Raw genomic sequence first — 56,475 nt, 5'->3', positions numbered from 1 at the left:
CGGTGCCTGAGAACGACAGCTCCGTGTTGGCCGAGTGCCCGTAGCGCAGGCCGGCATATGCCACTAGCGAATCCACATTGCGGGTCTTCGGCACTACGCCGGTTGCCACCGGGATGACGTTCTGGCCCACCTGGATATAGATCGGGCCGCGCGCGGCCGTGCCAGTCGCTTTGTGGTTGAAGTAGGAGAGACCGGCGTCGGCGCGCCAACGATTCTGTGCGGTCAGCAATTCCTCCAGTGTTGGCACGATTTGTGCCGACGCCGGACACGGGGCAAGGGCGGCAGTGGCGGCGACCATCCGGGTCAGGCGGCGGATCATGGCTGGAAGGGTCTTAGTGTTAGTCCGCCAAACCTGGCGGGAATCGGTCGCATGAAATCCGGATTGCCGGCCTGGCCCGCTCGGCGCGGTAGGACCACCAGCACGCGGCCGGGGTAGTGCCGGCTGGGACGGGTCGTCCACAGCTGTAGGAAATCGGGGATGGCATAAATGCGGTTGCCCAGCGATGGGTCGGCCAGCGCCACTGAGTCCGCATCGACGCTGCGCAGGACGGAGAAGTGGTTGTCGTTGCCCGTATGGAGAAAGACGATGACCGGCAGCCTGAGTTGCCGCAGCGCCTCCAGCGACAGCGCGTAGCCGCGCGCTTCGTAGCCGAAGTGACTGGCGGCGGCCGACAGGCTGCTGAGCGTTGCGGGGCCCCAGGCTGAGATCTGCTTCAGGATGGCAGCTTCGTCAACGGCGTCGCCGTAGTAGTGCTGCAGCAGAGTGGCCAGCGCGGCGGCACCGCAGGAATAGTCGAACTGCTGCTTGACCACGCCGTCATCGCGCATCGCCTTCCATGAACGCATGGCAGGCGTGCCTGCCACGTTGGCCTGTGCGACCTGGGCAAGTGTCAGTGCGAGGATAGAAATAAGCCGGCGCTTCATGCTGGGGCGTCTGGAGACAAGTCGCGAGGTGCAGCGCTGAGATGAGAATGGTTCTCGTTGCTGTGGATGTGCTGCAGGTTAGCGGCGCCAGCGGGTCTGGCGAGACGGCCGATTCTGCGAGTTGACGCAGCGGTGGCTGCTTGGTGCGGCGACATGTCTTCGGACCCCGGAGAATCTTCGCGGTCGAAGCGACGGTAGCGAATAGTTCAGCCCCTCATCACCGCGGTGCTGGCGTTGTGGCTGATCGGCCGGCGCCGCGCGAGTGGCAGGGCATCGCGCCGGTGTGGGCGGCGTTATCGCACGCGTGTATGGGTTTGCCAATGCCGGCTGCGGCCAGCGGGACGCGTGGCGCTAGGTGCCGGAAGGCGGGGGATCACTGAACGAACCGATGCGGAGAACGCGAATGCGGCTACGATAGCGGTGATCATTCACCCGCACAGGAAGCGAGCGCCATGCTGGAACTCAGACCAGGCTGCGAACACTGCAACAAGCCCCTGCCACCGGATTCCGCCGAAGCGCGCATCTGCTCATACGAATGCACCTTCTGCGCAGGCTGCGTCGAGCTGCTCGCCAACGTCTGCCCGAATTGCGGGGGTGGGTTCGCGCCGCGGCCGGTGCGACCGGCGCGGGACTGGAAGAACGGTAATTACCTGGGCAACGACCCGGCCGGTACCAAGGTGAAGCACCGGCCGGTGGACCTTGCCGCGCATGCCCGCCTGGTCGAGGCGGTGGGCCAGGTCCTGCCCGAGCGACGCTAGCCTTTGGATTTCGGCTGGAGCAGTTCGCCAGCCTCCTTCACGTTCTGCTCGGCGCGCTTGCTGATGACCGCAAGCGCCTCGGCTTGCGCCTTTTGCGCGGTCTCGGCCAGCGCGCGCATGTTTTCCAGCGCCTGGTGCAGTTGCTGTTGCACGAACTCGCTGTGCCGGGCCATGGCCTCGGCCGGATTGCCCGCCGTTCCATACTGCTGGGCGGCCGCCTGCAGCTGCTGCATGGTCTGGGCGAAGATCTCCTGCTGCTTCTTCACGACGGCCTGCATGCCTTCATAGGCCAGCCGGTTGGCCTCGGTCAGGGCCTCGATATCCTTGCGGCGTGCTTCGATTACCGCGCTCATGTCCACGCCCGGCAGGCGGAACTGTTCCATCATCCTGGTGAAATCTGCAAAGGGGTTGGGAGGCGTGGCCATGCTGGGTCTCCTGGGGGAAGGACTGGCAGGTCGGCCGGCGGCTGGGATGGCATGTCCTTTGGCCGGGATCCTGTCCACTATAGCCGGTATCCGCACACTTCTGGCCGTCAATCGAGGAAGACCCTAAAGTTAGCGCCCCCCATGCCGTTGGCATCCATAGCCCGCCTGTGCGTCGGCCCGACCCGGCCCGCGCCCCGCGGACGATGAGAGCGAAGAGCGCTGCGCCGAGCCGTCTCGTGCGCGGCAGCACTTCGCCATGACCAATGCTAATCAGGTAGAAGATATGAAGAATCTAGGTATCGGGGTTCGCCTCGGCATCGGTTTTGGGGTGGTATTGCTGCTGGCGGCGCTTATGACGGGTTTGGGCATGCTGCGGCTGCAGCAGGTGGCCGAGCGCACTCACGCCATGATGCAACAGCCGCTGACCAAGGAGCGACTGGTCAGTGACTGGTACCGCCTGATGCATACCAGCGTGCGCCGCACCACCGCCGTGGCGCGCAGTGCCGACCCATCGCTGGGCGCGTTCTTCGCGGCCGAGACCAAGGCCTCGATCGACGGCATTGCCGCCTTGCGCGACAAGCTGCAGCCGCTGCTTGCCTCGGAACAGGAAAAGGCCGCGTTCCAGAAGATCCTGAGCGTGCGCGAGCCGTATAACAACGGCCGCGACAAGATCACCAGGCTCAAGCAGGAAGGCCTGACCGAGGAGGCCAACCAGGTGCTGGAGAAAGAATTCGTCCCCGCCGGCGACGCCTACCTGGCCGAGATCCAGAAGCTGCTCGACATCCAGCGCGCCAGCATCGACGCCACCGCACGCGAGATCAACGGCATCTACGTCAACGCGCGCAATAGCCTGATCGGGCTGGGCGTGGTGGTGCTGGGTATCGGCATTGCCTTCTCGGTCTGGCTGACCAGCGGCATTACGCGCCCGCTGCATCGCGCCGTGGCCGTGGCCCGCACCGTCGCTTCCGGCGACCTCACCAGCCGCATCGACGTCGACAGCCGCGACGAAACCGGCCAGTTGCTGCAGGCGTTGGCGGACATGAACGCCAATATCCTGCGCATCGTGCGTCAGGTGCGCGACGGCACCGAATCGATCGTATCGGGCACCAGCCAGATCGCGGCTGGCAACACCGACCTGTCTCAGCGCACCGAGGAACAGGCTTCGTCGCTGCAGCAGACCGCGGCCAGCATGGAAGAGCTGACCAGCATTGTGCGGCAGAACGCCGACAACGCGCGCCAGGCCAGCACGCTCGCGGTCAATGCCTCGGATATCGCCGAGCAGGGCGGCGAAGTCGCGGGCAAGGTGGCCGAGACCATGGCAGAGATCAACGGCGCGTCGAAGAAGGTGGTCGACATCATCGCCGTGATCGAGGGCATTGCGTTCCAGACCAATATCCTGGCGCTGAATGCCGCGGTGGAAGCGGCGCGCGCTGGCGAGCAGGGCCGGGGCTTTGCGGTGGTGGCGGGCGAAGTGCGAACGCTGGCGCAGCGCAGCGCGACCGCGGCCAAGGAGATCAAGGCACTGATCGGCGATTCGGTGGACCGAGTCGAAAAGGGCTCCATGCTGGTGACGCAGTCGGGCCAGACCATGGAAGAGATCGTCGCGGCGGTCAAGCGCGTGACCGACATCATGGGCGAGATCAGCGCCGCATCGGCTGAGCAGAGCTCGGGCATCGAGCAGGTGAACCAGGCAGTGACGCAGATGGATACGGTGACGCAGCAGAACGCGGCCCTGGTGGAACAGGCGGCCGCGGCGGCGGGTTCGCTGGAGGAGCAGGCGCAGCGGCTGAAGGAGGCGGTGGCGACGTTCAGGCTCGCGGCTTGATCGCGAGCCGCTGGTTTCCTCCCTTCTCCCGCAGGCGGGAGAAGGGAGGAAACCAAGCCGAGCGGAAGCTACCGCGCCTGCAAAAACTCCCCGACCTCCAGCAACACCAGTTCATTGTCATCCGCGCGATTGGGTTCGCGGCTGCTGCTGAAGGGCAGGTTGTTGTCGTTGCCGACCACGATGTGCGTGGCGTCGACCACTTCGACGTTCTCGATGGTAAAGAACGGGAACGCCAGCATCCCATCGGTCAGTGGCTTGCGCGCCAGCTTGCGCGGGTCGGCAATGCGCAGCAGGTCGACATAGCCGATCTTGCGCAACGGCCCGCCGGCATTGGCGTCGGTCAGTTCGACCTTGTAGACCCGCTTGAACTTCGCCACCTCATCGAAGCAATCCGGCCGCTTCTGCCCGGCGGGGCAGGCCTTGTCGGGTGTGCCCTCGCCGTTGTCGCGCTCGATGATCAGGCCGGTATTGGCGTCGATCATGTTGAAGTCGCCGATGGCGTGGCTCGCGTCTTCAGGCACGTACTTCCAGTGGCGGCCGGTCCAGGCCTGCTGCTTCACGTCGAATTCCAGCACGCGCAGGTAGGGTTTGCCGGCTTCGCTCTCGTAGCGCTTCGCGGCGTCGTTCCAGAGCGAGCCTTCCAGCAGCGCATACAGCTTGCTGCCGTCGGGCGACGCGGCCATGCCCTCGAAGCCCTTCGAACGCTTCACCTGGAACTTGATGCCGGCGTCCGGCGCGGCGGGCGTGGTCACCGCCGGATGATCGGGCGAGCGCACCACCTTGCCGTCGACCATGGTTTCGAACACCGCCAGCACCTTGCCGTCCATGTCGGCCTTGATCAGGAACGGGCCAAACTCATCGCCGATCCAGATGGCGCCCCCCGCGAACTGAAAGCTCTCGGTATCGAAGTCCGAGCCGGTCAGGTAGCGCTGCTTCGTGCCCTCATGGACGATGCGGAACGGCACCCTCTTGTCCGGATCGTGCAGGAAGATCGTCTTCAGCCGCCGGAACTGGCCGGTGCCGAAATCCACCTGATAGTGGTTCAGGTACAGCATGAAGTCAGGCGAGTTGGCCTTGGCGCCCGCGCCGTTGTCGGTCAGCAGCCAGAAGCTGCCGTCGGCCATGCGCTTGATGCCGGAATGTCCCTGCGCCGGCTGGCCGCGGAATGGCAGCGAGACGCCGGTGGGCCGGCCGTTGGACTTGCCTTCAATCGTGCCCGGCGCCTCCGTGCGCTGCGCGGTGGTGAACTTGCCGCTGACCTGCAGATCTGCCGGAGCATCCTTGGGCGCGGCCAGCAAGGTTTGCGCGGGCAGCACCGCATGGCCGGCGAGCGTGGCGGGGAAGGCTTCGGGCGCATCGGCCCATGCGGGCAGCGCGCCAAGCAGCGCCGCGGCCACGGTGAGCCGGGCAAGCGGCAGGGCAGGCAAAGGGTGGGACATGAACGGTTCCTTGGCGTTGAGAGGACAAAAGCCAACATTGTCGGCGCCCAGTTTGACAGCTCTGTGATCCGTCGGGCGCACTTCAAGCATGACCCGCTTGGCACCAACTTGTCCCGAAGTGTCAAATCGAATGCTGGACCGGCACCGTTCGGGTGCAATGGGCGAAAGCTGGCGCCGCCAGGCTGGACGCCGGCCCGATTTTCTTTCCGATTGCCGCGCAAAATGCGTTGGTTTTCAGATTCCTGAAAGCAAACTGAGGCAAAATTCTACTTTTCGCCGAGTTTGTTGCCCTGACCGTGACCCGGCAGGCAGAAGTCCTACCCACCGATAGAGGATCTGAGAGAACCAATGAGTACCCAGCAACCCACCATCATCTACACGCTGACCGACGAAGCCCCGCTGCTGGCGACCAGTGCGTTCCTCCCGATCATCCAGACCTTCACCAAGCCGGCCGGCATCAACGTGACCACCAGCGATATCTCGGTGGCCGGCCGTATCCTGGGCGAGTTCCCCGAATTCCTGACCGAAGCACAGCGCGTGCCGGACAACCTGGCCGAGCTGGGCAAGCTGACGCAGCTGCCGGACACCAACATCATCAAGCTGCCGAACATCTCGGCCTCGGTGCATCAGCTGGTCAGCGCCATCCGCGAACTGCAGGGCAAGGGCTACAAGGTGCCCGACTATCCGGAAGACCCGAAGACCGACGAAGAAAAGGCCATCCAGAAGCGCTATTCCAAGTGCCTGGGCAGCGCCGTGAACCCGGTCCTGCGCGAAGGTAATTCCGACCGCCGCGCCCCGGCCGCGGTCAAGAACTACGCGCGCAAGCACCCGCACAGCATGGGCGAGTGGAGCATGGCCTCGCGCACGCACGTGGCCCACATGAAGCACGGCGACTTCTATCACGGCGAAAAGTCGATGACGCTCGACAAGGCCCGCGACGTCAAGATGGAGCTGCTCACCAAGAGCGGCAAGACCATCGTGCTCAAGCCCAAGGTGTCGCTGCTGGACGGCGAGATCATCGACAGCATGTTCATGAGCAAGAAGGCCCTGTGCGCCTTCTATGAAGAGCAGTTCGAAGACGCGCGCAAGACCGGCGTGATGCTGTCGCTGCACGTCAAGGCGACCATGATGAAGGTGTCGCACCCGATCGTGTTCGGCCACGCCGTCAAGATCTTCTACAAGGAGGCCTTCGCCAAGCACGGCGCGCTGTTCGATGAACTGGGCGTCAACGTCAACAACGGCCTGGTCAACCTGTACGAGAAGATCGAGTCGCTGCCCAGCTCCAAGCGCGAAGAGATCATCCGCGACCTGCACGCCTGCCACGAGCATCGCCCGGAACTGGCGATGGTGGATTCGGCCAAGGGCATCTCGAACCTGCACGCGCCGAACGACGTGATCGTCGATGCCTCGATGCCCGCCATGATCCGCATCGGCGGCAAGATGTGGGGCGCCGACGGCCGTCCGAAGGACACCAAGGCGGTGATCCCGGAAAGCACCTTCGCCCGCATCTACCAGGAAATCATCAACTTCTGCAAGACCAACGGCAATTTCGACCCGACCACCATGGGCACCGTGCCGAACGTCGGTCTGATGGCGCAGAAGGCCGAAGAGTACGGCTCGCACGACAAGACCTTCGAGATCGCCGAAGACGGCGTCGCCAATATCGTCGACCTGGCCACCGGTGAAGTGCTGCTGACGCAGAACGTGGAAGCGGGCGACATCTGGCGCATGTGCCAGGTCAAGGACGCGCCGATCCGCGACTGGGTCAAGCTGGCCGTCACGCGTGCGCGCAACTCGGGCATGCCGGCGGTGTTCTGGCTGGACCCGTACCGTCCGCACGAGGCCGAGCTGATCAAGAAGGTCGAGACCTACCTGAAGGACTACGACACCACCGGCCTCGACATCCAGATCATGTCGCAGGTGCGCGCCATGCGCTATACGCTGGAACGCGTGATCCGCGGCCTGGACACCATCTCGGTGACCGGCAACATCCTGCGCGACTACCTGACCGACCTGTTCCCGATCATGGAACTGGGCACCAGCGCCAAGATGCTGTCGATCGTGCCGCTGATGGCCGGTGGCGGCATGTATGAAACGGGCGCCGGCGGCTCGGCGCCGAAGCATGTCAAGCAACTGGTGGAAGAGAACCACCTGCGCTGGGATTCGCTCGGCGAGTTCCTGGCGCTGGCGGTGTCGCTGGAAGACGTCGGCATCAAGACCGGCAACGCCCGCGCCAAGATCCTGGCCAAGACGCTCGACGCCGCCACCGGCAAGCTGCTCGACAACAACAAGAGCCCGTCGCCCAAGACCGGCGAGCTGGACAACCGCGGCAGCCAGTTCTATCTGGCGATGTACTGGGCCCAGGAACTGGCCGCGCAGTCGGACGACGCGGAACTGGCCGCCAGGTTCGCGCCGCTGGCAAAGACGCTGGCCGACAACGAGAAGAAGATTGTCGGTGAACTCGCTGCGGTGCAGGGCCAGCCGGTGGACATCGGCGGCTACTACCAGCCGGACGCCGCCAAGCTCAGCGCTGCGATGCGCCCGAGCCAGACGCTCAACGCCGCGCTGGCCTCGGTCGCAGCCTGAGCTGTCGGTCCGCCTTGCGGGCCGGCACTAACCCAAAACCCCGGACCCTCGTCCGGGGTTTTTTCTTTGCGCGGCAAGTCCGCCTATGGCTGCTGTGTTTCCGTAACGATGTCCCAACCCTGTTCCGGGCCGCTCTTCTGGTCGCGGTAAGTCCACAGGGCGCCGCAGTCCTGGCAGACAAAGCTGCTGATGGTGACGGCCGCAGAGCGCGGCGGCTTGATGCGTTGGGTATCGGTGATGCGCAGCGCGGCGTGCCCGGGGGCGCCGCGCACATGGCGTTCGATAGCCTGGCAGGCAGTGCAGAGTGTCATCCGTGTGTGGTTCCGTTCGATGGGCCACTGTAGCACGCTGCCGCAATCGGGCGGGGAGACCCTCAATCCGCACTTTCGGGTGAAGTTTATTGACATGGCAGGGGGCGACCTGTATAAGGGTGGATGCAGGATCTTTCAAGCAGCAATCTAGAAGTCCAGGTGCTTGCCCACACGGCGCCACTTTTTCTCCTTGTGTCTTCCTTGATCGTCATGCCTTGCCGGCGCTTTTGCCGGTGAGAAAAACTTATTGAGGAATCCAACATGGAAACCGGTACCGTCAAGTGGTTCAACGATTCGAAGGGTTTTGGCTTCATTACGCCTGATGCAGGCGGCAACGACCTGTTCGCGCACTTCTCCGAAATCCAGGGCAACGGCTTCAAGTCGCTGGCAGAAGGCCAGAAGGTGCGTTACGTTGCCGGCGTCGGCCAGAAGGGCCCGGCCGCAACCAAGATCGAGCCGATCTGAATTGCACCGAACCTGTTGAGCTGAGCGCCCCAGCGCCAGTTCGATGAAAAGAAGCTCCGCCATGGCGGAGCTTTTTTATTTTGGCCGCCATGAGGCTCGCCGATGGCGAAATAAAGCCACTGCGCACCCTTCAACAGGCGTAGAGTGGGGGCAACACCACCATCCCGGCGGAGGCTGCCATGGATATCTATCCGGCTGCGACTTACAAGGGGTATGACCTTTACCCCCTGGTGTACAAGCACACCATCACACGCGTGTGGCCAGAGCCGCGGCCCGACCGCTCGTTCGATGCGGCGGTGGTGATCTGCCTCGAAGGCGAGTCGCCGGAAGGCGCGCAAGCGCGCACGTTCCGCCTGGTCGCCACGCCGTGGGACAACGTCGGTGGTGCACGCCGTGGTGTGCTGCGCTATGCCGAGGCCATCATTAACGGCGCGGTGCCGGGGCTTTCGGTGGCATCGTCCGCTTTGCCTGCCTCCTGAGTCAGGCCTGGCGCCAGTCCTGGATTTTCTTCCCCATCAACGCGGCACGATGCCGCATGGAGCCGTCGTGAGCGACAGCAGTCCCAGCCGCAGTCCCGGCAACAATGTTCCCGGCAGCACGCCCTTTGCCAGCTACAAGGGTTTTGATCTGTACCCCCTGGTTTACCGCCACCGGCCTACGCAAGGCTGGCCGCGCATCAAGCCCGACAACAGTTTCCTGGCTTCCATCGTGATTTGCCGCGAAGGCTATCGCCCCGGCGAAGACCATGCGCGCGTGTTTCCCGTGGGCGAGTCGCGCTGGGAGAATATCGGCTCGGCGCGCCGCGGCGCGCTGCAGTTCGGCGAAGACATCATCAACGGGCTGGTTGCCGGCGAATCGGTGGCGTCGCTGTAGGCGCCGCTCCAGGCGCCGGTGTTTGCAGCGTGCCGGTCCTTCCGGCCCGCTGCACAACCGGAGGCGCGCGGCGTCATCCGTCAGACTGCAAGGAGTCCGTTCATGGACATGCGTACGGGATCATCCGGTTTTCTGTGCACGTTGCCCGGCGAGGGCAAAGGCATCACCTACCACGTGGCCATCTGCTTTATCGATGCGGAGCGTCCCACCGGCGTGCTGTTCACCAGCTTCGTGGGCGTGGGGCGGCGTTCGTTCGGCGTGCTGACCGACCCGGCGACATTGCGCGGCGAGCTTGCCACCAGCGGCGAGGCGTTGTGCCGCCTGGCCATCGGCCAGGTGGTGCGCGACCAGCTGCATGACAAGGCGCGCGAGGGCGACTACGTGCTGGATCTGGCCGCCGCCTCATGGGACGGCGAATTGCGGTCGGTCGGGGCCGGGCTCAGGACGGCCCGGCCGCATGTGCGCGTGCTTGGCTGACGTGTCAGTGCGCCAGCCGCAACGGTAGCGCCGACCCGCACCCGGCTCAGATCTTGAATACCGGGTCGCCGTGGCGCTCAAGCAGCGCTTCGATCAGCGCCATGTCGGTGATCTCGGGGGTGCGGTCTTCCACCGCGCGCGACGGCCCGCAATAGGTGGCGGTCACGTGCCGCCTGACCGTCAGCACGCCCGCCGCGGGCGGCGCGACTTCAACGGCCTGCCAAGGCGCATGCCGGTAGCTGCCCGGCTGCCAGCCTTCCGGCGTCAGGTGCAGGGCTTCCCATTCTTCGATGACGGACATGATCGGTTCTCCTTGATTGAGGGATGAGGCGTTGCGGGATGGCACGCGCCGCTGCGGCGCATGCCATGGCGAAGGGCGCGTGCGGCTACGACTTGTGCCGATAGTTGATGCGGCCCTTGGTCAGGTCGTAGGGCGACATCTCCAGCGTGACGCGATCGCCCGCCAGCACGCGGATGCGGTTCTTCTTCAGCCGGCCGGACGAATACGCCCAGACTTCGAAGCCGTTCTCCAGGATCACGCGAAAGCGGTTGTCGGGCAGTACTTCCGACACCTTGCCGCCAAATTCGACCAGTTCTTCTTTTGCCAAGGGGACTCCTTGCTGTAGCCACGCGGCTTGTGCGCGTGCTTGGGGGGTGGCGGCCAGCCGATGGCGGCGGACCGAGGGGGTGGGGCTGAGTGCGGCTCGCCGCCGCTTACTGCAGGCGCAGCCGCGCTGCGGCATGTTCGCCAGCGCGGCGGGCAGCCTGCCTGGCGCGGGCTTCGGAGCGGTGGGTGTCGTGGCGCATGGACACGTTGGCCACGATGCGTTCGGCGCCATTGCGGTATTCCGCAATCATGTAGGTCGCGAACCAGAGGCCGGGTTCCTGCTCGATCGGATAGACGGAAACGGTATAGGGGCTGTGCTGGATGGTGTTGACTCGATTCAATGGGTTACCCGTTCATGGGCGCGGCCGTGGCGGCACGCTGCATCGGCATGCCGATGCGGCGGGTGGCGCGGTGGTGGCCGTCAGCCGTTGCGATGTGCCAGGGTCTGGCCCGCGCGGCAGCACGGGCGTTGCCTCTGGCGTGAAGTGGACCATGCCTGCGCAAGCCGATGCGCCGGCGTACCGGTGCAGGGTACGGGCCATCGTTGCGGAGCGGACCAGCCGCCGGTCGGAAAAGGGTGATGGGCCGTCTGGCCCGAAGACGCACCGGGTATCGGTCCGGGTTTGCGCCTGATATGCCGCTGCTGAAGTGCTTGCAGTGGAGAGATCTGCGGCAGACGTGCAGGAGTCTGGCGTTGCCGATCTGATCTGCGACCCCGCATCATACCACTTCCGGGCCAAGCCTGCCCGCATGACGGGCGGTGTCCCTGGCGCGGGTGCGCTGCAGCGCTCAGGGCTCGTTGAGCTGCGCGAAGCGTTGCGACAGGAAATCGATCAGCTCCCGCACCGACGGCAGCAACCCGCGCCGCGACGGAAACACGGCATGGATCACGCCGCCCTTGACCGACCATTCCGGCAGCACCTTCACCAGGCGGCCATCGCGCAGTTCGTCGGTCATCATCATCACCGGCAGCTGGACGATGCCGGCGCCGGCCACCGCGGCGGTGCGCAGCATGATCATGTCGTCAGTCACCAGCCGCGGCTTGTGGTGCAGTTCGGCGCTGGCGCCGCCGGGCCCGTACAGCGACCACGTGTGCGACGGCCGGGGCGGACCCAGGTCCAGCGTGGGCAAGGCATTCAGGTCCGCCGGCGCCAGCAGCGGCCCGTGTCCGGCCAGCAGCGCCGGGCTTGCGACAAAGCACCAGGCGCGCTGGGCCAGCACCCGCATCACCAGGTCGCTGTCTTCCAGCGGCGGCACGCGCACGCGCACGGCCAGGTCGATGCCCTCGGCGACCACGTCGACGCGCCGGTTGGTGGCCTCCAGGTGCACGATGACCTTGGGATTGGCCGCCATGAAGTCTGCCACCATCTCGCCCACGCGCGCGTGCAGCAGGGCCACCGGGCAGGTCATGCGCACCAGGCCGCTGGGCTCGGCGCGGCTTTGCTCGATCGCGCTTTCGGCGGCCTCGGCCTCGACCAGCATGGCCTTGCAATGGGCGTAATAGGTCTGCCCCAGTTCCGTTACCGAAAAGCGCCGCGTCGAGCGCTGGATCAGGCGCACCCCCAGACGCTCTTCCAGCAGGGCCACGCGCCGGCTGAGCTTGGACTTGGGAACGCCCAGCACGCGCCCGGCCGGCGCAAAACCCTGGTGGTCGACTACCTGCGCGAAGTAGTACAGGTCATTGAAGTCCGGATGCAAAAGGTGGCTCCTGTCGTCCTGCCAGTAGGACGCTGAAGGCAGATTTTCCGGCCTACCGGTGGCATTTGCCAAGTCCTATGCTTTCCCAACACGGTCGGTTCCGGATGATCCGGTCCGCCGGTTTTGCCAACCGCATAGGAGAATGCCCCATGACCACACCCGCCAATTTCAACGGCAAGCGTCCGGCCATCGATCCCGCCGATACGGCAATGCTGCTGATCGACCACCAGAGTGGCCTGTTCCAGACCGTGGGCGACATGCCGATGCCAGAGCTGCGCTTGCGCGCCGCCGCGCTGGCCAAGATGGCGACGCTGTGCAAGCTGCCCGTGATCACCACCGCTTCGGTGCCGCAAGGCCCCAATGGCCCGCTGATCCCCGAGATCCATGAGAACGCCCCGCATGCCAAATACGTCGCCCGCAAAGGCGAGATCAACGCCTGGGACAACCCCGACTTTGTCGCCGCGGTGCGCGAAACCGGCAAGAAGACCCTGATCATCGCCGGCACCATCACCAGCGTGTGCATGGCGTTCCCGTCGATCAGCGCGGTGGCTGACGGCTACAAGGTATTCGCGGTGGTGGACGCCTCGGGCACCTATTCCAAGATGGCGCAGGAGATCACCCTGGCGCGCATCGTCCAGGCCGGCGTGGTGCCGATGGATACCGCGGCCGTGGCCTCGGAGCTGCAGCAGAGCTGGAACCGCCCGGACGCGCAGCAATGGGCCGAGGTCTACACCAAGATCTTCCCCGCATACCAGCTGCTGATCGAGAGCTACATGAAGGCGCAGGAAGTCGAGAAGAAGCACGAGGTGCTGGACTCCCAGCGTTAACCTCCTGAGCTGCAGCCACTGCATTTCAACATGGGCGCGGCAAGGGACCCCTGGCCGCACCCGCAATTTCTCCACAGGAGCACGCCATGAGTAAGCCCTACAAGCGCCTGGACAAGAACCAGGCTGCCGTGCTGATGGTCGACCACCAGGCCGGCCTGCTGTCGCTGGTGCGGGACATCGAGCCGGACAAGTTCAAGAACAACGTGCTGGCGCTGGCCGACCTGGCCAAGTACTTCAAGCTGCCGACGGTGCTGACCACCAGTTTCGAGGACGGCCCCAACGGGCCGCTGGTGCCCGAGCTCAAGGCCATGTTCCCGGATGCGCCGTTTATTCCGCGCCCCGGCCAGATCAATGCCTGGGATAACGAAGACTTCGTCGCGGCGGTGCGCGCCACCGGCAAGAAGCAGCTGCTGATCGCCGGCGTGGTCACCGAAGTGTGCGTCGCCTTCCCGGCGCTGGCGGCGATCGAAGAGGGCTTTGAAGTGTTCGTCGTGACCGATGCCTCGGGCACCTTCAACCAAATCACGCGCGACTCGGCCTGGCAGCGGATGTCGGACGCCGGCGCGCAGCTGATGACGTGGTTCGGCGTGGCGTGCGAACTGCACCGCGACTGGCGCAATGACATCGAGGGCCTGGGCACGCTGTTCTCGAACCATATCCCGGATTACCGGAACCTGATCACGGCCTATACGACGGTGAAGGGCAGCAAGTAGGCCACGCCCGGCGGCACGCCGCTGGTTTGCGCTCTCTCTCTCGCGTGCGGGAGAGAGCGCAAACAGATGGCACGCGGGTGGACCCGAGCAGCAAGCCAGTTCCCTCAGGCTTCCCTCACAGCCGCCCGCACCGGCGCAACCGCTTGCGCCTGCGCCGACGCCGACCTGCGGGGGTTGATCATCGACACCGCCCCCACCGCGATCACCGCCGGGATCGCCATCGCCATGAAGTTCTGCTGCAGCGGCAGCGACATCCCCACCAGCACCCCAATCACGATCGGCGCCAGGATGGCACCGCTGCGTCCCACGCCGGAGGCCCAGCCGATACCGGTGCCGCGCACCGCCATCGGGTAGAACTGGCCCGCGTAGGCATAGGTGACGATCTGCGTGCCGATGGTGGAAGCGCCCGCCAGGCCCACCACCACGAACAGCGCGGCGCTGGGCATGGGATAGCCCAGCAGCGTGATCGACACCGCCGCGAGTGCATACATGCCGATCAGCACGTGCTTGATCGGCAGGCGGTCGGCCAGCCAGCCGCCGCCGATGGCGCCGAGCATCGCGCCGAAGTTCAGCACCAGCACGAAGGTCAGCGCCGAGCCCAGGCTGTAGCCCGCGCCCGCCATCAGCTTGGCCAGCCACGAACTGAGCGCGTACACCATGAACAGGCACATGAAGAACGCGACCCAGAACATCACCGTGCTGACGCCGCGGCCGTCCTGAAACAAACGGCGGATGGGCGCGCTGCCGGCTGCGCTGGCAGCGCCCTCGTCCGCGGGCAGGACAAAGACGTCGCCGGCCTGCGCGCGATGCGACGGCGCGAGCCGCGACACCACCGCCTGCAGCGCCGCGCTCTGGCCAGTGCGGATCAGGTAAGGCATCGACTCCGGCAGCCCGCGCAGCACCAGCGGAATCAGCACCACTGGCAGGCCCGCGGCCAGGAACACCGACTGCCAGCCGTAGCTTTCGATCAGCCCCTTGCCCAGCAGCGCGGCCAGCATGCCGCCGACCGAATAGCCACTGAACATCAGCGTCACCAGCGTGCCGCGCAGCTTGCGTGGCGAGTACTCGGTCATCTGTGCCACCACGTTGGGCATCACCCCGCCGATGCCCAGCCCCGCCAGGAAGCGCGTGACACTGAAGCTGACCGGGTCGCTGGTCAGACCGGCGATCGCGGTGAACACGCTGAACAGCGCGATGCAGATGGCGATGGCGCGCCGGCGCCCGATGCGGTCGGCCACGGTGCCGAGAAAGATGGCGCCGAACATCATGCCGAACAGCGCCGAGCTGACCATGAAGCCCGCGCTGGTGGCGGTCACGCCCATTTCCTTCATGATCGATGGCAGGGCGATGCCCGCCACCGCCAGGTCATAGCCGTCGAAGATGATAATCAGCGCGCACCAGAACAGGATGAGCGCATGGAAGCGATTGAAGCGGGCCGAGTCGGCCAACTGGTGGACATCGATCTGACGCATGGTTTGTCTCCGGGATGGGTGGGATGGCGGGGGCGGGCGGCGTCGCCGCTCACGCCACCGCCGCGGCGCGCTCTGCGGCGGCCTGCAGTTCTTGTTCGCGCAGCATGAAGCGCTGGATCTTGCCGGTGGCGGTCTTGGGCAGTGCCTCGACGAACGCAATCGCGCGCGGGTACTTGTAGGCGGCCAGCCGTTCCTTGACGAAGGCCTTCAGCTCGCTTTCATCCAGTTGCGCGCCCGCCTTCAGCACCACGAAGGCCTTGGTCTTGACCAGCCCGTCCTGGTCGGGCACGCCGATCACCGCGGCCTCCAGTACGGCGGGGTGCTGCACCAGCGTGGCCTCGACTTCGAACGGCGATACGTAGATGCCGCTGACCTTGAGCATGTCGTCGCTGCGTCCGGCGTAGCTGTAGGTGCCGTCCGGGTTGCGCACGTACTTGTCGCCGCTCTTGGTCCAGCCGCCGCGGAAGGTCTCGCGCGACTTCTCCCGGTTGGCCCAGTACATCATCGCGGCGCTGGGGCCCTGGATATACAGGTCGCCGATTTCGCCGTCGGGCACGGGGCGTCCGTCTTCGTCGCGCAACTCGATGGTGTAGCCCGGCACCGGCCAGCCGGTGGTGCCGTAGCGGACCTGGCCGGGACGGTTGGACAGGAAGATGTGCAGCATCTCGGTGGAACCGATGCCGTCGATGATCTCGCAGCCGAAATGCGCGGTGAAACGCTCGCCGATCTCCGCCGGCAGCGCTTCGCCGGCCGACGAGCACAGCCGCAGCGCCACCTCGTTGCGTGCCGGCAGCGCCGGCGACGCCAGCAGGCCGGCGTATCCGGTCGGCGCGCCGAAGAACACCGTGGGCTGGTGCTGCAGCCAGCGGCGGAAGGTGGCCTCGGGCGTGGGCCGCTCGGCCGTCAGCACCACCGTGGCGCCGACGCTGAGCGGAAAGCTGAGGCCGTTGCCCAGCCCGTAAGCGAAATACAGTTTGGCCGCGGAGAAGCAGATGTCGTGCTCGCGCAGGCCGAGCACCGGCCCGGCATAGAGCGCCGCGGTCCAGTAGGGGTTGCCGTGGCTGTGCACCACGCCCTTGGGCTGGCCGGTCGAGCCGGACGAGTAGAGCCAGAAGCCGGGGTCGTCGCAACCGGTGGCGGCGGGCGCCTGCAGCGGCGCATGCGCGGCAAGCGCCGTCTGCAGCGCAGCCATGCCCTCGGGCAGCGCTGCCTGCGCGCGCGATACCAGCACCTGCCGCACCTCATGCCCGGGCCGCGCCAGCGCGTCCTGCAACACTGGCAGCAGCGCCGCCGACACCAGCACCGCCTGCGCGCGGCTGTGCTGCAGCATGTAGGCGTAGTCGTCGGCGGTCAGCAGGGTATTGACGGCAACCGGGACGATGCCGGCGTACATCGCGCCAAGGAAGCACACCGGCCAGTCGGTGCAGTCGTGCATCAGCAGCAGCACGCGTTCCTCGCGGCGGATGCCGGCGCCGAGCAGCGCCGCGGCCAGTTGCCGCACTTGCTGCGCCAGTTCGCCGTAGGTGAGCTGGCCGTCGTCGTCGAGATAGGCGACCTTGCCGGCGCGCCCGGCGTTGCAGTCGAGCAGGTGCGCGGCAAAGTTGAAGATCGTGCCGGGCGGCCGGACGGTTGGCGCTGCGGGCGTGGCGTTCATGGGTTGTCTCCCCGTTGCTGGTGTACGGTGTGCCGCGCGCCGCCATGCGGATGTAGCGGCGCGAGCAAGCGGTGGGCGGTATGGTCAGGCGAAGGTGGCGAGCACCGCGGTGCTGGCCTGGATGGCGCTGCGGCGATGATAGAAGTGCAGGGCGCGCAGGCCGCCCAGTTCCTCGCCGCCGCCGGCGCGACCCGGGCCGCCGTGCAGCGATTGCGGCATGACATTGCCGTGGCCGGTATGCAGCTGCGCCACGTCGGGCGAAATCACATGCACGCGGCCATGGCTGTCGGCCAGCTCCAGTGCGGTGGCGCCGAGCGCACCGGCGTCGCTGCCATAGAGCGAGGCCACCAGCGACCCCTGGCCACGGCGCACCAGCGCCAGCGCATGGGCCGTGTCGCGGTAGGGCAGCAGCGTGGCGACCGGGCCGAACACTTCGGTGTCGTGCACCGCGCCGGCCGCGTCCGCATCGGCCACGCCGAGCAGCGTCGGGCCGATGCAGCAGGCCACCGCCGCGTCGGCATCGACCAGCGGCTGGCGCGCACCGTTGTGCAGCACTTGCGCATGACGGCGCAGGTGGGTCAGGCCCGACTGCACGGCGTCGAACTGTGCGCGGCTGACCAGTGCGCCCATGCGTACCGTGTCGTTGCGCGGGTTGCCCACCGTCACCTTCGCCAGCCGTGCGCCGATGGCCTCGGCGGCCTGCGCGTACACGGCCTCGGGGACGAACACGCGCCGGATCGCGGTGCATTTCTGGCCGGACTTGACCGTCATCTCGCGCACGACTTCCTTTGCCAGCAGGTCGAAGGCGGCACTGTCGTGGCCATCCTGCGGCAGCAGTACGGCGGCATTGATGCTGTCCGCTTCAATGTTGACGCGCACCGAGCGCTGGGCAATGGCCGGATGCGAGCGGATCACCGCCGCGGTATCAGCCGAGCCGGTGAACGACACCACATCAAAGGGCTGCAGCGCGTCGAGCAGGCCAGCGGAACTGCCGCACACCACCGACAACGCGCCTGCCGGCAGTATCCCGGCCTCGATCACGTCGCGCACCATGCGCTGGGTCAGCCAGGCGGTGGCGGTAGCGGGTTTGACGATCACCGGCACGCCCGCCAGCAGTGCCGGCGCGGCTTTCTCCCACAGGCCCCAGGCCGGGAAATTGAAGGCATTGATGAACAGTGCCACGCCGCGCGTGGGCACCAGCACGTGCTGCGACTGGAACAGCGGATCCTTGCCCAGCCGCGCCGCGTCGCCGTCCGGCAGGTAATGCCGCTCGCCGAGCGCGTCGCCCAGCTTTGCGTAAGTGCCCAGCGTGAAGATGCCGCCGTCGATGTCGACCGCGGAGTCGTTGCGCACGGTGCCGCTGTTGGCGGTGGCGATGTCGTAATACGCATCGCGATTGGCCTGCAGTACCTTGACCACCTCGCCCAGCAGCGCGGCGCGTTGCTGGTAGGTCAGCGCGCGCAGCGCGGCACCGCCTTGTTCGCGGGCGAACGCGAAGCCGGCAGCAAGGTCCAGGCCGGTGGCGTCGACGCGCACCAGTTCGTCACCCAGCACCGGATCGAACAGTGCGGTGCCGGCACCGCTGCCGCGTTGCCAGGTGCCGCCAAGGTAATTGGAAAGGAGTTCAGTCATTGGGGAATCTCAGCGCGTGAAGTCGATGCGGCCTTGCGGCAGCAGGTAAAGCACCAGCGCGCGGCCGTTGCTGACGGTAGGGCGATGGGCGCTGCCGGGCGGGCACACCAGCCAGCCGGCCGGGCGGCCGTCGAACTGCGCCTCGCCTTCGAGCGGCATGATCAGGTCGATCTCGCCCTCGGGGTGGGTGTGGTGCGGACCGGCCACATCCTGCATGTCGACCACGTCGACCGAAAAGCCGTGCAGGTCGTCGGCGGGCTTGAAGATGCGGCCGTAGCGAATGCCGCCGCCTCCGCGGTCGCACAGCCAGCCTTCGGCCACGCCGGCCTGGCATGACGCCTTCAGTTGCTGGTAAGTAGGGCTGCCGGGGCCATGTTCGGCATTGAGCCAGGCATCGAGCGCGGCATCGAGCGGGCGGCCGGCCAGTTGCGCGGTGAGATGCGCGATCTGGCTGCGGAATTCAGTGGGGGACATATGAAAAGGGGCTCCGTCTGATTCGCCAGTTGCCATCACTGGCATCATGCATTATTGTGCATGTATGAAAAATAGAGCCACGGAGAAATCATGTCAAGCACTATATTGCATGAGCCTGGGTTAACCCCGGAGGCGGAACTGCAGCATGGTTCAGACAACGGCGCCGTGAACGGGCACGATAAAAATCCCTTTCTGGTTTCCCTGGGCGAGCGTGTGCGCGAACTCCGTGCTTGCCGCGGGCTGACCCGCAAGGCCACCGCGCAGGCGGCTGGCGTCTCCGAGCGTCACCTCGCCAACCTCGAATACGGTTCCGGCAACGCCTCGATCCTGGTGCTGCAGCACGTTGCCGATGCGCTGCAGTGCTCGCTGGCCGGGCTGCTGGGCGACGTCACCACGTCGTCGCCGGAATGGATCCTGTTGCGCGAACTGCTGGAGCACCGCGACGAAGCCACGCTGCGGCGCGTACGCATTGCCGTGGGCGAGATGCTGGGCACCGGAGGCGAGAATGCGGCGCAGGCGGCGCGCAGCCCGCGCGTGGCGCTGATCGGATTGCGCGGCGCCGGCAAGACTACGCTGGGCGGCATGCTGGCCGAGGATCTCGATTTTCCCTTTGTCGAACTGAGCCGCGAGATCGAGAAATTCGCCGGCTGCAGTATTTCCGAGATCCAGGGCCTGTACGGCATGAATGCGTATCGCCGCTACGAGCGGCGCGCGCTGGAGGAGGCCATCCAGATCTATCCCGAGGCCGTGATTGCCACCCCCGGCGGCCTGGTTTCGGACCCGGCCACCTTCAACCTGCTGCTGGCCCACTGCACCACGGTCTGGTTGCGGGCCGAGCCGGAAGACCATATGGAACGGGTGCGGGCGCAGGGTGACTTCCGCCCGATGGCGGCCAGCAAGGAAGCCATGGAAGACCTGCGGCACATCCTGGCGGGCCGCGCCGCTTTCTATTCCAAGGCCGAGTTCGCGCTGGACACCAGCGCGCAGCCGCTCGAGCCCACTTTTGCCGCCCTGCGCGAACTGGTGCGGCAGGCATTGCGGATGCCGTTGTGATGGGTCTGGCGCAATCAGCCGACGCGGGGAGCACGGCTGATCACATCTTCTGAAATCTGCACAATAATGCTTGCGCGAAATCTGCATGATGAACTATAGTTCTTTCAAGCCAGATTCCAGTTCATGCACGATAGTGCAGTTCCGCCGAGGAGACCACGCCGTGACCACCGCCCCCCGTGTCGACTACCAGACCGATCCTTCCCAATACAAGCACCTGAAGCTGGCCTTCGACGGTCCCGTCGCCACGCTGGCGGTGGACATCGACGAGAACGCCGGCCTGCGCCCCGGCTACAAGCTCAAGCTCAACAGCTACGACCTCGGCGTCGATATCGAACTGAACGACGCACTCAACCGCGTCCGTTTCGAGCATCCGGAAGTGCGCACCGTGGTCGTCACCAGCGGCAAGGACAAGGTGTTCTGCTCCGGCGCCAATATCTTCATGCTCGGCGTCAGCAGCCATGCGTGGAAGGTCAACTTCTGCAAGTTCACCAACGAGACCCGCAACGGCATCGAGGATTCGTCGGCGCACAGCGGCCTGAAGTTCCTGGCCGCGGTCAATGGCGCCTGCGCCGGCGGCGGCTATGAACTGGCGCTGGCCTGCGACGAGATCCTGCTGGTGGACGACCGCTCGTCGGCCGTCAGCCTGCCGGAAGTGCCGCTGCTGGGCGTGCTGCCGGGCACCGGCGGCCTGACCCGCGTGACCGACAAGCGCCATGTGCGTCATGACCTCGCCGACATCTTCTGCACCACCACCGAAGGCGTGCGCGGCCAGCGCGCCAAGGACTGGCGCCTGGTCGACGATATCGCCAAGCCCGCGGTGTTCGCGCAGAAGGTCCGGGAACGCGCGCTGGCGCTGGCCGCGCAGAGCGACCGTCCGGCCGATGCGCAGGGCGTGGCGCTCGTGCCGATCGCGCGCACCATCGAGGCCGATGCGCTGCGCTATACGTATGTCACGGTCGAAATCGACCGCGGCGGCCGCACCGCCACCTTCACGGTGAACGCGCCCACCGGTGCGCAGCCGCAAGACATTGAAGCGATCGTCGCTGCCGGCGCCGCCTGGTACCCGCTGCAACTGGCGCGCGAGCTGGAAGACGCGATCCTGTCGATGCGCACCAATGAGCTGGAAATCGGCACCTGGCTGATCAAGACCGCAGGCGACGCCGCCGCGGTGCTCGCCAACGACGCCACGCTGCTGGCGCACCAGGACCACTGGCTCGTGCGCGAAACCATCGGCCTGCTGCGCCGCACGCTGAGCCGCCTGGACGTGTCGTCGCGCAGCCTGTTCGCGCTGATCGAGCCGCAGTCATGCTTTGCCGGCACCTTCCTGGAGCTGGCGCTGGCCTGCGACCGCAGCTACCACCTGGCGCTGCCCGACGACGAGGCGCGCGCGCCGAAGATCACCGTAGCCGACGTCAACTTCGGCCTGTACCCGATGGCCACCGGCCAGAGCCGCCTGGGCCGCCGCTTCTACGACGAGCAGCCCGCGCTGGACGCGGTACGCGCCAGGGCAGGCCAGCCGCTCGACGCCGACGCCGCCTACGCACTGGGCCTGGTCACCGCCAACCCGGATGACATCGACTGGGCCGACGAAGTGCGCATCGCGCTGGAAGAGCGCGTGGCGATGTCGCCCGATGCCTTGACCGGCATGGAAGCCAACCTGCGCTTCAACGGCCAGGAAAACATGTTCACCCGCATCTTCGGCCGCCTGACCGCGTGGCAGAACTGGATCTTCCAGCGCCCCAACGCGGTCGGCGACAAGGGCGCCCTGAAAGTCTACGGCAAGGGCGACAAGGCCGCCTTCGACTGGAACCGGGTCTGACCGCCCCCCTGAACGCATACCGAATCGCCCGCACCACGGAGACCACCATGTCCGGCATCAACTACAGCGACAAGATCCCCAACAACGTCAACCTCAGCGAAGACCGCACCCTGCAGCGCGCGCTCGAGCAATGGCAGCCCAACTACCTGAGCTGGTGGAACGACATGGGCCCGGAAGGCTCGCACCAGCATGACATCTACCTGCGCACTGCGATCAGCGTGGACCCGCAGGGCTGGGCCCACTTCGGCCACGTCAAGATGCCGGACTACCGCTGGGGCATCTTCCTGAACCCGGCCGAGGCCAACCGCAAGATCCACTTCGGCGACCACAAGGGCGAGGACGCGTGGCAGGACGTGCCCGGCGAGTACCGCGCCAACCTGCGCCGCATCATCGTGACGCAGGGCGATACCGAGCCTGCGTCGGTCGAGCAGCAGCGCCACCTCGGCCTGACCGCGCCCAGCATGTACGACCTGCGCAACCTGTTCCAGGTGAACGTGGAAGAGGGCCGCCACCTGTGGGCCATGGTCTACCTGCTGCACAAGTATTTCGGCCGCGACGGCCGCGAGGAAGGCGAGGCGCTGCTCGAGCGCCGCAGCGGGCAGCAGGACAACCCGCGCATCCTGCAGGCGTTCAACGAACAGACGCCCGACTGGCTGTCGTTCTTCATGTTCACCTACTTCACCGACCGCGACGGCAAGTTCCAGCTGTGCGCGCTGGCCGAGAGCGCGTTCGACCCGCTGGCGCGCACGACCAAATTCATGCTGACCGAGGAAGCCCACCACATGTTCGTGGGCGAGTCCGGCGTGTCGCGCGTGATCCAGCGCACCTGCCAGGTGATGAACGAACTGAAGACCGACGATCCGGCCAGGCTGCGCGCGGCGGGCGTGATCGACCTGCCGACGCTGCAGCGCTATCTGAATTTCCACTACAGCGTCACCATCGACCTGTTCGGCGCCGACGAGTCCAGCAACGCCGCGACCTTCTACAGTACCGGCCTGAAAGGCCGCTACGAGGAAGGCAAGCGCATGGACGACCATGTGCTGAAGGGCCAGACCTACCGCGTGCTGCAGGCGCAGAACGGACAGCTGACGGAAAAGGAAGTGCCGATGCTCAACGCGCTCAATGAAGTGCTGCGCGACGACTACATCAAGGACAGCATGGCCGGCATCGAGCGCTGGAACAAGGTCATCGACAAGGCCGGCATCCCGTTCCGCCTGAAGGTCCCGCACAAGGCTTTCCACCGCAATATCGGCGCGCTGGCCGGCGTGAAGGTTTCGCCAGACGGCCGCGTGATCTCCGACGCCGAATGGCGCGACTTCCGCGACCAGTGGTTGCCCACCGAGGGCGACCGTGCCTTCGTCGCCAGCCTGATGGGCCGCGTGGTCGAGCCCGGCAAGTTCGCCAACTGGATCGCGCCGCCGGTGATGGGCATCAATCGCCAGCCGGTGGATTTCGAGTACGTGCGCTTCAACTGAGCCACGGTCTTAACCATCGCTCCCTGTTTGCTCCCCTCTCCCGCTTGCGGGAGAGGGGCCGGGGGAGAGGGCAGGCGCATCCACGAAGCGCCACGGCATCAACGACCCTCACCCCGGGCGCCCCTCATCCTGTGGAGACCGCCATGGATATGGCAGAAATTCAAGTCATCAAGCAGCACCTGATCGATCCCGAGATCTGCATCCGCTGCAATACCTGCGAAGCCACCTGCCCGGTGGGCGCGATCACGCACGACTCGCGCAACTATGTGGTCGATGCCGACAAGTGCAACCTGTGCATGGCCTGCATTTCGCCGTGTCCGACGGGATCGATCGACAACTGGCGCGAGATGCCGAAGCTGCGTGCCTATAGCATCGACGAGCAGCTGAGCTGGGACGCCCTGCCGGACCAACTCTCGCCCGAGCAGCTTGCCGACATGGTGCCTGGTGCCGCTATGCAGGCGGCGGCACCCGAGGTTCTCGCGGCATCGCCGCTGGCCGGCAGCAGCGATGAAACCTTCAACAGCGCCCGCCATGGCGCCACCGTGCCGCCGTGGTCGGCCGCGCATGCCTACACTAACCTGTATGGCGCCAGATCCGCGCAGAAGACCATCACCGCCACCGTGACCGGCAACGTGCGCGTGACCGAGGTCGGGCGCGAGTACGACACCCACCATATCGTGCTGGACTTCGGCACCACCCCGTTCCCGGTGCTCGAAGGCCAGTCGATCGGCATTGTCCCGCCAGGCACCGATGCCGGCGGACGCGCGCACCATGCCCGCCAGTACTCGGTAGCCAGTCCGCGCAACGGCGAGCGCCCCGGCTACAACAACCTGTCGCTGACGATCAAGCGGGTGCTGGCAGACCATGACGGCAATCCCGTGCGCGGGGTCGCGTCCAATTACATGTGCGACCTGAAGGTTGGCGACAAGGTGGAAGTGATCGGCCCGTTCGGCGCCAGCTTCCTGATGCCCAACCACCCGCGCTCCAATATCGTGATGATCTGCACCGGCACGGGCAGCGCGCCGATGCGGGCGATGACGGAATGGCGCCGGCGGCTGCGCAAGGCGGGGAAGTTTGACGGCGGCAAGCTGATGCTGTTCTTCGGCGCGCGCACGCGCGAAGAGCTGCCGTACTTTGGCCCGCTGCAGAACCTGCCGAGAGATTTCATCGACATCAACCTGGCGTTCTCGCGCACGCCGGGACAGCCCCGGCGCTATGTGCAGGACCTGATGCGCGAGCGCGCGGTCGACCTCGCGGCGCTGCTGGCATCGCCCGATACCTGCTTCTATGTGTGCGGGCTCAAGAGCATGGAAGAGGGCGTGGTGCTGGCGCTGCGCGATGTGGCGCAGCAGGCCGGGCTGAACTGGGAGCCGCTGGCCGAGGGACTCAAGCGCGATGGGCGCTTGCACCTGGAGACGTATTGAACCAACGCCTTTAGAGCGAGCGACTACGCTAGCCCCACGCAAGTTGTTTCCCCTCTCCCTTTGGGAGAGGGCCAGGGGAGCAAGCCGTCAGCCCGGCACCCTCAATCCGTATCTAGCTGCGCCTTGTGCCGCGACGCCATCTTCTCCTGCTGCGCCGGCGGCACGTTGTCGTAGTGGCTGAACTGGATGGTATAGCTGCCGTGGCCACCGGTGATGCTGTTCAGCCGCGACTGGTAGTCGTTGAGCTCCGACAGCGGCACCTGGCCGGCGACGATCACTGCGTTGCCGGCCGCGGTGCGCGTGCCATGGACCTGGCCCCGCTTGGTCGACAGGTCGCCGATGATGTCGCCCATGGCGTTGCCCGGCGCCGTGACTTCGATATCGACGATTGGCTCGAGCACGCTGGGCCTGGCCTTGAGCACCGCATCGATAAACGCCTTGCGCCCCGCGGTCGCGAACGCGACTTCCTTGGAATCGACCGGGTGGCTCTTGCCGTCATACACGGTGACCCGCACATCCTGCATCGGGAACCCTGCCAGTGGGCCGCTGTCCAGCGCCTGGCGGATGCCTTTCTCGACAGCCGGGATGAACTGCCCGGGAATCGCGCCGCCCTTGACCGCATCGACAAAGTCGAAGCCCGCGCCGCGCGCCAGCGGTTCGACGCGCAGCATCACCTCGCCGAACTGTCCTGCGCCGCCGGTCTGCTTCTTGTGGCGGTGATGGCCCTCGGCCTTGGCGCCGACGGTTTCGCGATAGGCGATCTTGGGCGGGCGGGTCGCCACTTCCAGCTTGTACTGCTCGGTCAGCCGCTCCAGCGCGCAGCGCAGGTGGAACTCGCCCAGGCCGAACACCACGGTCTCGTTGGTGCCGGCCGGATGCTCCACGCGCAGGCATGGGTCTTCCGCGCTGAGCTTGTGCAGGACCTCGGCCAGGCGCTGCTCGTTGCCGCGCCGCGCCGGCTCGATCGCCAGGCCATAGATAGGGGTGGGGAACTCCAGCGGGATCAGGTGGATATCGCCGTCTTCGGTGGCGTCGTGCAGCACCGCGTCGAAGCCCAGTTCATCGACCTTGGCTACCGCGCAGATATCGCCCGGGCCGGCACGCGGCACTTCCTGGGTTTCCTTGCCTTGCAGCCGCAGCAAGTGCGCCACCTTGAACGGCTGGCGGCCCTCGCCGATATAGAGCTGGCTGTCGCGCGTGACCGTGCCCTGGTGGATGCGGAACACCGCCAGCTTGCCCACGTAGGGATCGATTACCACCTTGAACACATGCGCCAGCAGATGCTTGTCCGGCACCGGTTCGGCGCGCACCGCCTTGCGCTGTTCCGTGCCCTCGGCGTCCTCGCCGGTGGAGCGGTAGAACAGCGGCGGGTTGCCTTCGGTGGGATTGGGCAGCAGCCGCACGAACACGTCCAGCAAGGCGTCGATGCCCGCACCGGTGGCGGCCGAGGTAAAGCAGATCGGCACCAGGTGGCCTTCGCGCAGCGCGCGCTCGAATGGCGCGTGCAGTTGTTCCGGGGTGATGGCCTCGCCTTGCTCCAGGTACAGCTCCATCAGCTCTGGGTCGATCTCGATCACCTGGTCGATCAGCGCATCGTGCGCGGCGGCGACCGATAAAAAATCCGACTCGCCGGCCGGATTGAAGAAGCAGTCGACCACCTTGCCGCCGTGGTCGGCCGGCAGGTTGATGGGCAGGCATTCCTTGCCGAAGGCCTCCTGGATCTCCGCCAGCAGCGCGGGCAGGTCCACCTTCTCGCCGTCGATGCCGTTGATGATGATCATCCGGCACAACTGGCGCGCCTGCGCCCACGCCATGGCGCGGCGCGTGGTCATCTCGATGCCGGTCTGCGCATTGATGACGATGGCCGCGGTCTCCACCGCGGCCAGCGCGCTGATGGCGTGCGCGGAGAAATCCGGGTAGCCCGGGGTGTCGATCAGGTAGATGCGGGTGTCGCGGTAGTGCAGGTGGGCGACCGCGGCGCTGAGCGAGCGCTTGTACTTGCGCTCGAGCGGATCGTTGTCGCAGACGGTGGATCCGCGTTCGATGGTGCCGGGCGTGTGCACCGCACCGCCCTTATGCAGCAGCGCCTCGGCCAGCGAGGTCTTGCCGCTGCCTGCGTGCCCAAGCAGGGCGACGGTGCGGATGGCATCGGGACTATCGTGCATGGTGGCTCTCGGTTCGTCCGGCAATGACTCTCTGGGCATTATTGGCGAAATTCGGCGGAAGCGACATAGGTGCGTGGCCGGCACTGCGCCAAGTTGGGCGCAGCGCCCTCGACAAGTGGTGTGACAGTCGCTCTGCGCACCTAACGCACTGCAACATGGCGCACGCCGGGCCTGCTCCCGGGTGTTTGTAATTTGGCCGCACCCTGCCGTGTAATCCCGGGGCGGCCTGCCCGCCTGAATCGCTCGCGCCGGCGCAGAACGCGCGCGCGAGGGTCGCCCAAGGCACCGCCGGCGAGGGCACGATTGTTGCGGAGTTCCTGTCAGCGATGCATATCGCCGGCGCGAAGCCATGACATTGCGTTTCCCCCTGCGTCACGGCTTCGGTCGGATTTCGACCTCAGCAGCGCCGAGACTTTGGAACAAGGAGAGCTGTCATGAATATCGTCTGGCTGGTTGGGGCCGTAGTCATTATCCTTGCGGTGCTCAGCTTCTTCGGCTTGCGCTAGGCCGCATCGCGTGGCCGGCGCGGGCCCGGCTGCCCGCCGCCCGCGCCTGGTCCCCGTAAAACCGCTGCGCCCTTACGAGGGCGCCAGTCCTGTTTCACCCGCCGCAGTCCAATTTCATCTGATCCGACGACGAGCTTTTGCGCCGGTCCGTCCCACAATATCCGGCCAAGACAGCGACAAAACCATCCGAGGAGACAGACATGAGCAAGCATCCGTTCGACCTGACCGGCAAGGTGGCACTGGTGACCGGCGGTAACGGCGGCATCGGCCTGGGCATTGCCGAAGGGCTGGCCGCGGCCGGTGCCGATATCGCGATCTGGGGCACCAACGCGGAAAAGAACGCTGCCGCAGCGGACCGCCTCGCCGCGCATGGGCGCAAGGTGCATGCCGAGCTTTGCGATGTGGGCGACGAGGACGCGGTGGATGCCGCGATGGCGCGCACGGTGGCGGCGCTGGGCCGCATCGACGGCTGCTTTGCCAACGCCGGTGTTGGCAGCGGCAATAAGGGACCGTTCGACCAGATGGCGACCGAGGCCTGGCGCCGGACCCTGCGGGTCAACCTGGACGGCGCCTTCTTCACGCTGCGCGCGGCGGTCCGGCAGATGCTGGTGCAGGGCGAGGGCGGCGTGCTGTGCAGCACGGCCTCGGTGGCGGCGATAGAAGGCGCGCCGCGCTCGGAACACTACGCCGCGACCAAGGGCGGCGTGATCTCGATGATGCGCGGTCTTGCGGTCGAGTACGCGCGCAAGGGCATCCGTGCCCATTCGATCCTGCCCGGCTGGATCAAGACCGAGATGACCAGCGCGGCGCAGGGCAACGATGCCTTCCAGGAAATGGTGCACAAGCGCGTGCCGATGCGCCGCTGGGGCGAGGGCAGCGACTTTGCCGGCATCGCGGTCTACCTGATGAGCCCGGCATCGGCTTACCACACCGGCGATACCTTCGTCATCGACGGCGGCTATACCCTGTTCTGACGCGCCGGGCTTGCCGGCCAGACCTTGCCGCCGCCGACGACATACGCGCGCTCGTCGGCTTGCGGCCGCACCGTGGCATGGCCGGTGAAGGCGCCGAAGGCGGGCAGGATGGCGCCGCGCGGCCCGAACAGGAAGCACGGCAGGCGCAGGCTGTCGGCGCCGCTGCCGCGCAGGCGACAGGCCGGATGCAGGTGGCCGGCCAGCACATAGCCCAGCGGCGAAGCGCCGGGCATATGGCAAAGCGCGAACGGGCCGGCGACGGCCGGCTCCGACACCACGTCGATCTCGAGCGACGCGGGCGGGTCGCCGGCGCGCGCGTCATGGTTGCCGCGTACCAGCGTGCAGCGCAACGGCGCAGGCAATTCCTGGCGCCAGTCGTACAGCGCCTGCAGCACCGATGGCGTGCGCGATGCGCGCGCGTGCAGGAAGTCGCCCAGGAACACCAGTTCATCGACCGGCAGCTGCCGCACCAGGCGGGTCAGCAGCGCCAGGTTGTCGCCGGTGGTGCCGTGCGGCACGGGCTGCCCCAGCGCACGGAAGGCCGCGGCCTTGCCGAAATGCACGTCCGCCACCATCAGCATGCCGGCCGCCGGCCACCACAGGGCATGTTCAGGCAGCAGCCACACGGTTTCGCCGGCTGCCGACACGGCCAGCGCGCCGCCGTCCTGCAAGGTGCGGGCATCGACGTTCATAGCAGCGGCAACGGCCTCGACGGCTTGCGCGGGCGCCGCGGTCGGCGCGCGCTGCGGGCGGACGGGCCGGCATGGTCGGCCATGCCAAAGCGCGCGGCTTCTGCTACTGCCTCGGCCGGCATGCCCGCAGCCTCGCCAGGCTCCGGGCCGGCAGCCAGTTCCAGATCGGCCAGCATCCGTGCGATGCGGTCGGCGAGCTTTTCCGTGCTGAGCTTCTCGCGCAGGAATTCCACCACCAGCGGGAACGACAGCGGCGTGGGGCGCTTCAGCGCGTGCAGGTCCAGCTTCAGCGCCGCCAGCCGTTCCAGCGTCGCGGCGAGCCGGTGCGCATCCAGCTCCTGCATCAGCACCTCGCGTTCGGCCTGGCCCAGCAGCAGGTTGCCGGGGTCATGCTTGCGGAAGACCTCGTAGAACAGGCTCGAAGACGCCTGCAACTGGCGCGCGCTCTTGGGCGCGCCAGGATAGCCCTGGAAGATCAGCCCGGCCACGCGGGCGATCTCGCGAAAGCGGCGCAACGACAGCTCGCCCGCGTTGAGGCTGCCCAGCACGTCGGCGGCCAGGTCGCGCCGGCGTTCGTCGGCCAGGACCTGTGGCAGCCAGTGACCCCAGTCCACCGGCGCCGACGCCAGCAGTTCCAGCCCGTAGTCGTTGACGGCCACCGAGAACGTGGCGGGCACCTGTTGCCCCAGCCGCCACGCCAGCAGGCTGCCCAGCCCAAGATGGACCGAGCGCCCCGCGAACGGATAGAGGAACAGGTGCCAGCCTTCGCGCGATTGCAGCGACTCGGCCAGCAGGGTGTGGCGCGAGGGCAGTGCCGACCACTGCGCCTGCAGGTCCACCAGCGGCTGGATTAGCGGCAGCTCGGGCGTGGTGCGCGGGTCCAGCTGCCCCGCCGCGGCGGCGGCGAGGGTGTCGATCACCGCTTCGGCCAGTTCGGTCGACATCGGCATCTTGCCGCCGTTCCAGCGCGGCACCACCGGGCGCCTGCCCGTGGCGCGGCGCACGAATGCGGTCATTTCCTGCACGCGCACCAGCTCCAGCAGCCGGCCGCCGAACAGGAAGCAGTCGCCCGGTGCCAGCCGCGCGATAAAGCCTTCTTCCACCGAGCCCAGCGAAGCGCCGCCGGTGCCCGCGCGGCTCCAGTAGCGCACCTGCATGGTGGCGTCGCTGACGATGGTGCCGACGCTCATGCGGTGGCGCCGCGCCAGCCCCGCGTCCGGCACGCGCCAGATGCCTTCATCGTCGGGCACGGCGCGGCGGAAGTCCGGATAGGCCGACAGCGTGGCACCACCCTGGCGCACGAAGTCCAGGCACCACTGCCATTCGTCGTCGGTCAGGCCGCGGTAGGCCCAGGCGGAGCGCACTTCCGCCAGCAACGCTTCAGGGCGGAAGCCGCCGCCCAGCGCCACCGTCACCAGATGCTGCACCAGCACGTCGAGCGGCTTGTCGGGCGACTCGCGGGCCTCGATGCGCCCGGCCTGCACCGCGTGCCGCGCGGCCACGGCCTCGACCAGCTCGAGGCTGTGGGTGGGCACCACCGTGACCCGCGAGGCGCGCCCGGGCGCATGGCCGGAACGCCCGGCGCGCTGCAGCAGACGCGCCACGCCCTTGGGCGAGCCCACCTGCAGCACGCGCTCGACCGGCAGGAAGTCGACGCCCAGGTCCAGGCTGGAGGTGCACACCACCGCGCGCAGGGCGCCGTTCTTCAGGTTCAGCTCGACCCATTCGCGCACCGCGCGGTCGAGCGAGCCGTGGTGCAGGGCGATCTCGCCGGCCCATTCCGGCCGCGCGTCGAGCAGGGCCTGGTACCACAGCTCGGCCTGCGAGCGCGTATTGAGGAACACCAGCGTGGTGCTGCTGTGCGCCAGTTCTTCCACCACATGCGGCAGCATCGACAGCCCCAGGTGGCCGGCAAACGGGAAGCGGCTGACGTTGTCGGGCAGCAGCGTGTCGATCACCAGCTTCTTGGGGGTATGGCCATGCACCAGCACGCGCCGCTCGCCGGGGACGCCGCTCAACAGCACGTCGGCCGCGTGTGGCAGGTTGCCCAGCGTGGCCGACAGCCCCCATACCATCAGCGCGGGCTGCCATTGGCGCAGCCGGGCCAGCGCCAGCTGCACTTGCACGCCGCGCTTGTTGCCGAGCAGCTCGTGCCATTCGTCGACCACCACCATGCGCACGCGCCGCAGCGTGTCGTGCGCGTCGGCGCGCGTCAGCATCAGCGTCAGGCTCTCGGGCGTCGTCACCAGTGCGGTGGGGAAGCGCCGCTGCTGCGCCGCGCGCTCGGCGCTGCCGGTGTCGCCGGTGCGCAGCGCGACGGTCCAGTCGACGTCAAGCTCGGCCAGCGGCGCCTGCAGCGCGCGCGTGGTGTCGGCCGCCAGCGCGCGCATCGGCGTCAGCCACAGCACGGTCAGCGGCGGCGCGGGCTTGTCGTGCGCTGGCGCCGCGCGCGGGGTGGCGAACGCCATCAGCGCGCCTAGCCATGCCGCATAGGTCTTGCCGGTGCCAGTGGTGGCATGGAGCAGTCCGCTCTGGCCGCGCGCGATCGCGGTCCAGACTTCGCGCTGGAAAGCGAAGGGCTCCCAGCCGCGCGCGTCGAACAGCGCCTGCATGCCCTGGCCGACGGTCAGCGGCTGCGCGGCTGGCGTGGCGGGGTCGATGGAAGGCACCGCCGGCTGGCGCGCGCTGCGGGGTGGGTTCATGCCGCATCCTCCCGCGGCGTGCCGGCGGCCGGCAGCAGCGCTTCGAGCGTGGCCAGCGTGTCGGCCTCTTCGATCGGCTTGTCGGTGCGCCAGCGCAGCATGCGCGGAAACCGTACCGCGATGCCGCTCTTGTGGCGCCCGCTGCGGGCAATGCCTTCGAAGCCGAGCTCGAAGACCTGCGTCGGTTCCACGCTGCGCACCGGGCCGAATTTCTCCACCGTGGTGCGGCGGATGATGGCGTCGACCGCGCGCATCTCGGCGTCGGTCAGTCCGGAATAGGCCTTGGCGAAGGGCACCAGCGCGCGCCCCGGCGTGCCCGGCGGGCCGTTCCAGACCGCGAAGGTGAAATCGGTATAGAGGCTGGCGCGGCGCCCATGGCCGGGCTGCGCGTAGACCAGCACGGCATCGACCGAGTACGGGTCGATCTTCCACTTCCACCAGACCCCGACATCCTTGGTGCGGCCGGCGCCATAGGCCGCGCTGGCCGCCTTCAGCATGAAGCCTTCCACCCCGAGCTCGCGCGAGGCATCGCGCAGGCGGGCATAGTGTTCCCAGTCGTCGGCTTCCACCAGCGGGCTCAGTTCCAGCGCCGGGTGGACGTGATCGGCCACCACCCGTTCCAGCCGCGCGCGGCGCTCGGATTGCGGCCGGCTGCGCCAGTCCTCGCCCTGCCACTCGATCAGGTCGTACGCCATCAGGATCGCCGGCGCCTCGCGCAGCAGCTTCGCGCCCAGCGTCTTGCGGCCGATGCGCTGTTGCAGCAGCGCGAACGGCTGCACCCGGCCCTGCTGCCAGATCACGATCTCGCCGTCGAGCACGGTGCCGTCCGGCAGCGGCGCTGCGGCTTGCTGCAGTTCCGGGAAGCGCTCGGTAATCAGTTCTTCGCCGCGCGACCACAGCCAGGTCTGGCCGCCGCGCCGCACCAGTTGTGCGCGGATGCCGTCCCACTTCCACTCGACCAGCCACGCGCCGGGCGCGCCCAGCACGGCGCCGAACTGCTCCGGCGGGGCCTGCAGCGGGTGGGCCAGGAAGAACGGATACGGCTGGCCGCTGGCGCGCAGCGCGCGGTCGTCTTCATCCTCCGGCGCCAGCAGGGCCAGGAAGCGCGCCGCGTCGGGCCGGGCCGACAGGTCGGTATAGCCGACCATGCGCTCGGCCACGCGCTTGGGGTCGATGCCCGCCACCTCGCCCAGCGCACGCGTCACCAGCAGCCGCGACACGCCCACGCGAAAGGCGCCGGTGATCAGCTTGAACAGGACCAGCCGGCCATGCGCATCGAGCGGGCGCCACAGCGCGTCGAGCCGCGGCAGCAGCGTTTCCGGCGGCAAACCGCGCAGCGGCAGCAGGCGCTGCTCGACCCATTCGGCCAGGCCGGCGTGGTCGGCGTCCTGCGGCTCTGGCAGCAGCAGCGCGATGGTTTCCGCTAGATCCCCGACGGCCTGGTAGCTTTCTTCGAACAGCCAGTCGGGCAGGTCGGCGGCCTGCCGCGCCAGGTCGCGCAGCAGCGCCACCGGCACGATCTGGCGTGGCTTGCCGCCGGCCAGGAAATAGACCGCCCAGGCGGCATCCGCGGGCGGCGCGGCGCGCAGGTAGTCGACCAGCGCGGCCAGCCGGGCCTTGGTGGAGGTGGTGCCGTCGAGCGCGGCGTAAAGATCGGCGAAGGCCTTCATGTGGCGCCCTGTTCCTCGCCCGCTTCGGCGGACGCCGGCGCGTCCGGGCGCGCGGCCTCATCGTCGTCGCCGTATTCGGTGTCGAAAGCCTGCGCCTGCCAGCCGCGTTCGCCCAGATAGCGCACCATCACCGGCACGTTGCCATGGGTGACGATGATGCGCCCGGCACCGGTGGCGCTGATCGCCCGCAGCAGCCCCGGCCAGTCGGCATGGTCGGACAACGCAAAGCCGCGGTCGACGCCGCGCCGGCGGCGCGTGCCGCGCAACTGCATCCACCCGCTGGCGAAGGCATCCGAGGCATCGCCGAAGCGACGCAGCCACGGCGAGCGCTGCGCCGACGGCGGCGCCACCACCAGCGCCTGGCGCAGCAGCGGGCTGCGCGCGGGCAGTTCGGAAACCAGCGCCGTCGGCGGCAACTCGACGCCGGCCTCGGCATACGCGGCATTGAGCTGCGTCAGCGCGCCGTGCACGATCACCGGGCCAGGCATGCCGTCGGCGCCGGCATGGCGCAGCAGGCCGTGCAGGATGCGCTGCGCCTTGCCAAAGGTGTAGGCGTAGACGATGCTGGCGCGCCCGGCCCGGGCATTGGCCTGCCACCAGCCAAAGATCTCCGCCATCAGCGTGGCCTGGGCGGGCCAGCGGTAGATCGGCAGGCCGAACGTGCTTTCGGTGATGAAGGTGTCGCAGCGCACCGGCTCGAATGGCTCGCAGGTGCCGTCGGCCTCCAGCTTGTAGTCGCCCGAGGCGACCCAGACCTGCCCGCCATGCTCCAGCCGCACCTGCGCGGAGCCCAGTACATGCCCGGCCGGATGCAGGCTCAGCGTGACGCCGTGGTGCCTGATGCGTTCGCCGTAACGCAGGGTATTCAGGTGAATCCCGGGCAGGCGCGCCAGCAGCACGCCGCGTCCGGGCGCCGCGCACAGGTAGTGCGCATGGCCGAAGCGGGCGTGGTCGGAATGGGCATGGGTGATGACGGCGCGCTCGACCGGGCGCCAGGGATCGATGTAGAAGTCACCGGGCGGGCAATAGAGGCCTTCCGGCCGGGCGACGATCAGGTCGCCGGGGCTGGCGGGTTCGGGTGGTAGCTGCCGGATCGGGTCCAAGCGTGCCTCCTGATGCACTGCGGCCGGGGCGTGGCCGCGATGCTCCCGCGGAGGGAGACTTGGGCATCATACTGCGGCGTTGCGCCGGGCGTGGAGGCGGTGGGGGCTGGTTCGGGTGTCGGTGGGGGTCTGACAAAAGGCCGGGCCGGTGAGGCCCGTTTCAGCGCAAGGCGCCGGTAGTTTGCTCCCCTCTCCCGCGTGCGGGAGAGGGGCAGGGGTGAGGGCGGGCGCTGGCGGTAGCGAGGCGGGTCACTTCGTGGGGGCTCTGGCCCTCTCCCCACCCCTCCCCCGCAAGCGGGCGAGGGGTGCGATCGCGACTGGCGGCAGAGAGAGCATGCGCTTTCAGCCGGCAGGGCTTTCAGAACTGCTTACAGCACGTCATCCTTCATGTGATACCAGTGGTACAGCACGCGCTGCCCGAGCCGGCGGAACGGCGCGAACATCTGCGATTCCACCATCTCGCGCACGTTCGGGAACGGCAGCGGGGAGCGGAAGATCGGCAGTTCCGGCAGTGCCGACGACTTGCCGGCGATCAGCGCCGCCAGGCGCTTGCCGGCCTGCGCGGAATACATCACGCCGTTGCCGCCGTAGCCCATCGCGTAGTAGATCGACTGCGCCGGGTCAGGCTGCGTGATGCGCGGCATCATGTCGTGGCTGACGTCGACCCAGCCCCACCAGGAATAGTCGACCTGGATGCCCTGCAGCGCGGGAAACTTGCGGTGCATGTCGGCGATCAGCTTCTGCTTGTACTGGTCCTGCGGCGCGTCGCTGCCGGTGATGGCGCTGCGGCTGCCGATCTGCAGGCGGCCGTCGGGCATCAGCCGGTAGTAGTGGCGCAGGATGCGAGTGTCGGTGATGACCTGCGTGGTGCGGAAGTTGCACGCGGCCAGTTCGTCGGCGGTGAGCGGGCGCGTGACGATGGAGTTCGACAGGATCGGGAACAGCCGGTTCTTCAGCTCGCGGTGCAGCGACTGCGAGGTGTAGCCGCCGGTAGCCACGCCCACGGCGCGGGCGCGCACGATGCCGCCGGGGGTGCGCAGGTAGTGCACGCCGTTGCGGGTTTCCCAGCCGGTCACAGGGCTGGACGGGTGTACCCTGGCGCCCAGTTCACGCGCGCGGCGCAGGTAGCCGAAGGCGAGCTTGCCCGCATGGATGCCGATACCCTCGGGTTCGTGCATGGCGCCGGCGGCTTCCTTGTCGTCGACGTATTCCCGCCGCACGGTGTCGGCGTCGAGGATGCGCGCGTCGTACTTGAACACCTCGCGCAGGATCTTCGCCTCTTTTTCCAGCGCGGGCATCACCTTGTCGCGGTGCGCGATATACAGGTGCCCGCCGGGCTGCGGATCGCAGTCGATGTTCTGGATCAGCCCCTTGAAGGTCTCCATGCCGTCGCAGACTTCCTGGTGCAGCCGCAGCGCGGTATCCAGGCCGTAGCGCTGGATCCACTGCGAGCGCTTGAGCCGCCCCGACGCGCACTGGGCCTGGCCGCCGTTGCGGGTGCTGCAGCCCCAGCTGACGCGGTTGGCCTCGAGCACGGTGGCCTTGATGCCGTATTCCTGCGCCAGGAAGATGGCGCAGGTCAGGCCGGTGAAGCCCGAGCCGATGATGGCCACGTCCACATCGATGTCGTGCGTGATCGGGCCGTCGTCGGCGGGCGGCTCTCCGGCAGTGCCGATCCAGTAGGTGGGCGCGTATTCCCGGCCGTGGCCGGGGGTGGGGGTATGCAGCGGGTCGTAGGCGGGGTCGTACGGCCGGGTCGGCGCGGTCGACTGCTCGCCGGCCAGGAGGCTGCTGCGGGGGGCTACGGCTTGCATGGCGCGTCTCCTGGCTCAGGCTGCGGAGGCGGCCTGCGGTGCCACCACCGGCGGGCGGTCCTTGCGGTAGGCGTTCTTCACCGCGATCTTGCCGTCGCGGAACGTGAACACGTCGACCATGCGCGCCTCGATGCGGGCGCCGTCGGCACGGGTGCCGCGAAAGGTCGATTCGCTGACGCCGCGGTCGCCCACGACGAAGTGGTCGCCATCGACCCATTGCGCATCAGGAAAGGTCTGCCACGCCAGCTGGAAGCCTTCGCGCACCGCCTCGCGGCCGATGAAGCTGCGGCCCAGCAGGTCGGGGCCGGCCACGCCGTGGAAGACGCAGTCATCGGCCATGCAGTCCATCAGCGCGTCGAGGTCGTGGCGGTTCCAGGCGTCGTTGAAGGCTTGCAGCAGTTCGATGCCGGCGGCGGTGTTGTCCTTGGACATGGCTTGTGTCTCCGTGAGTGTGTTTGCCGGTCCGAGGGGAACCGGCCATGACTCGAGGATAGGGAAGCCGGCCGCGGCGCTGTAGCGCCAGTTCGGGACAATCGCTTGGGCCAGCGGCGCAAGCGCGCCGCGGCCTGGGTCAAGCGGCGGGACGGGACCGGGAAGCGGCGGTGGCGGCGGCTGCGGCGCCGCCCGCGGTGGCCTGCAGTTCACGTGCGACACCGGCCAGCTTCCGGATGCCGGGCTCGATGCGATCCAGTGAGATCGACGAGTAACCCAGCCGGAAGCCATTGCGCGGCGCGGGCTCGGCCATGAAGAAGACACTGCCGGGTTCGATCAGCACGCCCTGCAGTTCGGCCAGCCGCGCCAGCGCATCGGCGTCGAGCCAGGACGGCCCCTCGATCCAGCAGGATGCGCCGCCGGCGATTGGCACCGCGTGGAAATCCGGCATATGCGCGGCCAGCGCCGCCAGCACCGCTTCGGCGCGCTCGCGGTGCGCGGCGGCCAGCCGGCGCAGGTGCGCATCGTAGTGGCCCAGCGACAGGAACAGCGAGAATGCGCGCTGGATATAGGCCGATGGGTGCCGCAGCATCAGTCGGCGCGCGCCGCGCAACTCGGCGATCAGCGCCGCCGGGCCGACGATGTAACCGATGCGCAGGCCCGGGGCCAGGCTCTTGGACAGGCTGCCGACATAGATCACGCGGTTGCTGCGGTCCAGGCTCTTGAGCGTCGGGGTGGGGTCGCCCTCGAAGCGGCTTTCGGCCTCGTAGTCGTCCTCGATCAGCACGAAGTCCGCTTCCTCGGCCTGCCGCAGCAGCGCCTGGCGGCGCGCCAGCGGCATGGTGACGGTGGTCGGGCACTGGTGGCCCGGGGTCACGTAGACGTAGTCGCAGGCGCGCTGCGCATCGGACAGCATCAGGCCATCGTCGTCGATTGGCAGCGGCACCAGGTTGGCGGTGTGCGAGCCAAAGATATTGCGTGCGTCCGGGTAGCCGGGGTCTTCGATGCCCACCGGGGTGTCGGGGCTGACCAGCAAATCGGCCAGCAGGTACAGCGCCTGCTGCGCGCCCACGGTGATCACGATCTCGTCGGTGCCGGCCCAGACCCCGCGGCGCGGCAGCACGCGGGTGCGGATCTGCTGCACCAGCGATTCGTCGTCGCGCAGGATCATGTCCTGCGCCCAGTCGTGGATGTCGAGCACGCTCAGCGCCTTCAGGCAGCATTCGCGCCAGTCCGCGGTGGGGAACAGCGCCGGGTCGTACTGGCCGTAGATGAACGGGTAGGGATAGTCGCGCCAGTTGGCGCGCTTGACGATATTGCGCTGCTGCGTGGGACGGAACACGAAGCGGCGTTCCCAGTCAGGTTCGCCCGTGCGTGCGGGCACCGGTTCGCCGCGCAGCGAGGCGACGCCACTGACGCGGGTGCCGAGGATCTCGGGGTTGACGAAGTAGCCGCTGCGCTCGCGCGCGACCAGGTAGCCTTCGTCGACCAGTTGCTGGTAGGCCAGCACCACCGTGTTGCGCGCCACCCGCAACTGCGCCGACAGCTCGCGGCTGCTGGGCAGCGGCTCGCCGTGCGGCAACTGCTCGTCGAGGATGGCGGAGACCAGCATCTGCCGGATCTTGCCCTGCAGGCTCAGACCCGAATGCACATGCTGCTGGAACAGCTGCGACCAGAGGGTGGTGGGAGACTTCAGGCTCATGGGGCAGGGGCGATTCCCGAATGGCGAAGCGCGCCAGCATACCGCACCGGCGCGCCACGTCAGTCATGGTTGGATGGCGTCAGGCATTGGCAGCGCCAGGCATCGATGTTTCGATGCGCCTCAATACTCGTGCAGGTCGCGGCGCGGCAGTTCCGCCAGCGGCACTACCGGATCCACGCCACGCCGAAACAGTTGCCGCGCCGCGTAGGCCACCAGCAGGATCGCGAGGCTGACCACGCCCAGCGCCAGGGGCGTGCGCTGGTCGGGAATAAAGGCCATCGCCACCACGATGCCGAGCATGCCGACGATCGCCACATAGGTCAGGTACGGATAGCACCACATGCGCACGCGCAGCTGGCCCGGCGCTTCGCGCTCCAGCCGCGAACGCAGGCGCAGCTGCGAGATCGCGATCAGGATGTAGACGAAGATGGCCACCGTGCCGTACGAATTCACCAGGAAGGCGAACACCTTATCGGGCGAGACATAGGACATCACCACCGCGCCGTAGCCGAACAGCGTTGCCACCAGGATGGCGCGCACCGGCACGCCGTTGCGGCTGACGCGGGCCAGCGATTGCGGCGCATCGCCGCGGCGGGTCAGCGCAAACAGCATGCGCGAGGACGCGTACAGGCCCGAGTTGAGCGCGGACAGCACCGCGGTCAGCACGATCGCGTTCATGATCTGCGCCGCCGCCGGCACGCCCATCACGTTCAGCGCGCTGACGTACGGCGTGGCGATGCTGGTGGAGTTCCACGGCACCAGGCAGACTACCAGCAGGATCGAGCCGACATAGAACACCAGCACGCGCGTGATCACCGAGCTGGTGGCCTTGGCCACGGCCTTCTGCGGTTCGGCGGTCTCGGCGGCGGCGATGGTGACGATCTCGGCGCCGAAGTAGAAGCCGGTGGCTGCCACCGCGCCGGTCAGCACCGGCACGATGCCGTGCGGCATGAAACCGCCGTTGGCAGTCAGGTTAGCCACCTCCATGCCGTGCGACCCGGGAGCCAGGCCCAGCACGTAGACGCCGGCGACGAACAGGAACACCATGATCGCGGCCACCTTGATCGAGGCAAACCAGAATTCGAACTCGCCGAATGACTTGACCGAGACCAGGTTGGTCAGCGTCAGCATCACCAGAAGCACCAGGCTGATGATCCAGTTGGGCACGTCCGGCAGCCAGTAGCGCACCAGGTCAGCGCCCGCCACGGCTTCCAGCGCCACCACGATGACCCAGAAGTACCAGTACATCCAGCCGGTGAGGAAGCCGGCCAGGTTGCCGATCGCCGGGCGATCGCGCCAGGCTTCGCGTGCATACTCGTAGAAGCCGCCGCTGCCGGGCATGGCGCAGGCCATTTCGCCCAGCATGCGCATCACCAGCACCACCAGCAGCCCGGTGATCAGGAAGGAAATGACCGCGGCCGGGCCGGCCGACTTGATGACGACGCCGCTGCCGACAAAGAGCCCCGCGCCGATCACGCCACCCAGCGCGATCATGGTCATGTGGCGTTGCTTGAGGCCGTGCGATAGTCCGTTTCCGGACGGCGATTGTTGAATCATGTTGTGTCTCCTGTGCTGCGCTTGCTGTCGGTACTGCATTGCAGCCAGTCCAGCGATTAAGGCAGGCGCCACGGCTTCTCTTCGGTATAGGCGGCGGGGCAGTAAATGCCAGCCTGGGGCCGTGGTCGTTGAGTATTTGCAATCCCCGGATGAGGATGGCCTATCCGTACATGTGACTTGTCTCCGGTGTTTGCTTAAAAAATGGAACCAGAAGTTCCGAAAAATTATGGTTTAACCGGAATGTAGGCCGTTCCCGCGGGAAGGTCAACCAGAAGTTTCGATAATTGATATGATTTGACTCTGAAAATGAAACTTACCTATGATGGAGCCAGGCATGAACGATATGCGCCTTGCCAAGAGTGAAGCCAGGCCGGACGGAGACACGCCGGCGCTGCGCTTGTTCGGCCTGCTCGAGGTCATCGCGGAGAAGGACCAGTCCTTCAATCTGCAGGCGCTGGTGGAAGAAACCGGCCTGCCCAAGCCGACGCTGCACCGCATGCTGCAGCAGCTCGAGGCGGCCGGCCTGATCCAGCGCAATGGCGACGGGCGGCAGTACGGCACCGGCCTGCGGCTGCGCCGGCTGGCGGAGAACCTGTTGCTCAACAGCACCTCGCATGGCGCGCGCCACATGGTGCTGCGCCGGCTGGTGGAAGAGGTGGGCGAGAGCTGCAACCTGACCGCGTTCTCCGGCGGCGAGGTGCTGTACCTGGATCGCGTCGAGACCGCGGCGCCGCTGCGCTTCTACCTGCATCCGGGCTCGCGCGTGCCGGCGCACTGCTCGGCCACCGGCAAGCTGTTCCTGGCGCAGCTGGCGCCGGCGCAGCGGCAGCGGCTGCTGGCCAACGTGGAGCTGGAACGCTACACGCAGAACACGCTGACCGACCATGCGCAACTGGAGGCGGAACTGGAACGCGTCAAGCGCGACGGTTATGCGATGGACGATGAGGAATTCCTGCCGGGCCTGGTCTGCATCGGCGTGCTGGTGCCGGCCGCCGACGGCGGCAAGTCCAACCTCGGGCTGGCGCTGCAGGCCCCGGTGATGCGCGTGGCGCGCGACAAGGCGGTGCAGCTGCTGCCCGCGCTGCAGCGCGCGGCGGCGGCGCTGGCGGCAATCGAGGCCGACAGCGCCGGCGGCTGGCAGGGCGGCACCGAGGCCACGGACGCCGCCGAAGAGGACGAATAGCAAGCACGGCGTCACGCGGAACCGCTCCGCTTGCCGCAGTGCCGATGACATGGCATGCGATAAGCAAGGCAACGAGGAGCAAGAGGTGACGCAAGACCAGTTTGGCAAGCCGGACCGGATGATTCCGGTGCGCAGCGTGTTCGGCATCGATTCCGGCCTGATGGTGCCGGCCTTCAGCGAGCGCGACGAGCACGTGCCGGAGATCGATCCGGCCTACCGCTTCCAGCCCGAGGTGACGCTGGCGATCCTGTCGGGCTTCATGCGCGACCGGCGCGTGATGGTGCAGGGCCTGCACGGCAGCGGCAAGTCCACCCATATCGAGCAGGTGGCCGCGCGGCTGAACTGGCCCTGCGTGCGCGTCAACCTGGACGGCCACATCAGCCGGCTCGACCTGGTCGGCAAGGATGCCATCGTGGTACGCGACGGGCGCCAGGTCACCGAGTTCCAGGAAGGCATCGTGCCGTGGGCGCTGCAACGGCCGGTGGCGCTGATCTTCGATGAATATGACGCGGGGCGGCCCGACGTGATGTTCGTGATCCAGCGCATCCTGGAACGCGACGGCAAGTTCACGCTGCTGGACCAGAACCGCGTGATCCGGCCGCATCCTTCCTTCCGGCTGTTCGCCACGTCCAATACCGTAGGGCTTGGCAATGTCAACGGCCTCTACCACGGCACCCAGTTGCTGAACCACGCGCAGATCGACCGCTGGAACGTGGTGGCGACGCTGGACTACCTGGCGCACGACGAAGAGGCGGGCATCGTGCTGGCCCGCGTGCCCGAGCTGGACGATGCCGACGGGCGCGCGCTGGTCGATGCCATGGTGGCGCTGGCCGGCCTGACCCGCCGCGGCTTTGCCGCCGGCGACGTGTCGGCGCTGATGTCGCCGCGCACCGTGATCAGCTGGGCCGAGAACTGCCAGATCTTCCGCGATCCCGCGCTCGCGTTCCGGCTGACCTTCCTGAACAAGTGCGACGAGGCCGAGCGCCCCGTGGTGGCGGAGTACTACCAGCGCTGCTTCGGCCACGTGCCGGGAGAGGCCGCCGGCGCAAGCGCCGCGTCTGAGGCGATGCGATGAACGCGGCGGCGCTCGCCCGGCAGCTGCGCCGGCGCCAGCGGCAGGATGAGCTGTCCGGCGCGGCGGTGCGCGCACTGACCGGCGACGCGGCGCTGCATTTCCGCGACGGCCAGCTCTGGCGTGCGCTGCGCCCGGTGCCGCAGCATGCGCCGCACCTGCGCACCGACCTCGACACGGACACCGCCACCTGCCTGCGCGGTGCGGCCGATGGCGCCGCGCTGCGCCAGGCGCATTCCGACGCCGCGCTGCATCGGCGGCTGTGCCCGGCCGATGCGGTCGAGCGCCTGGTGTTCGAGCTGCTCGAACAACTGCGTTGCGAAACCCGCCTGCCGCGCGGCATGGCGGGCGTTGCCGCCAACCTGCGCCATCGCTTCCTGGCATGGTCGCGTGCCTTCCATCGTTCCGGGCTGACCGACGGGCATCTCGGCATCCTGCTCTATACCGTGGCGCAGGTGGCGTGGTCGCGCCTGACCGGCGAGCCGGTGCTGGAAGACACCGAGGACCTGATCGAGGCCACCCGCGCTGCCATCGTGCCAAGGCTGGGCACCGCGCTGGCGGGGTTGCGCGCGAACCGGCACGACCAGGCGGCCTATGCCGCGCATGCATTGGCCCTGGCGCATGCGGTGGCGCAGATGATCCGTGCCGAAGCGCCGCGCGCCGGTGATGACGACGACTCCGCCGCCTCGGCCGCACGCGCGGGCTTTGCGCTGTGGCTCGACTTCGACGAACCGCCCGCCGGGGACTTCGCCTTGGCCGACAGCGGCCACAGCCGCGTGCTTGCCGACGCCACCGATGGCTACCGCATCTACACCACCCGCTACGACCGCGAAGTGCGCGCCGCCACGCTGGTGCGGCGCGCGTTGCTGGACGAGTACCGCACGCGGCTCGACGCACGTATCGCGCATGCGGGCGTGAACGTCGCCCGGCTGGCGCGCCGGTTGCGCGCGGCATTATCGCAGCCGCGCGTGGACGGCTGGTCGTTCGGTGAGGAAAGCGGCCGCATCGACGGCCGCCGCCTGGCGCAGCTGGTCAGCTCGCCCGCCGAGCGGCGGCTGTTCCGACGGGAAGCGCACAAGGCCCATGCCGACTGCGTGGTCGGCTTCCTGGTCGACTGCTCCGGCTCGATGAAGGCGCAGGCCGAGCCGCTGACGCTGCTGCTCGACCTGCTCACGCGCGCGCTGGACCAGGCCGGCGTCGCCACCGAGGTGCTGGGCTTCACCACCAACGCCTGGAACGGCGGACGCGCGCGCAGCGACTGGCTTGCGCGCGGCCGCCCGCCGCACCCGGGCCGGCTCAACGAAACCTGCCACATGGTGTTCAAGGACGCGCAGCGCAGCTGGCGCCGCGCGCGCACCGACCTCACGGCGTTGCTGAAGCCCGACCTGTTCCGCGAAGGCGTGGACGGCGAGGCCGTCGAGTGGGCGTGCGCGCGCCTGCATGCCAGCGGCAAGGCCCGCCGCATCCTGGTGGTGGTGTCCGATGGCAGCCCCATGGATACCGCGACCGGCCAGGCCAACGACGCCTGCTACCTGGACAACCACCTGAAGGCCGTGGTGGCGCGGCATGAGGCACGGCGGGATGTGGAGGTGCTGGGGCTCGGGGTCGGGCTGGACCTGAGCCCCTATTACCGGCATACGCTGGCGCTGGACCTGTCACAGCCGGTGGATATGGCGATGCTGGATGAGGTGGCGGGGCTGGTAGCGGCCAGGCGGCGCTAGCGGCGGCGCCATCGAGGCCCGCCGGTACGCAAGCCTGGCTAGTCGCCGCTGGCGGCGGCTGGCTGCGGCCGCCCGGCCATTGCCTTCGGCTGCCACGATACCGCGACATCGCCAGTCATCATGGTCTGGCACGCCAGCCGGAAGCCGTCCGCCAGCTCGGCTTCCGTCAGCAGCTTCCTTTCCTTTGGCTTGACCGCATCGGTATGCTCGCGGCCGGTCTCGATGCGGCACTTGCAGGTACCGCACAGGCCGCCGCCGCATTTGAACGGGATGCCGCCCTGTTCGCGCAGCGACACGCGCAGCAGGTTGCTGTTGACCGGTGCGCTGACGGTCTTGCCGTGGTTGGTGAGGAAGGTGATCTGGATCATGGCGATTGATGCCTGGCGTGCAGGCGCGAGATTTCAGGGCCGGCCGTCCGCGGCGAGCGGCGCGGGCACCAGGGCAAGGTCCATGCTGCCGAAGCTGGCCAGCTTGCGCAGCGCGTCGCGGGCGGCTTCGAGCGTGGCGTACTGGTCGAGGAAGCGGGTCGATACCAGGTTGACGATGCCGGGCGGGGTTTCCTCACGCACCCGCACTTTGGTATCGGCAGCCAGCTCGGCGATGACGAAGCGCGCGGTGGGCTTGCCGTAGAACATGTAGTCATAGGCCTCGACGGCGGTCATGCCATCGGTGGGTTCGGTACGGAACTGGCCGGGGCGGCTGGTGAGCAGCACGAACATGTCAGGCCCCCGCGCTTGCCCGCGCCAGCGCGGCGGGTGCCGGCAGGTCATCCTGGGCCAGCTCGATGTCATGCTCGATCCATAGCTGGCAAGCCAGCCGGTAGCCCGCATCGAGCCGTTCGCCGAGTTGCTTCTTTTCCTTCCAGTTGGGCGGCGGCAGGTGCTCGCCCCCTGCGAGCACGCGACAGGCGCACTTCGAGCATTTGCCCATGCCGCATTCATAGCGCAGGTTGGGGTAGGGGAACTGCCGGATGCCGGCCCGCACCACCAAGTTGGTTTGGGGACCGACCTCGTCGGTATAGGTCTGGCCGGACTTGTGCAGGATGACTTTTGGCATGGTTCGTATCGAAAAGGTCGGATAAAACGCGGTCTGCCGTCGCGGTGCGGGCCCTGCCTACGACCACAGCAGCATTGCCGCGACGGTGGAGCAAGCCAGCCCGATCAGCACCGGGATCAGCAGCGCGCGCACCGCTTCCAGTACCGGGACGCGGGCAAAGCCGGCCACCGCGATCAGCGACGACCACGCCACCAGCGTGCCGCCGCCGGTCCAGACCGCGCCCATCTGGCCGACCGCGGCCAGCGTGGCGGGATCGAAGCCCACCACCGGACCCAGCGCGCCGGCCAGCGTGCCGGTGAGCGGCAGCCCGGCGAAGCCGGAGCCGTCGATGCCGGTGATCATGCCCACCAGCAGTACGCCGAACGCGACCAGCACATGGTTGTCCGGGATCATGTGCTGGTAGGCCTGGATCAGTTCGAACAGCAGGCTGGGCGCCTTGCCCGGCGGCAGGCCGAGGATCTGCGCCGCGGTCTCGCCGGCACCGACGAAGAAGAAGCCGGCGATCGGCAGCACCGAACCCATGGCCTTGAAGGCAAAGACGAAGCCATCGGTGATGTGCTCCGGACAGACGTCGAGCATGCGGCGCGGGCCCTCCGCGGCGAGCGTCGCCAGCATCATCAGCACCGCCGCGACTCCGCCTACCAGCGCGGCGGCATCGCCGCCCTTGAGGTCCTGCACGCCGGCGCCGAGCTTGGGCAGCACCATTACCGCGACCACGGCAAGGAAGGCCAGCGGCGTGACGATGGCAAAGCACTTGGACCATTTCACCCGGCGGCTCGCAACCATCGACAGGCTTGCCTCGATATTGCTGTCGGTAGCGAGCGGTTCGGCGTGGGCGGTGCCGCGGGCGATCTCGGCCTTGTCGAAGGTAATGCCGCCATCGATGGCCTCGGCGCTGCCGCCGGCGCGCGCCTGCCAGCGGTCGAGCAAGGTGCCGCTGGCCGGCACGATGTGCTTGCGCATCGTCAGGTAGGCCAGGCACAACGCAATGCAGCCGGTAATGAGCGACAGCGACAGCGCGCGGTCAGCCACCACCGCCGCGCTGACCGCCGCGCCGGCGGCCTTGGCGCTGATGCCCGGCGCAACCCCGATCACATAGTCGGACGACAGCGCCATGCCTTGTCCGGCGATGGCAATCGCCATCGCGCCCGCCAGCGGCGGCAGCCCCGCGGCGATCGCGGCCGGCAGCAGGATGGCCGACACCAGCGGCACGGCCGGCGTCGGCCAGAAGAACAGCGAGATCACGTAGGTGATGCCAGCCAGGATAAAAAACGCGGAATGCCCGTTCTTCATCACCACGCGGAAGGGCTCGACCATGCGGATGTCCGAGCGTAGCGTCTTGAGCGCATTGAGCAGCGCGGTCATGAAGGCGATCACCAGGAAAATATTGAACAGCTCGCGGGCAGCCACCAGGCTGGCGGAAAACACGCCTGCCAACGCGGAGACCGGGCTGCCGGTCAGCGCAAGGATGACCAGCGCGGTGCCGGCGATCGAAGGGACGACGACATTGGCACGCAGGATCATCGTCAGCACGATGACTGCTACCCCGGCCAGATAGATCCAGTGCGCGGCACCGATCACGACTTGTTGTGACATGAAGACTCCCTGGGGGCGGAGGGTTGTGGGGCGGCGCCACGGCTACATGGGACCGTGGCGGTATACTATATTCCACGAATGGTCCCAGCCAAGCGATTTTTTATTGGGGCTAACGCGGATGCCGGATGCGTGCAAGATCCTTCTGGGCCGCACTACTATTGGGATTCCCAAGCGGTTCGACGCCGTTTGATGGTGCATTGCCCAGCGTGCAGGTTGCTGTCAACAGTGACGACATGTAGACTGTATACATAATCTATTGATCGGCGCCGGCTTCCCGCGCAAGCTGGCGCTGGCCATCCCGCCTGCCTTGCATGCCCATACCCATACCGATGACTTCCGCCATGCCCGCTGCCTTGCTGATCTTGTTGCCGCCTGGCCTCGCCGTCCCGGACTACCTGTGGATGGGTGCGCTCGTCCTGGCCGGCGCATGCCTGCAAGGCGTCGGCGGGATTGGCTTTGCGATGCTGTGCGCGCCGCTCGGCGCGATCTTCTTCCCGCAGCTCGTGCCGGGGCCGCTGCTGGCGATGGGCTGCTGCTTGTCGTTGATGGGCGCGCTGCGCGAGCGCGAAGCCATCGTCTGGCCTGTTGCGGGCTTTGCGCTGGTGGGCCGCGCACTTGGGGGCGCGGCGGCAGTGCTGACCATCGCCTGGCTCGCGCCAGGACCGCTGGCGGTGCTGTTTTCGCTGTCGATCCTTGCCGCGGTGGCGCTCAGCCTGCTCGGCTGGCGGCTGCTGCCAGAGCCACGCAATGTCGTGATTGCCGGCACGCTGTCCGGCTTCATGGGGACCCTCACCTCGGCCGGCGCACCACCGTTCGCGCTGGTCATGCAGCACATGGCGCCGGGGCCGATGCGCGCGACCATGGGCTGCATCCTTTCGGGCGGCGCCGTGCTGTCGCTCGCCATGCTGGCCCTGGCGGGGCGCTTCGGCATGGCGCAGCTGCTGCTGGCACTGGCGCTCGCGCCGTTCCTGCTGGCCGGCTTCGCGCTGTCGAACCGGCTGCGCGGGCGCGTTTCCGCCAGCACGGTGCGCCGCTTGCTGCTGGGTGTGTGCGCGGCCGGCGCCCTGGGCGTGCTCGGCCGCGCGGCCCTCGCCTGACGCCGGCCCGCCTTGTCGATTTCCCTGCTTTCCAGACCCACCCAACCAGCGGAGTTGCCATGCAGCACATTACAGACGCCATGATCGATGCCCACGTCACCCCGGAAGCGGCCCGCCGGGTCATGGAGTCCGCGTTTACAAGCTTCGGGCGCGGAGATGCCGCCATGCAGGCGCGTATCCGCACCGAGGCGGGCGGCGTCAAGCTGTCCACGCTGGGGGCGGTCATCCCGCAGCAGGGCGTGGCCGGGGCCAAGGTCTACACCACCATCAATGGCCAGTTTTCCTTCGTCATCCTGATCTTCTCGACCGACGACGGCCGCCCGCTGGCATCGTTCGACGCCGGCGCGATCACGCGCCTGCGCACGGCGGCCTGCACCACGCTGGCGGCGCAGCGACTGGCGCGCGCCGGCGCACGCACGCTGGCCTTGTTCGGCGCCGGCACGCAGGGCGCGCAGCACGCGCGCCAACTCAGCGCCACGCTCGGGCTGGAACGCATCCTGGTATCCGATCCGCACGCCGACGCCGCCATGCCGGACCGGTTGTCGGCACAGTGCGGCATCCCCGTGGCGCTGGCCGCGCCCGATGCCGCCGTGGCGGAAGCCGACATCATCGTCACCGCCTCGCGCGCGACCACGCCGCTGTTCGCCGGCGCGGCCATCCGGCCAGGGGCCTTCGTCGCCGCCATCGGCTCCAGCCTGCCGCACACGCGCGAACTGGACGACACCGCGCTGCGCCGCGCCGCCGCGGTGGTGGTGGAGTGGCGGCCGCAATCGACCCGCGAGGCCGGCGATATCGTGCTGGCCGCCCCCGACGCGCTGCCGCCGGAAAAAATCGTCGAACTGGCCGACGTGGTGCTCGGCAAGGTGTCGCCGCGGCAACGGGACGACGACATCGTGATCTACAAGTCGGTCGGCGTCGGCCTGGAAGACGTCGCGCTGGCCGGGTTTGCGTGGTCGCGCATTGCCGCCGGGGCGGGCGCCCGCAGAGACTGATTTCATCGGGTAAACACTGAGGTGATGAACCAACAGTGGCCCTTGTCGTCCCAGGCTGACTGTATATAGTATACAAACATGCCGGCGCGCCTCTTTCACCAAATCCGGCATCCAACCCATCGCCCCACCTCGCCAAACCAGGAGTCCCCGTCATGGCCGAACTGATGAACCGTGAAGATTTCCGTGCCGCCCTCGAACAAGCCATCAAAGGCAAGAGCGCCAACCAGGCGCCGTTCAGCGTGGCGTGGGCCAGCGGCAAGCTGACCCGCGCCCATCTCGCGCGCTGGGCCGAGAACCACTACCACTACGTCGGCCCGTTCGCGGACTACCTGGGCTACATCTATGCGCGCACGCCGGACCGCTACACCGAAGCCAAGGACTTCCTGCTGGCCAACATGTACGAGGAAGAGATCGGCGGCGACCGCCACACCGACCTGCTGATCCGCTTTGCCGAAGCCTGCGGCACCACGCGCGAGCGCGTGCTCGACCCGGACAACATGTCGCCGACCACACGCGGCCTGCAGAGCTGGTGCTATGCGGTGGCGATGCGCGAGGACCCGATCGTGGCCGTGGCCGGCCTGGTGGTGGGACTGGAATCGCAGGTGCCGTCGATCTATCGCAAGCAGACGCCAACGCTGCGCGACAAGTACCAGTTCACCGACGAAGAAGTCGAGTTCTTCGACCTGCATATCGTCTCGGACGAGATCCACGGCGAGCGCGGCTACCAGATCGTGCTCGAGCACGCCAATACGCCGGAACTGCAGCAGCGTTGCCTGAAGATCTGCGAGGTCGGCGCGCAGATGCGGCTGCTGTACACCACCGCGCTCTATCACGACTACGTCGAAAAAGAGCTGCCGCTGCCCGAACTGGACATGGCTGCCTGAGCCGCGCCACGCAACGGAATCGACGATGACTGTGTTCCTCAACCACATCGACGGCGAATGGACGGCCTGCCAGTCAGGCCGGACCTTCGACAACGTCAACCCGGCCGACAGCGCCGACCTCGTGGGCCGCTTCCAGGCGTCGTCCGCGGCGGATGCGCAGGCGGCCGTGGCGGCCGCGGCGGCGGCCTTCGCCGGGTGGAAAAAGACGCCGGTCGGCAAGCGCGCCGCCATGCTCAACCGCGCGGCCGACCACCTCGAAGCGAATGCCGACAGCATCGCCGCCGAACTGACCCGCGAGGAAGGCAAGGCCCTGGCGCTGGCGCGCGATGAAGTGCTGCGCTCCGCCCAGACGCTGCGCTTCTATGCCGTGGAAGGGCAGACCTTCACCGGCGAGGTGTATCCCAACGACGACCCCGACCAGCTGGTCTACAGCCAGCGCGAGCCGCTTGGCGTGGTGACGGTGATTGCGCCGTGGAATTTCCCGCTATCGATCCCGGCGCGCAAGATCGCACCGGCGCTGGTCACCGGCAACACGGTGGTGTTCAAGCCGTCGTCCGAGGCGCCGTTGTCGGGTTACCGGCTGGCCGAGGCGCTGGTGCAGGCCGGGCTGCCCAAGGGCGTGCTCAACTTCATCACCGGCAGCGCCGCCGAGATCGGCGCTGCCATCACCGCAGCGCCGGCAGTGCGGGCGATATCGTTCACCGGCTCGTCGCGCGCGGGCGAGCAGATCCACCGGTCGGTGCCGCTGACCACGCGCACGCAAATGGAACTGGGCGGCAAGAACCCGCTGATCGTGATGGAGGATGCCGACCTCGACCGCGCCGTCGACCTGACCATCAAGGGCGGCTTCTCGTTGTCGGGCCAGGCCTGCACCGGCACCAGCCGCGTGCTGGTGGCCGAACCCGTCAAGGCGGCCTACACCGAACGCCTGCTGGCGAAGGTGGCAACGCTGAAGGTCGGTAGCGGCGTTACGCCGGGCATGGACCTTGGGCCGCTGGCCTCGCACAAGCAGCTGGAAACGGTGCTGCGCTACCTCGACATCGGCAGGTCCGAGGCAACGCTGCTGTGCGGTGGCACACGCCTGACCGGCGGCGACTTCGACAAGGGCTATTACGTCGCGCCGACGGTATTCACCGACGTGACGCCGCAGATGCGGATCGCGCGCGAGGAGATCTTCGGGCCCGTGATTGCGATCCTGGGCTTCACCGACTACGGCGACGCGATCGCCAAGGCCAACGATACCGAGTATGGCCTGGCCGCCGCCATCGTCACCAGCAACCCGCGCTACATCCACCACTTCGCCAACGACATCGAGGCGGGCACGGTCAAGATCAACCGCACCACCACCGGCAACCTGGTCAACGCGCCGTTCGGCGGGCTGAAGCGGTCGAGCACGTCGACCTTCCGCGAATCGGGCCGCACCGGGCTGGAGTTCTATACACAGGTCAAGACGGTTTACCGCGGCGCCTGAGCCCGCACCGTCGCAAGGAGTCATCGCCAATGAAGAATGCCATCAAGCTGGAATTGCGCGAAGCGCGCCACATGGTCGCCGCCGCGATCCGCCGCTCGCAAGACATCGGCGTGCTGGAGTCGATCTGCGTGGTCGACGAAGGCGGCTACCCGCTGGTACTGGAACGCATGGACGGGGCCCGCATCACCGGCCCGCAGATTGCCTGGAACAAGGCCTTCACCGCCGCGGGCCACAAGCGCTCGACGCACCTGTTCACCACGCCGCCGAACGGGCCGGCACTACCGGGCAACGAGGCCTTCGGCATCCAGTGGAGCTTCGAAGGCAAGTTCGCCGCGTTTGTCGGCGGCTTCCCGATCGTGGTCAACGACGAGGTGATCGGCGGCATCGGCCTGTCGGGCGGCAACGGCGAGCAGGACACGCAGGCCGGCCTGGCCGCCTTGCAGGCGCTGGCCGAACTGCTGGCGCCGCAGGACCTGAAGGTGCTGGTACAGGCCGACATCAAGAAGTAAGCACGCTTGCCCGGAGGTTCCATGTCGTACCGCATCCAGATCGCCGAAACCGAGCAGGTGTTCCGGGTCGAGCGTGGCGAGACCCTGCTGCAGGCCGCGCAGCGCGCCGGCATCGCCTTGCGCCACGATTGCCAGCTGGGCGGCTGCGGCACCTGCCGCATCCGCCTGCTCGACGGACAGGTGCGCTACGACGAGGAGCCGTTCGGCCTGGCGCCCGACGAGGCCGCCGCCGGTTTCGCGCTGGCGTGCCAGGCGCAGCCGCTGGCCGACCTTGTCATCAGCACGGCGCGCGACGACGAGGCCTGCGCCGAACCGGCACGCCATCGCGCGCTGGTGCAGGCGGTGCGCCCGCTGTCCGCCGACGTCATGCACGTCGAGCTGGAAGTGCCGGAAGCGGGTGCGCTCGACTACCGCCCCGGCCAGTACCTGAAACTGCTGAGTGCCGACGGGCTCGCGCGCAGCTTCTCGATGGCATCGGTGCCGCGCGACGGGCGCATCGACCTGCACGTGCGGCGCATTCCCGGCGGCACCTTTACCGATGGCATCCTGCCGCGCATGCGGGCCGGCGATGCCATCGAAGTCGAGCTGCCGCTGGGCAACTTCTTCTACCGCGCGCGCGACTACCGGCCGCTATTGATGGTCGCCACAGGCACCGGCCTGGCGCCGATCAAGGCGATCCTGGAATCGCTGATGGAAGACCCCGACTGCCCGCCGGTGTCGTTGTACTGGGGCATGCGGCAGGTGCAGGACCTGTACCTGCACACGGAGATCCCGGCGTGGGGCGAACGGCTCTACGACTTCCGCTACGCGCCGGTGCTGTCGCGTGCTGGCGCCGACTGGCAGGGCCGCCGCGGCTATGTGCATGACGCGGCGCTGGCCGACCTGGGCGACCTGAGCGAATACGCCATCTACCTGTGCGGCTCGCCCAACATGATCCGCGACGCGCGTGCCGCCTTTATCGCGCGCGGGGCCAGTCCCGACCATCTCTACGCCGACAGCTTTACCTTTCAGCACCCTTGTTAAGACATGGCGGTATGCAAAAATGGCTGGTATACAATGACGCCAGCCTTTCCGCTTACGCCTCTGCCGACCCATGTCCCTCACTCCGTCCCCTGCCGCGCCCGCCGAGCCGCTGAGCCTCGGTGCCAGCCACTCGCCGCTGTTCGCCCTTGTTACCGACAAGCTGCGCGAAGGCATCCTGAACGGCAAATACGCCCCGGGCGAGCGGCTGGTCGAAAACAAGCTGTCCGCGGAACTGGGGGTTTCGCGCATCCCGGTGCGCGAGGCGCTGCGGGCGCTGGCCAGCGAAGGGCTGGTGCAGATCGAGCCGCGCCGCGGCGCGACCGTGGCCAGCTTGTCGCCGGTGATCGCCCGCGAGATGGTGGAGGTGCGCGCCACGCTGGAAGGCCTCAACGCCAAGCTCGCCGCGCAGCGGCGCGACCCGGCGCTGGTGGCCGAACTCGAGAGCGTGTTGCGGCAGGGCATGGAGGCCGCGGCGCAGGGCAGCGCGGATGAACTGCTGGCGCTGAATACCCGCTTCCATGAAGTGCTCGGCACCATCGCGGCCAACAGCGTGCTGCAGGAAATGATGCGCTCGCTGCGCGAGCGCACCGCGGTGCTGTTTGGCCCCGCCAATGTGGTGCGCGCACGCCAGAACTGGGACGAGCACGCGCAGATCCTGCAGGCGGTGATCGCCGGCGACGCCGACCTGGCAGCGTTGCTGGCGGCGCGCCACGTCTACAGCGCCGCCAAGGCGGCTGAACTGCCGGTGGAAGGGCAGGGCAGCGCGGCCCAGGCGGCCTGAAACCTGCGCTCCGCCCGCAAGGTTCTTGCTTCCCTGCCCGCGGATAGCGCGAAGCTTCTGTCGCAGCGATGCCCGGCCATGAAGCATGGTTTGCCCCGAAATGACGCACTGCACCAAAAAGTGTATACTGTAGCCATTCCAATTCTTTGGATTTGCCATGCAGTCATCCGAGCAAAGCTATCTTTCGCAACCCCTTGGCCAGCAGCTGCTGCGCCACTTTGCCGCGCGCGACGCCGTGCGCCATGCCTCGCCGCTGGTGCCGCTCCGGTGGCGCGATATCTGTCGTTTCTTCCGCGCGCTGCGCGGCGCCGCGCCCCGCCACGGCCATTGCTGAACGTCATGCATTAACCGGGCGGCGCGCCCGCGCCGCCTGGCTTCACAGTTTTACCCATCCCGCCTGGCACGCGTCCTGCGAGCCATCCCAGTCCCCGTCGTCCGCCTCCGCGATCGCCACCGGCCATCCATATAGACCTTGCGCTGTTCGCGTTACGGAATATAGTATACCAACGCAATCGCGATACACCTGAGCCCGTCATACGCCCCCACAGCGCCCATCCGCGCGGATAACGACAAGGAGCCGATGTGAACCTGCCCGACTGGACCACTGGCGGTGCCCCGCCGCTATGGGAGGTGGCACAACGGCTCGCCGGCGGCTCGCTGCAGTCCGAAGCGCTGGTGGACGCCTGCGAAGCAGCCTGGCGCACCTGGCACGGCGTCATCAATGCGCTGGTGCTGTCGGACTTCGGCGCCGCGCGCGCCGCGGCCCGCGACAGCGACCGGCGCCGCCGCGCCGGGCAGGCGCGCGGCGTGCTCGACGGCGTGCCGTTCTCGGTCAAGGAATCGTTCGATGTGGCCGGATGGCCAACCACCTGCGGCAATCCGGCCCTGCGCGGGCATGTGGCCCAGCGCGATGCCGTGGTCGTGCAGCGGCTGCGCGATGCCGGCGCGATCCTGCTGGGCAAGACCAACGTCCCGCTGGGACTGCGCGACTGGCAGAGCTACAACGCCATCTACGGCACCACCCGCAACCCGCACGATCCGGCGCGCACGCCGGGCGGCTCGTCGGGCGGCAGCGCCGCGGCCGTTTGCGCCGGCCTGTCGTTCTTCGATGTCGGTTCCGACATCGGTTCCTCGCTGCGCAATCCGGCGCATTACTGCGGCGTTTTCTCGCTCAAGCCCAGCCACGGACTGGTGCCGCTGGCGGGCCACGGCACCGGCGCCGCGCGCTTCGGCGAGCAGGACATCAATGTCGCCGGCCCGCTGGCGCGCAGCGCGCGCGACCTCGAGCTGGTATTGCGCGCCATCGCGGGCCCGGCCGGCGACGAGGCGCTGCCCTACCGCCTGCAGTGGCCGGCATGTCCGCAGCGCCGGCTCGCGGACTTCCGCATCGCCGTGCTACCTACCCATGCCCAGGCGGAGGCCGATGCCGAGGTCGCCGCGCAGATCGAGCAGCTGGGCCACTGGCTGGCCGGGCAGGGCGCCCGCGTTGACTGGCATGTCCGGCCGGACTTCGACGCCGGCGAGCTGTGGCATGTCTATGTGACGCTGCTGCGCGCCACCACCTCGGTACACATGGACGACGCGGCCTTCGCCGATGCGCTGGCGCGCGGCGCCGCCACCGATGCCGGCGATCACGACTACGCCACCCTGCAGTACAGCGGCGCGACTCTGAGTCACCGCGACTGGCTGCGCCTGCAGGTGGCGCGCGAACGCTTCGCCGCCGCGTGGCGCCGCTTCTTCAGCGCCTATGACGTGCTGCTGTGCCCGGCTGCCGCCACCACGGCGTTTGCGCTAAACGAGACCGGCGAGCCGTGGCAGCGCACGGTCACCGTCAACGGGCGTGCGCAGCCGATGACCACCCAGCTGTTCTGGGCCGGCCATTCCGGGCTGTGCGGCCTGCCTTCCGCCGTGGCGCCGATCGGGCCGGGCACCAGCGGGTTGCCGGTGGGAGTGCAGATCGTCGCTGGCCGCTACCAGGATCTCACCGCGTTGCGTTTTGCCAGCCTGCTGGAGGAAGCGGGCTATGCCTACCGGCCGCCGCCGCGGCCGGCCGCCTTGCCGGCGGGTTCTCGCGGGTAACGACACCAGACCACACACACACCACTGGGGAGGGGAGCATGTTCGATTGGTTCCGTGATTTGTCGCGCATGGAGCGCAAGGGCTTCTATGGCGCGTTCCTGGGGCATGCCGTCGACGTATTCGACTTCATGATCTATTCCTTTCTCATTGCCACGCTGCTGGGGCAATGGGGCATGAGCAAGTCGACCGCGGGTGCGATCGTCACGTGGACGCTGGTGTCGTCGCTGGTCGGCGCTATCGGGGCCGGCATCCTGGCCGACCGCTACGGCCGTGTGCGCGTGCTGCGCTGGACCATCGTCGTGTTCGCGGGCGCGTGCTTCCTGTGCGGGCTGGCGCAGTCGCCGCAGCAGTTGATGGTATTCCGCATGATCCAGGGCCTCGGCTTCGGCGGCGAGTCGTCGCTGTGCATGGTGCTGGTGACCGAGATGATCCGCAACCCGGCGCACCGGGGCAAATACTCCGGCTTTACCGCGAGCAGCTACTCCTTCGGCTGGGGCGCGGCGGCGATCGTGTATGCGATCACGTTCAGCGTGCTGCCGGCGGAGACGGCATGGCGCGTCTGCTTCTTCCTCGGCATCCTGCCCGCGCTGGTGGTGATCTACCTGCGCCGCAACCTGGAAGAGCCCGAGATCTTCCTGAAGAGCCGCGCGGCCGGCAATCGCGGGCCGGGTCTGGCAGGGCTGGGCCGGCTGTTCCGCGGCCCGCTGCTGGCAAAGACGCTGCTGTGCAGCCTGTTGTCCGGCGGCATGCTGGGGGCCTACTA

Annotated in this window: 53 protein-coding genes (2 of these 53 only partly in view); 27 read left to right on the top strand and 26 right to left on the bottom strand. The window is 67.7% G+C overall.

Annotation, left to right across the window (positions count from 1 at the left end):
* On the bottom strand, positions 1–319 hold the 5' portion of the coding sequence (locus E5S69_RS04795) for a hypothetical protein (protein WP_171513839.1). The gene continues 587 nt to the left of window position 1, outside the view; 319 of the gene's 906 nt are visible here — the first part of the coding sequence; it begins with the start codon at positions 317–319; its stop codon lies beyond the left edge, outside the window.
* Positions 316–924, bottom strand: a complete 609-nt coding sequence (locus tag E5S69_RS04790; RefSeq protein WP_171513838.1) for a C39 family peptidase — start codon at positions 922–924, stop codon at positions 316–318. Before E5S69_RS04790 ends, E5S69_RS04795 begins: the two co-directional genes overlap by 4 nt.
* A 452-nt stretch (positions 925–1,376) precedes the next feature.
* Between E5S69_RS04790 and E5S69_RS04785 the strand changes: the two genes are divergently transcribed.
* Entirely contained in the window at positions 1,377–1,682 is a 306-nt protein-coding gene (locus E5S69_RS04785; protein ID WP_171513837.1) for a DUF1272 domain-containing protein, read from the top strand.
* On the opposite strand, the gene E5S69_RS04780 is transcribed toward E5S69_RS04785, so the two are convergent.
* Positions 1,679–2,107 carry a phasin family protein gene (locus E5S69_RS04780; protein ID WP_171513836.1) on the bottom strand — a complete coding sequence of 143 codons (429 nt, stop codon included), beginning with the start codon at positions 2,105–2,107 and terminating at the stop codon, positions 1,679–1,681. The genes E5S69_RS04785 and E5S69_RS04780 overlap by 4 nt on opposite strands.
* Before the next feature lie 283 nt (positions 2,108–2,390).
* On the opposite strand from E5S69_RS04780, the gene E5S69_RS04775 reads away from it, so the two are divergent.
* Positions 2,391–3,932 (top strand): methyl-accepting chemotaxis protein, encoded by a 1,542-nt coding sequence (locus E5S69_RS04775; RefSeq protein WP_171513835.1) that lies wholly within the window; start codon positions 2,391–2,393, stop codon positions 3,930–3,932.
* A 68-nt stretch (positions 3,933–4,000) separates the two neighbouring features.
* Here the strand turns inward: E5S69_RS04775 and E5S69_RS04770 are convergent, their stop codons facing one another.
* Complete coding sequence (locus E5S69_RS04770) at positions 4,001–5,371, bottom strand: esterase-like activity of phytase family protein (protein WP_171513834.1); 1,371 nt, start codon at positions 5,369–5,371, stop codon at positions 4,001–4,003.
* A gap of 348 nt (positions 5,372–5,719) precedes the next feature.
* Between E5S69_RS04770 and E5S69_RS04765 the strand changes: the two genes are divergently transcribed.
* Positions 5,720–7,957, top strand: a complete 2,238-nt coding sequence (locus tag E5S69_RS04765; protein ID WP_171513833.1) for an NADP-dependent isocitrate dehydrogenase — start codon at positions 5,720–5,722, stop codon at positions 7,955–7,957.
* Positions 7,958–8,040: 83 nt separating this feature from the next.
* Here the strand turns inward: E5S69_RS04765 and E5S69_RS04760 are convergent, their stop codons facing one another.
* Positions 8,041–8,268 carry a hypothetical protein gene (locus E5S69_RS04760; protein ID WP_171513832.1) on the bottom strand — a complete coding sequence of 76 codons (228 nt, stop codon included), beginning with the start codon at positions 8,266–8,268 and terminating at the stop codon, positions 8,041–8,043.
* 261 nt (positions 8,269–8,529) lie between these two features.
* Between E5S69_RS04760 and E5S69_RS04755 the strand changes: the two genes are divergently transcribed.
* From E5S69_RS04755 to E5S69_RS04740, 4 genes are all read left to right on the top strand, one after another.
* Positions 8,530–8,733 (top strand): cold-shock protein, encoded by a 204-nt coding sequence (locus E5S69_RS04755; protein WP_112775604.1) that lies wholly within the window; start codon positions 8,530–8,532, stop codon positions 8,731–8,733.
* Between the two features lie 179 nt (positions 8,734–8,912).
* Positions 8,913–9,212 carry a hypothetical protein gene (locus E5S69_RS04750; RefSeq protein ID WP_171513831.1) on the top strand — a complete coding sequence of 100 codons (300 nt, stop codon included), beginning with the start codon at positions 8,913–8,915 and terminating at the stop codon, positions 9,210–9,212.
* 67 nt (positions 9,213–9,279) lie between these two features.
* Positions 9,280–9,606 carry a hypothetical protein gene (locus E5S69_RS04745; RefSeq protein WP_171513830.1) on the top strand — a complete coding sequence of 109 codons (327 nt, stop codon included), beginning with the start codon at positions 9,280–9,282 and terminating at the stop codon, positions 9,604–9,606.
* Positions 9,607–9,708: 102 nt separating this feature from the next.
* Positions 9,709–10,083 carry a hypothetical protein gene (locus E5S69_RS04740; RefSeq protein ID WP_171513829.1) on the top strand — a complete coding sequence of 125 codons (375 nt, stop codon included), beginning with the start codon at positions 9,709–9,711 and terminating at the stop codon, positions 10,081–10,083.
* A 46-nt stretch (positions 10,084–10,129) separates the two neighbouring features.
* On the opposite strand, the gene E5S69_RS04735 is transcribed toward E5S69_RS04740, so the two are convergent.
* The 4 genes from E5S69_RS04735 to E5S69_RS04720 all read right to left on the bottom strand — a co-directional run bounded on the left by E5S69_RS04735 (position 10,130) and on the right by E5S69_RS04720 (position 12,388).
* On the bottom strand, positions 10,130–10,384 hold the full coding sequence (locus E5S69_RS04735) for a translation initiation factor 1 (protein WP_171513828.1): 255 nt from the start codon (positions 10,382–10,384) through the stop codon (positions 10,130–10,132).
* Between the two features lie 85 nt (positions 10,385–10,469).
* Positions 10,470–10,691 carry a translation initiation factor IF-1 gene (infA, locus tag E5S69_RS04730; RefSeq protein ID WP_008646230.1) on the bottom strand — a complete coding sequence of 74 codons (222 nt, stop codon included), beginning with the start codon at positions 10,689–10,691 and terminating at the stop codon, positions 10,470–10,472.
* 106 nt (positions 10,692–10,797) lie between these two features.
* A complete protein-coding gene (locus tag E5S69_RS04725; RefSeq protein ID WP_171513827.1) occupies positions 10,798–11,031 on the bottom strand; it encodes an isochorismatase in 234 nt (77 codons plus the stop codon).
* A gap of 448 nt (positions 11,032–11,479) precedes the next feature.
* Positions 11,480–12,388, bottom strand: a complete 909-nt coding sequence (locus E5S69_RS04720; protein WP_171513826.1) for a LysR family transcriptional regulator — start codon at positions 12,386–12,388, stop codon at positions 11,480–11,482.
* Positions 12,389–12,537: 149 nt separating this feature from the next.
* Between E5S69_RS04720 and E5S69_RS04715 the strand changes: the two genes are divergently transcribed.
* Positions 12,538–13,215: a hydrolase gene (locus E5S69_RS04715; protein WP_116602618.1), complete on the top strand. Its 678-nt coding sequence runs from the start codon at positions 12,538–12,540 to the stop codon at positions 13,213–13,215.
* 86 nt (positions 13,216–13,301) lie between these two features.
* A complete protein-coding gene (ycaC, locus tag E5S69_RS04710) occupies positions 13,302–13,928 on the top strand; it encodes an isochorismate family cysteine hydrolase YcaC (protein ID WP_171513825.1) in 627 nt (208 codons plus the stop codon).
* Positions 13,929–14,032: 104 nt separating this feature from the next.
* On the opposite strand, the gene E5S69_RS04705 is transcribed toward ycaC, so the two are convergent.
* The 4 genes from E5S69_RS04705 to E5S69_RS04690 form a co-directional block, all read right to left on the bottom strand.
* A complete protein-coding gene (locus tag E5S69_RS04705; RefSeq protein WP_171513824.1) occupies positions 14,033–15,400 on the bottom strand; it encodes an MFS transporter in 1,368 nt (455 codons plus the stop codon).
* A gap of 49 nt (positions 15,401–15,449) precedes the next feature.
* Positions 15,450–17,054: a benzoate-CoA ligase family protein gene (locus tag E5S69_RS04700; protein ID WP_171513823.1), complete on the bottom strand. Its 1,605-nt coding sequence runs from the start codon at positions 17,052–17,054 to the stop codon at positions 15,450–15,452.
* A gap of 84 nt (positions 17,055–17,138) precedes the next feature.
* Positions 17,139–18,686, bottom strand: a complete 1,548-nt coding sequence (locus E5S69_RS04695; RefSeq protein ID WP_171513822.1) for a 3,4-dehydroadipyl-CoA semialdehyde dehydrogenase — start codon at positions 18,684–18,686, stop codon at positions 17,139–17,141.
* A 9-nt stretch (positions 18,687–18,695) separates the two neighbouring features.
* A complete protein-coding gene (locus tag E5S69_RS04690; RefSeq protein WP_171513821.1) occupies positions 18,696–19,160 on the bottom strand; it encodes a DUF4863 family protein in 465 nt (154 codons plus the stop codon).
* A 90-nt stretch (positions 19,161–19,250) separates the two neighbouring features.
* Here E5S69_RS04690 and E5S69_RS04685 point away from each other — a divergent pair, with 90 nt between their 5' ends.
* From E5S69_RS04685 to boxA, 4 genes are all read left to right on the top strand, one after another.
* Positions 19,251–20,213: a helix-turn-helix transcriptional regulator gene (locus E5S69_RS04685; protein WP_171513820.1), complete on the top strand. Its 963-nt coding sequence runs from the start codon at positions 19,251–19,253 to the stop codon at positions 20,211–20,213.
* Positions 20,214–20,373: 160 nt separating this feature from the next.
* Positions 20,374–22,032: a 2,3-epoxybenzoyl-CoA dihydrolase gene (boxC, locus tag E5S69_RS04680; protein ID WP_171513819.1), complete on the top strand. Its 1,659-nt coding sequence runs from the start codon at positions 20,374–20,376 to the stop codon at positions 22,030–22,032.
* A gap of 47 nt (positions 22,033–22,079) precedes the next feature.
* On the top strand, positions 22,080–23,507 hold the full coding sequence (gene boxB, locus E5S69_RS04675; protein ID WP_171513818.1) for a benzoyl-CoA 2,3-epoxidase subunit BoxB: 1,428 nt from the start codon (positions 22,080–22,082) through the stop codon (positions 23,505–23,507).
* A 143-nt stretch (positions 23,508–23,650) separates the two neighbouring features.
* The gene (gene boxA / locus E5S69_RS04670; RefSeq protein WP_171513817.1) at positions 23,651–24,931 is read left to right on the top strand and encodes a benzoyl-CoA 2,3-epoxidase subunit BoxA; all 1,281 of its coding nucleotides are present in this window, start codon (positions 23,651–23,653) and stop codon (positions 24,929–24,931) included.
* 101 nt (positions 24,932–25,032) lie between these two features.
* Here the strand turns inward: boxA and fusA are convergent, their stop codons facing one another.
* Positions 25,033–27,096 (bottom strand): elongation factor G, encoded by a 2,064-nt coding sequence (gene fusA / locus E5S69_RS04665; RefSeq protein WP_171513816.1) that lies wholly within the window; start codon positions 27,094–27,096, stop codon positions 25,033–25,035.
* A gap of 706 nt (positions 27,097–27,802) precedes the next feature.
* Between fusA and E5S69_RS04660 the strand changes: the two genes are divergently transcribed.
* Positions 27,803–28,576, top strand: coding sequence for an SDR family NAD(P)-dependent oxidoreductase (locus tag E5S69_RS04660; RefSeq protein ID WP_171513815.1), 774 nt, complete (start codon positions 27,803–27,805; stop codon positions 28,574–28,576).
* Here the strand turns inward: E5S69_RS04660 and pdeM are convergent.
* The 8 genes from pdeM to E5S69_RS04620 form a co-directional block, all read right to left on the bottom strand.
* A complete protein-coding gene (gene pdeM / locus E5S69_RS04655; protein WP_171513814.1) occupies positions 28,561–29,268 on the bottom strand; it encodes a ligase-associated DNA damage response endonuclease PdeM in 708 nt (235 codons plus the stop codon). The genes E5S69_RS04660 and pdeM overlap by 16 nt on opposite strands.
* Positions 29,265–31,970 carry a ligase-associated DNA damage response DEXH box helicase gene (locus E5S69_RS04650; protein ID WP_216621197.1) on the bottom strand — a complete coding sequence of 902 codons (2,706 nt, stop codon included), beginning with the start codon at positions 31,968–31,970 and terminating at the stop codon, positions 29,265–29,267. Before E5S69_RS04650 ends, pdeM begins: the two co-directional genes overlap by 4 nt.
* Positions 31,967–33,640, bottom strand: a complete 1,674-nt coding sequence (locus E5S69_RS04645; protein ID WP_171513813.1) for an ATP-dependent DNA ligase — start codon at positions 33,638–33,640, stop codon at positions 31,967–31,969. The genes E5S69_RS04650 and E5S69_RS04645 overlap by 4 nt, the downstream gene beginning before the upstream one ends.
* Positions 33,637–34,743 (bottom strand): ligase-associated DNA damage response exonuclease, encoded by a 1,107-nt coding sequence (locus E5S69_RS04640; protein ID WP_171513812.1) that lies wholly within the window; start codon positions 34,741–34,743, stop codon positions 33,637–33,639. The genes E5S69_RS04645 and E5S69_RS04640 overlap by 4 nt, the downstream gene beginning before the upstream one ends.
* 368 nt (positions 34,744–35,111) lie before the next feature.
* A complete protein-coding gene (locus tag E5S69_RS04635; RefSeq protein WP_171513811.1) occupies positions 35,112–36,557 on the bottom strand; it encodes an NAD(P)/FAD-dependent oxidoreductase in 1,446 nt (481 codons plus the stop codon).
* A 15-nt stretch (positions 36,558–36,572) separates the two neighbouring features.
* Positions 36,573–36,989, bottom strand: a complete 417-nt coding sequence (locus E5S69_RS04630) for a nuclear transport factor 2 family protein (RefSeq protein ID WP_171513810.1) — start codon at positions 36,987–36,989, stop codon at positions 36,573–36,575.
* Positions 36,990–37,128: 139 nt separating this feature from the next.
* Positions 37,129–38,691: a PLP-dependent aminotransferase family protein gene (locus E5S69_RS04625; protein ID WP_171513809.1), complete on the bottom strand. Its 1,563-nt coding sequence runs from the start codon at positions 38,689–38,691 to the stop codon at positions 37,129–37,131.
* A gap of 120 nt (positions 38,692–38,811) precedes the next feature.
* Entirely contained in the window at positions 38,812–40,248 is a 1,437-nt protein-coding gene (locus tag E5S69_RS04620) for an amino acid permease (RefSeq protein ID WP_171513808.1), read from the bottom strand.
* A 334-nt stretch (positions 40,249–40,582) separates the two neighbouring features.
* Here E5S69_RS04620 and E5S69_RS04615 point away from each other — a divergent pair, with 334 nt between their 5' ends.
* Genes E5S69_RS04615 through E5S69_RS04605 form a run of 3 tightly spaced genes read left to right on the top strand, consistent with a single transcriptional unit; the run spans position 40,583 to position 44,224 of the window.
* Positions 40,583–41,431: an IclR family transcriptional regulator gene (locus E5S69_RS04615; RefSeq protein ID WP_171513807.1), complete on the top strand. Its 849-nt coding sequence runs from the start codon at positions 40,583–40,585 to the stop codon at positions 41,429–41,431.
* Between the two features lie 49 nt (positions 41,432–41,480).
* Positions 41,481–42,506 (top strand): AAA family ATPase, encoded by a 1,026-nt coding sequence (locus E5S69_RS04610; RefSeq protein WP_171513806.1) that lies wholly within the window; start codon positions 41,481–41,483, stop codon positions 42,504–42,506.
* A complete protein-coding gene (locus tag E5S69_RS04605; protein WP_171513805.1) occupies positions 42,503–44,224 on the top strand; it encodes a cobaltochelatase CobT-related protein in 1,722 nt (573 codons plus the stop codon). Before E5S69_RS04610 ends, E5S69_RS04605 begins: the two co-directional genes overlap by 4 nt.
* A gap of 38 nt (positions 44,225–44,262) precedes the next feature.
* On the opposite strand, the gene E5S69_RS04600 is transcribed toward E5S69_RS04605, so the two are convergent.
* The 4 genes from E5S69_RS04600 to E5S69_RS04585 are packed head-to-tail and all read right to left on the bottom strand — an operon-like array spanning position 44,263 to position 46,876.
* The gene (locus E5S69_RS04600) at positions 44,263–44,592 is read right to left on the bottom strand and encodes a 2Fe-2S iron-sulfur cluster-binding protein (protein ID WP_171513804.1); all 330 of its coding nucleotides are present in this window, start codon (positions 44,590–44,592) and stop codon (positions 44,263–44,265) included.
* 33 nt (positions 44,593–44,625) lie between these two features.
* The gene (locus E5S69_RS04595; protein WP_171513803.1) at positions 44,626–44,943 is read right to left on the bottom strand and encodes a ferredoxin; all 318 of its coding nucleotides are present in this window, start codon (positions 44,941–44,943) and stop codon (positions 44,626–44,628) included.
* Position 44,944: 1 nt separating this feature from the next.
* Entirely contained in the window at positions 44,945–45,280 is a 336-nt protein-coding gene (locus tag E5S69_RS04590) for a 2Fe-2S iron-sulfur cluster-binding protein (protein WP_171513802.1), read from the bottom strand.
* Positions 45,281–45,337: 57 nt separating this feature from the next.
* Entirely contained in the window at positions 45,338–46,876 is a 1,539-nt protein-coding gene (locus tag E5S69_RS04585) for a hypothetical protein (RefSeq protein WP_171513801.1), read from the bottom strand.
* Between the two features lie 341 nt (positions 46,877–47,217).
* On the opposite strand from E5S69_RS04585, the gene E5S69_RS04580 reads away from it, so the two are divergent.
* The 10 genes from E5S69_RS04580 to E5S69_RS04535 all read left to right on the top strand — a co-directional run.
* The gene (locus tag E5S69_RS04580) at positions 47,218–47,973 is read left to right on the top strand and encodes a sulfite exporter TauE/SafE family protein (RefSeq protein WP_423766611.1); all 756 of its coding nucleotides are present in this window, start codon (positions 47,218–47,220) and stop codon (positions 47,971–47,973) included.
* Between the two features lie 59 nt (positions 47,974–48,032).
* Complete coding sequence (locus E5S69_RS04575; protein WP_171513800.1) at positions 48,033–48,965, top strand: ornithine cyclodeaminase family protein; 933 nt, start codon at positions 48,033–48,035, stop codon at positions 48,963–48,965.
* A gap of 152 nt (positions 48,966–49,117) precedes the next feature.
* Entirely contained in the window at positions 49,118–49,849 is a 732-nt protein-coding gene (locus tag E5S69_RS04570) for a TenA family transcriptional regulator (protein WP_171513799.1), read from the top strand.
* Between the two features lie 25 nt (positions 49,850–49,874).
* Positions 49,875–51,320, top strand: coding sequence for an aldehyde dehydrogenase family protein (locus E5S69_RS04565; protein WP_171513798.1), 1,446 nt, complete (start codon positions 49,875–49,877; stop codon positions 51,318–51,320).
* A 29-nt stretch (positions 51,321–51,349) separates the two neighbouring features.
* The gene (locus E5S69_RS04560) at positions 51,350–51,829 is read left to right on the top strand and encodes a GlcG/HbpS family heme-binding protein (protein WP_171513797.1); all 480 of its coding nucleotides are present in this window, start codon (positions 51,350–51,352) and stop codon (positions 51,827–51,829) included.
* 21 nt (positions 51,830–51,850) lie between these two features.
* The gene (locus E5S69_RS04555; RefSeq protein ID WP_171513796.1) at positions 51,851–52,852 is read left to right on the top strand and encodes a 2Fe-2S iron-sulfur cluster-binding protein; all 1,002 of its coding nucleotides are present in this window, start codon (positions 51,851–51,853) and stop codon (positions 52,850–52,852) included.
* A gap of 70 nt (positions 52,853–52,922) precedes the next feature.
* Positions 52,923–53,633, top strand: a complete 711-nt coding sequence (locus tag E5S69_RS04550; RefSeq protein ID WP_171513795.1) for a GntR family transcriptional regulator — start codon at positions 52,923–52,925, stop codon at positions 53,631–53,633.
* Between the two features lie 157 nt (positions 53,634–53,790).
* Positions 53,791–53,967 carry a hypothetical protein gene (locus E5S69_RS04545; protein WP_171513794.1) on the top strand — a complete coding sequence of 59 codons (177 nt, stop codon included), beginning with the start codon at positions 53,791–53,793 and terminating at the stop codon, positions 53,965–53,967.
* A gap of 248 nt (positions 53,968–54,215) precedes the next feature.
* The gene (locus tag E5S69_RS04540; RefSeq protein WP_171513793.1) at positions 54,216–55,712 is read left to right on the top strand and encodes an amidase; all 1,497 of its coding nucleotides are present in this window, start codon (positions 54,216–54,218) and stop codon (positions 55,710–55,712) included.
* A 38-nt stretch (positions 55,713–55,750) separates the two neighbouring features.
* Positions 55,751–56,475, top strand: partial view of an MFS transporter gene (locus E5S69_RS04535; protein ID WP_171513792.1) — the 5' portion only. Its footprint extends 580 nt past the window's final position; 725 of the gene's 1,305 nt are visible here — the first part of the coding sequence; it begins with the start codon at positions 55,751–55,753; the stop codon falls past the right edge of the window.

This window comes from Cupriavidus necator (assembly GCF_013141915.1).
GTDB lineage: Bacteria > Pseudomonadota > Gammaproteobacteria > Burkholderiales > Burkholderiaceae > Cupriavidus > Cupriavidus necator_B.
The sequence above is the reverse complement of the archived record's forward strand: the minus strand, read 5'-3'. Positions and strand labels throughout refer to the sequence as shown.

Coding starts and splice junctions, on each gene's coding strand:
- E5S69_RS04705 (WP_171513824.1), bottom strand. CDS start 15,400: ATGCGTCAGATCGATGTCCACCAGTTGGCCGACTCGGCCCGCTTCAAT.
- E5S69_RS04560 (WP_171513797.1), top strand. CDS start 51,350: ATGAAGAATGCCATCAAGCTGGAATTGCGCGAAGCGCGCCACATGGTC.
- E5S69_RS04740 (WP_171513829.1), top strand. CDS start 9,709: ATGGACATGCGTACGGGATCATCCGGTTTTCTGTGCACGTTGCCCGGC.
- E5S69_RS04750 (WP_171513831.1), top strand. CDS start 8,913: ATGGATATCTATCCGGCTGCGACTTACAAGGGGTATGACCTTTACCCC.
- E5S69_RS04585 (WP_171513801.1), bottom strand. CDS start 46,876: ATGTCACAACAAGTCGTGATCGGTGCCGCGCACTGGATCTATCTGGCC.
- E5S69_RS04775 (WP_171513835.1), top strand. CDS start 2,391: ATGAAGAATCTAGGTATCGGGGTTCGCCTCGGCATCGGTTTTGGGGTG.
- E5S69_RS04565 (WP_171513798.1), top strand. CDS start 49,875: ATGACTGTGTTCCTCAACCACATCGACGGCGAATGGACGGCCTGCCAG.
- E5S69_RS04645 (WP_171513813.1), bottom strand. CDS start 33,640: ATGAAGGCCTTCGCCGATCTTTACGCCGCGCTCGACGGCACCACCTCC.
- E5S69_RS04545 (WP_171513794.1), top strand. CDS start 53,791: ATGCAGTCATCCGAGCAAAGCTATCTTTCGCAACCCCTTGGCCAGCAG.
- E5S69_RS04605 (WP_171513805.1), top strand. CDS start 42,503: ATGAACGCGGCGGCGCTCGCCCGGCAGCTGCGCCGGCGCCAGCGGCAG.
- E5S69_RS04555 (WP_171513796.1), top strand. CDS start 51,851: ATGTCGTACCGCATCCAGATCGCCGAAACCGAGCAGGTGTTCCGGGTC.
- boxB (WP_171513818.1), top strand. CDS start 22,080: ATGTCCGGCATCAACTACAGCGACAAGATCCCCAACAACGTCAACCTC.
- pdeM (WP_171513814.1), bottom strand. CDS start 29,268: ATGAACGTCGATGCCCGCACCTTGCAGGACGGCGGCGCGCTGGCCGTG.
- E5S69_RS04650 (WP_216621197.1), bottom strand. CDS start 31,970: ATGAACCCACCCCGCAGCGCGCGCCAGCCGGCGGTGCCTTCCATCGAC.
- E5S69_RS04615 (WP_171513807.1), top strand. CDS start 40,583: ATGAACGATATGCGCCTTGCCAAGAGTGAAGCCAGGCCGGACGGAGAC.
- E5S69_RS04765 (WP_171513833.1), top strand. CDS start 5,720: ATGAGTACCCAGCAACCCACCATCATCTACACGCTGACCGACGAAGCC.
- E5S69_RS04610 (WP_171513806.1), top strand. CDS start 41,481: ATGGCATGCGATAAGCAAGGCAACGAGGAGCAAGAGGTGACGCAAGAC.
- E5S69_RS04660 (WP_171513815.1), top strand. CDS start 27,803: ATGAGCAAGCATCCGTTCGACCTGACCGGCAAGGTGGCACTGGTGACC.
- E5S69_RS04755 (WP_112775604.1), top strand. CDS start 8,530: ATGGAAACCGGTACCGTCAAGTGGTTCAACGATTCGAAGGGTTTTGGC.
- ycaC (WP_171513825.1), top strand. CDS start 13,302: ATGAGTAAGCCCTACAAGCGCCTGGACAAGAACCAGGCTGCCGTGCTG.
- E5S69_RS04620 (WP_171513808.1), bottom strand. CDS start 40,248: ATGATTCAACAATCGCCGTCCGGAAACGGACTATCGCACGGCCTCAAG.
- fusA (WP_171513816.1), bottom strand. CDS start 27,096: ATGCACGATAGTCCCGATGCCATCCGCACCGTCGCCCTGCTTGGGCAC.
- E5S69_RS04625 (WP_171513809.1), bottom strand. CDS start 38,691: ATGAGCCTGAAGTCTCCCACCACCCTCTGGTCGCAGCTGTTCCAGCAG.
- E5S69_RS04630 (WP_171513810.1), bottom strand. CDS start 36,989: ATGTCCAAGGACAACACCGCCGCCGGCATCGAACTGCTGCAAGCCTTC.
- E5S69_RS04575 (WP_171513800.1), top strand. CDS start 48,033: ATGCAGCACATTACAGACGCCATGATCGATGCCCACGTCACCCCGGAA.
- E5S69_RS04695 (WP_171513822.1), bottom strand. CDS start 18,686: ATGACTGAACTCCTTTCCAATTACCTTGGCGGCACCTGGCAACGCGGC.
- E5S69_RS04590 (WP_171513802.1), bottom strand. CDS start 45,280: ATGCCAAAAGTCATCCTGCACAAGTCCGGCCAGACCTATACCGACGAG.
- E5S69_RS04635 (WP_171513811.1), bottom strand. CDS start 36,557: ATGCAAGCCGTAGCCCCCCGCAGCAGCCTCCTGGCCGGCGAGCAGTCG.
- E5S69_RS04580 (WP_423766611.1), top strand. CDS start 47,218: ATGCCCGCTGCCTTGCTGATCTTGTTGCCGCCTGGCCTCGCCGTCCCG.
- E5S69_RS04700 (WP_171513823.1), bottom strand. CDS start 17,054: ATGAACGCCACGCCCGCAGCGCCAACCGTCCGGCCGCCCGGCACGATC.
- E5S69_RS04570 (WP_171513799.1), top strand. CDS start 49,118: ATGGCCGAACTGATGAACCGTGAAGATTTCCGTGCCGCCCTCGAACAA.
- E5S69_RS04685 (WP_171513820.1), top strand. CDS start 19,251: ATGTCAAGCACTATATTGCATGAGCCTGGGTTAACCCCGGAGGCGGAA.
- E5S69_RS04760 (WP_171513832.1), bottom strand. CDS start 8,268: ATGACACTCTGCACTGCCTGCCAGGCTATCGAACGCCATGTGCGCGGC.
- E5S69_RS04600 (WP_171513804.1), bottom strand. CDS start 44,592: ATGATCCAGATCACCTTCCTCACCAACCACGGCAAGACCGTCAGCGCA.
- E5S69_RS04790 (WP_171513838.1), bottom strand. CDS start 924: ATGAAGCGCCGGCTTATTTCTATCCTCGCACTGACACTTGCCCAGGTC.
- E5S69_RS04595 (WP_171513803.1), bottom strand. CDS start 44,943: ATGTTCGTGCTGCTCACCAGCCGCCCCGGCCAGTTCCGTACCGAACCC.
- E5S69_RS04735 (WP_171513828.1), bottom strand. CDS start 10,384: ATGTCCGTCATCGAAGAATGGGAAGCCCTGCACCTGACGCCGGAAGGC.
- E5S69_RS04690 (WP_171513821.1), bottom strand. CDS start 19,160: ATGTCCCCCACTGAATTCCGCAGCCAGATCGCGCATCTCACCGCGCAA.
- E5S69_RS04780 (WP_171513836.1), bottom strand. CDS start 2,107: ATGGCCACGCCTCCCAACCCCTTTGCAGATTTCACCAGGATGATGGAA.
- boxA (WP_171513817.1), top strand. CDS start 23,651: ATGGATATGGCAGAAATTCAAGTCATCAAGCAGCACCTGATCGATCCC.
- E5S69_RS04770 (WP_171513834.1), bottom strand. CDS start 5,371: ATGTCCCACCCTTTGCCTGCCCTGCCGCTTGCCCGGCTCACCGTGGCC.
- E5S69_RS04785 (WP_171513837.1), top strand. CDS start 1,377: ATGCTGGAACTCAGACCAGGCTGCGAACACTGCAACAAGCCCCTGCCA.
- E5S69_RS04715 (WP_116602618.1), top strand. CDS start 12,538: ATGACCACACCCGCCAATTTCAACGGCAAGCGTCCGGCCATCGATCCC.
- E5S69_RS04550 (WP_171513795.1), top strand. CDS start 52,923: ATGTCCCTCACTCCGTCCCCTGCCGCGCCCGCCGAGCCGCTGAGCCTC.